Annotated in this window: 48 protein-coding genes and 4 tRNA genes (1 of these 52 running past the window's edge); 24 read left to right on the forward strand and 28 right to left on the reverse strand. The window is 63.7% G+C overall.

Annotated features, from left to right (window positions below; genetic code table 11):
* The 3 genes in view from O0879_RS08805 to cysS are tightly spaced (at most 54 nt apart) and all read right to left on the reverse strand, a layout consistent with a single transcriptional unit that may run on beyond the window.
* A protein-coding gene (locus O0879_RS08805) for an acetyl-CoA carboxylase carboxyltransferase subunit alpha (RefSeq protein ID WP_034756951.1) crosses the window boundary here: on the reverse strand, nt 1–727 show its 5' portion. The gene continues 248 nt to the left of window position 1, outside the view; the window shows 727 of its 975 coding nt (coding positions 1–727); it begins with the start codon at nt 725–727; its stop codon lies beyond the left edge, outside the window.
* Between the two features lie 54 nt (nt 728–781).
* Nucleotides 782–1,492, reverse strand: coding sequence for a DNA-3-methyladenine glycosylase (locus O0879_RS08810; protein WP_077409058.1), 711 nt, complete (start codon nt 1,490–1,492; stop codon nt 782–784).
* Entirely contained in the window at nt 1,492–2,889 is a 1,398-nt protein-coding gene (gene cysS / locus O0879_RS08815) for a cysteine--tRNA ligase (protein ID WP_077402243.1), read from the reverse strand. Before cysS ends, O0879_RS08810 begins: the two co-directional genes overlap by 1 nt.
* Before the next feature lie 279 nt (nt 2,890–3,168).
* Here cysS and O0879_RS08820 point away from each other — a divergent pair, with 279 nt between their 5' ends.
* The 4 genes from O0879_RS08820 to O0879_RS08835 all read left to right on the forward strand — a co-directional run bounded on the left by O0879_RS08820 (nt 3,169) and on the right by O0879_RS08835 (nt 6,024).
* A complete protein-coding gene (locus O0879_RS08820) occupies nt 3,169–3,798 on the forward strand; it encodes a peptidylprolyl isomerase (protein ID WP_099664682.1) in 630 nt (209 codons plus the stop codon).
* Nucleotides 3,799–3,871: 73 nt separating this feature from the next.
* Nucleotides 3,872–4,363, forward strand: coding sequence for a peptidylprolyl isomerase (locus tag O0879_RS08825; protein ID WP_289915993.1), 492 nt, complete (start codon nt 3,872–3,874; stop codon nt 4,361–4,363).
* An 86-nt stretch (nt 4,364–4,449) separates the two neighbouring features.
* Entirely contained in the window at nt 4,450–5,205 is a 756-nt protein-coding gene (locus O0879_RS08830; protein WP_077402238.1) for a UDP-2,3-diacylglucosamine diphosphatase, read from the forward strand.
* Between the two features lie 69 nt (nt 5,206–5,274).
* Nucleotides 5,275–6,024: a DUF72 domain-containing protein gene (locus O0879_RS08835; protein ID WP_289915995.1), complete on the forward strand. Its 750-nt coding sequence runs from the start codon at nt 5,275–5,277 to the stop codon at nt 6,022–6,024.
* On the opposite strand, the gene O0879_RS08840 is transcribed toward O0879_RS08835, so the two are convergent.
* Nucleotides 6,021–8,291 carry a hypothetical protein gene (locus O0879_RS08840; protein ID WP_289915997.1) on the reverse strand — a complete coding sequence of 757 codons (2,271 nt, stop codon included), beginning with the start codon at nt 8,289–8,291 and terminating at the stop codon, nt 6,021–6,023. The genes O0879_RS08835 and O0879_RS08840 overlap by 4 nt on opposite strands.
* Nucleotides 8,292–8,517: 226 nt before the next feature.
* On the opposite strand from O0879_RS08840, the gene O0879_RS08845 reads away from it, so the two are divergent.
* The 7 genes from O0879_RS08845 (at nt 8,518) to O0879_RS08875 (ending at nt 23,337) form a co-directional block, all read left to right on the forward strand.
* On the forward strand, nt 8,518–8,898 hold the full coding sequence (locus O0879_RS08845; protein ID WP_289915998.1) for a GntR family transcriptional regulator: 381 nt from the start codon (nt 8,518–8,520) through the stop codon (nt 8,896–8,898).
* The gene (locus O0879_RS08850; RefSeq protein WP_289906649.1) at nt 8,895–9,767 is read left to right on the forward strand and encodes an ABC transporter ATP-binding protein; all 873 of its coding nucleotides are present in this window, start codon (nt 8,895–8,897) and stop codon (nt 9,765–9,767) included. Before O0879_RS08845 ends, O0879_RS08850 begins: the two co-directional genes overlap by 4 nt.
* On the forward strand, nt 9,764–10,765 hold the full coding sequence (locus O0879_RS08855) for a hypothetical protein (RefSeq protein ID WP_289911778.1): 1,002 nt from the start codon (nt 9,764–9,766) through the stop codon (nt 10,763–10,765). The genes O0879_RS08850 and O0879_RS08855 overlap by 4 nt, the downstream gene beginning before the upstream one ends.
* Before the next feature lie 761 nt (nt 10,766–11,526).
* Entirely contained in the window at nt 11,527–18,555 is a 7,029-nt protein-coding gene (locus O0879_RS08860) for a hypothetical protein (RefSeq protein WP_289916000.1), read from the forward strand.
* Between the two features lie 216 nt (nt 18,556–18,771).
* The gene (locus O0879_RS08865; RefSeq protein ID WP_289906646.1) at nt 18,772–19,995 is read left to right on the forward strand and encodes a TolC family protein; all 1,224 of its coding nucleotides are present in this window, start codon (nt 18,772–18,774) and stop codon (nt 19,993–19,995) included.
* 28 nt (nt 19,996–20,023) lie between these two features.
* On the forward strand, nt 20,024–22,171 hold the full coding sequence (locus O0879_RS08870; RefSeq protein ID WP_289916002.1) for an ATP-binding cassette domain-containing protein: 2,148 nt from the start codon (nt 20,024–20,026) through the stop codon (nt 22,169–22,171).
* Entirely contained in the window at nt 22,168–23,337 is a 1,170-nt protein-coding gene (locus O0879_RS08875) for an HlyD family type I secretion periplasmic adaptor subunit (RefSeq protein ID WP_099664688.1), read from the forward strand. Before O0879_RS08870 ends, O0879_RS08875 begins: the two co-directional genes overlap by 4 nt.
* A gap of 27 nt (nt 23,338–23,364) precedes the next feature.
* Here O0879_RS08875 and udk read toward each other — a convergent pair whose 3' ends face one another.
* On the reverse strand, nt 23,365–24,009 hold the full coding sequence (gene udk / locus O0879_RS08880; protein WP_289906644.1) for a uridine kinase: 645 nt from the start codon (nt 24,007–24,009) through the stop codon (nt 23,365–23,367).
* 59 nt (nt 24,010–24,068) lie between these two features.
* On the reverse strand, nt 24,069–24,572 hold the full coding sequence (locus O0879_RS08885) for a DUF2199 domain-containing protein (RefSeq protein WP_289916003.1): 504 nt from the start codon (nt 24,570–24,572) through the stop codon (nt 24,069–24,071).
* Nucleotides 24,573–24,764: 192 nt separating this feature from the next.
* On the opposite strand from O0879_RS08885, the gene O0879_RS08890 reads away from it, so the two are divergent.
* The gene (locus O0879_RS08890; protein WP_289911785.1) at nt 24,765–25,214 is read left to right on the forward strand and encodes a DUF4240 domain-containing protein; all 450 of its coding nucleotides are present in this window, start codon (nt 24,765–24,767) and stop codon (nt 25,212–25,214) included.
* 7 nt (nt 25,215–25,221) lie between these two features.
* On the forward strand, nt 25,222–25,590 hold the full coding sequence (locus O0879_RS08895) for a tetratricopeptide repeat protein (RefSeq protein WP_289911786.1): 369 nt from the start codon (nt 25,222–25,224) through the stop codon (nt 25,588–25,590).
* A 14-nt stretch (nt 25,591–25,604) separates the two neighbouring features.
* Here the strand turns inward: O0879_RS08895 and O0879_RS08900 are convergent, their stop codons facing one another.
* From O0879_RS08900 to rnr, 4 genes are all read right to left on the reverse strand, one after another.
* Nucleotides 25,605–26,303 carry a DUF480 domain-containing protein gene (locus O0879_RS08900; protein WP_289911787.1) on the reverse strand — a complete coding sequence of 233 codons (699 nt, stop codon included), beginning with the start codon at nt 26,301–26,303 and terminating at the stop codon, nt 25,605–25,607.
* 10 nt (nt 26,304–26,313) lie between these two features.
* Nucleotides 26,314–27,063, reverse strand: a complete 750-nt coding sequence (gene cysE / locus O0879_RS08905; protein WP_099664693.1) for a serine O-acetyltransferase — start codon at nt 27,061–27,063, stop codon at nt 26,314–26,316.
* A gap of 132 nt (nt 27,064–27,195) precedes the next feature.
* Complete coding sequence (gene rlmB / locus O0879_RS08910) at nt 27,196–27,939, reverse strand: 23S rRNA (guanosine(2251)-2'-O)-methyltransferase RlmB (RefSeq protein WP_034756912.1); 744 nt, start codon at nt 27,937–27,939, stop codon at nt 27,196–27,198.
* 3 nt (nt 27,940–27,942) lie between these two features.
* A complete protein-coding gene (rnr, locus tag O0879_RS08915; protein WP_289916005.1) occupies nt 27,943–30,513 on the reverse strand; it encodes a ribonuclease R in 2,571 nt (856 codons plus the stop codon).
* Nucleotides 30,514–30,922: 409 nt separating this feature from the next.
* Between rnr and O0879_RS08920 the strand changes: the two genes are divergently transcribed.
* Nucleotides 30,923–31,007, forward strand: a tRNA-Leu gene (locus O0879_RS08920).
* A gap of 4 nt (nt 31,008–31,011) precedes the next feature.
* Here the strand turns inward: O0879_RS08920 and O0879_RS08925 are convergent.
* Nucleotides 31,012–31,227, reverse strand: coding sequence for a hypothetical protein (locus O0879_RS08925; protein WP_289916007.1), 216 nt, complete (start codon nt 31,225–31,227; stop codon nt 31,012–31,014).
* 107 nt (nt 31,228–31,334) lie between these two features.
* On the opposite strand from O0879_RS08925, the gene O0879_RS08930 reads away from it, so the two are divergent.
* The 3 genes from O0879_RS08930 to O0879_RS08940 all read left to right on the forward strand — a co-directional run bounded on the left by O0879_RS08930 (nt 31,335) and on the right by O0879_RS08940 (nt 31,723).
* A tRNA-Leu gene (locus tag O0879_RS08930) sits at nt 31,335–31,419 on the forward strand.
* Nucleotides 31,420–31,486: 67 nt separating this feature from the next.
* A tRNA-Leu gene (locus tag O0879_RS08935) sits at nt 31,487–31,571 on the forward strand.
* A gap of 67 nt (nt 31,572–31,638) precedes the next feature.
* A tRNA-Leu gene (locus O0879_RS08940) sits at nt 31,639–31,723 on the forward strand.
* Between the two features lie 98 nt (nt 31,724–31,821).
* On the opposite strand, the gene O0879_RS08945 is transcribed toward O0879_RS08940, so the two are convergent.
* Nucleotides 31,822–32,673: an SDR family oxidoreductase gene (locus O0879_RS08945; RefSeq protein WP_289916010.1), complete on the reverse strand. Its 852-nt coding sequence runs from the start codon at nt 32,671–32,673 to the stop codon at nt 31,822–31,824.
* A 116-nt stretch (nt 32,674–32,789) separates the two neighbouring features.
* Here O0879_RS08945 and O0879_RS08950 point away from each other — a divergent pair, with 116 nt between their 5' ends.
* From O0879_RS08950 to phaP, 4 genes are all read left to right on the forward strand, one after another.
* The gene (locus tag O0879_RS08950) at nt 32,790–33,218 is read left to right on the forward strand and encodes a helix-turn-helix domain-containing protein (RefSeq protein WP_289911789.1); all 429 of its coding nucleotides are present in this window, start codon (nt 32,790–32,792) and stop codon (nt 33,216–33,218) included.
* A gap of 102 nt (nt 33,219–33,320) precedes the next feature.
* Nucleotides 33,321–35,561, forward strand: a complete 2,241-nt coding sequence (locus tag O0879_RS08955) for an ATP-binding protein (protein ID WP_289916011.1) — start codon at nt 33,321–33,323, stop codon at nt 35,559–35,561.
* Between the two features lie 47 nt (nt 35,562–35,608).
* Nucleotides 35,609–35,803 (forward strand): hypothetical protein, encoded by a 195-nt coding sequence (locus O0879_RS08960; protein ID WP_099664698.1) that lies wholly within the window; start codon nt 35,609–35,611, stop codon nt 35,801–35,803.
* A 107-nt stretch (nt 35,804–35,910) separates the two neighbouring features.
* Complete coding sequence (phaP, locus tag O0879_RS08965; protein ID WP_077402186.1) at nt 35,911–36,522, forward strand: TIGR01841 family phasin; 612 nt, start codon at nt 35,911–35,913, stop codon at nt 36,520–36,522.
* A gap of 41 nt (nt 36,523–36,563) precedes the next feature.
* Here the strand turns inward: phaP and O0879_RS08970 are convergent, their stop codons facing one another.
* Both O0879_RS08970 and O0879_RS08975 read right to left on the reverse strand, forming a co-directional pair.
* Nucleotides 36,564–37,190: a metalloregulator ArsR/SmtB family transcription factor gene (locus O0879_RS08970; protein ID WP_289906636.1), complete on the reverse strand. Its 627-nt coding sequence runs from the start codon at nt 37,188–37,190 to the stop codon at nt 36,564–36,566.
* Nucleotides 37,187–38,404: an MFS transporter gene (locus O0879_RS08975; RefSeq protein WP_289916013.1), complete on the reverse strand. Its 1,218-nt coding sequence runs from the start codon at nt 38,402–38,404 to the stop codon at nt 37,187–37,189. Before O0879_RS08975 ends, O0879_RS08970 begins: the two co-directional genes overlap by 4 nt.
* Nucleotides 38,405–38,564: 160 nt before the next feature.
* Here O0879_RS08975 and O0879_RS08980 point away from each other — a divergent pair, with 160 nt between their 5' ends.
* From O0879_RS08980 to O0879_RS08990, 3 genes are all read left to right on the forward strand, one after another.
* Entirely contained in the window at nt 38,565–39,269 is a 705-nt protein-coding gene (locus O0879_RS08980; RefSeq protein WP_289916015.1) for an SMI1/KNR4 family protein, read from the forward strand.
* A gap of 85 nt (nt 39,270–39,354) precedes the next feature.
* A complete protein-coding gene (locus tag O0879_RS08985) occupies nt 39,355–41,007 on the forward strand; it encodes a VRR-NUC domain-containing protein (protein WP_289916017.1) in 1,653 nt (550 codons plus the stop codon).
* Nucleotides 41,004–43,268 (forward strand): ATP-dependent DNA helicase, encoded by a 2,265-nt coding sequence (locus tag O0879_RS08990; RefSeq protein ID WP_289916019.1) that lies wholly within the window; start codon nt 41,004–41,006, stop codon nt 43,266–43,268. The genes O0879_RS08985 and O0879_RS08990 overlap by 4 nt, the downstream gene beginning before the upstream one ends.
* Here the strand turns inward: O0879_RS08990 and O0879_RS08995 are convergent.
* The 14 genes from O0879_RS08995 to pstS all read right to left on the reverse strand — a co-directional run bounded on the left by O0879_RS08995 (nt 43,254) and on the right by pstS (nt 57,642).
* Nucleotides 43,254–43,982: a response regulator gene (locus O0879_RS08995; RefSeq protein ID WP_289916175.1), complete on the reverse strand. Its 729-nt coding sequence runs from the start codon at nt 43,980–43,982 to the stop codon at nt 43,254–43,256. The two genes, O0879_RS08990 and O0879_RS08995, sit on opposite strands and share 15 nt — an antisense overlap.
* 11 nt (nt 43,983–43,993) lie before the next feature.
* The gene (locus O0879_RS09000) at nt 43,994–45,070 is read right to left on the reverse strand and encodes a histidine kinase (RefSeq protein WP_289916021.1); all 1,077 of its coding nucleotides are present in this window, start codon (nt 45,068–45,070) and stop codon (nt 43,994–43,996) included.
* Nucleotides 45,071–45,076: 6 nt separating this feature from the next.
* Nucleotides 45,077–45,892: a DUF5668 domain-containing protein gene (locus O0879_RS09005; protein WP_289916025.1), complete on the reverse strand. Its 816-nt coding sequence runs from the start codon at nt 45,890–45,892 to the stop codon at nt 45,077–45,079.
* Nucleotides 45,882–46,265, reverse strand: coding sequence for a DUF5668 domain-containing protein (locus tag O0879_RS09010; protein ID WP_099668154.1), 384 nt, complete (start codon nt 46,263–46,265; stop codon nt 45,882–45,884). The genes O0879_RS09005 and O0879_RS09010 overlap by 11 nt, the downstream gene beginning before the upstream one ends.
* Nucleotides 46,266–46,647: 382 nt before the next feature.
* Complete coding sequence (locus tag O0879_RS09015; protein WP_289916029.1) at nt 46,648–47,562, reverse strand: NAD-dependent epimerase/dehydratase family protein; 915 nt, start codon at nt 47,560–47,562, stop codon at nt 46,648–46,650.
* A 94-nt stretch (nt 47,563–47,656) separates the two neighbouring features.
* Complete coding sequence (locus O0879_RS09020; RefSeq protein ID WP_289916031.1) at nt 47,657–49,603, reverse strand: ATP-dependent helicase; 1,947 nt, start codon at nt 49,601–49,603, stop codon at nt 47,657–47,659.
* Between the two features lie 40 nt (nt 49,604–49,643).
* Entirely contained in the window at nt 49,644–50,840 is a 1,197-nt protein-coding gene (gene senA / locus O0879_RS09025; RefSeq protein WP_289911801.1) for a selenoneine synthase SenA, read from the reverse strand.
* Nucleotides 50,841–50,911: 71 nt separating this feature from the next.
* Nucleotides 50,912–52,228 (reverse strand): phosphate regulon sensor histidine kinase PhoR, encoded by a 1,317-nt coding sequence (gene phoR, locus O0879_RS09030; RefSeq protein WP_034778134.1) that lies wholly within the window; start codon nt 52,226–52,228, stop codon nt 50,912–50,914.
* A gap of 11 nt (nt 52,229–52,239) precedes the next feature.
* Nucleotides 52,240–52,929, reverse strand: coding sequence for a response regulator (locus O0879_RS09035; RefSeq protein ID WP_034755074.1), 690 nt, complete (start codon nt 52,927–52,929; stop codon nt 52,240–52,242).
* Between the two features lie 5 nt (nt 52,930–52,934).
* The gene (gene phoU, locus O0879_RS09040) at nt 52,935–53,645 is read right to left on the reverse strand and encodes a phosphate signaling complex protein PhoU (protein ID WP_034778131.1); all 711 of its coding nucleotides are present in this window, start codon (nt 53,643–53,645) and stop codon (nt 52,935–52,937) included.
* Between the two features lie 48 nt (nt 53,646–53,693).
* Nucleotides 53,694–54,488 carry a phosphate ABC transporter ATP-binding protein PstB gene (gene pstB / locus O0879_RS09045; protein WP_029496304.1) on the reverse strand — a complete coding sequence of 265 codons (795 nt, stop codon included), beginning with the start codon at nt 54,486–54,488 and terminating at the stop codon, nt 53,694–53,696.
* Between the two features lie 26 nt (nt 54,489–54,514).
* Nucleotides 54,515–55,402: a phosphate ABC transporter permease PstA gene (gene pstA / locus O0879_RS09050; protein WP_077402151.1), complete on the reverse strand. Its 888-nt coding sequence runs from the start codon at nt 55,400–55,402 to the stop codon at nt 54,515–54,517.
* Complete coding sequence (gene pstC / locus O0879_RS09055) at nt 55,399–56,370, reverse strand: phosphate ABC transporter permease subunit PstC (RefSeq protein ID WP_152258497.1); 972 nt, start codon at nt 56,368–56,370, stop codon at nt 55,399–55,401. The genes pstA and pstC overlap by 4 nt, the downstream gene beginning before the upstream one ends.
* A 222-nt stretch (nt 56,371–56,592) precedes the next feature.
* Complete coding sequence (gene pstS / locus O0879_RS09060; protein ID WP_152258496.1) at nt 56,593–57,642, reverse strand: phosphate ABC transporter substrate-binding protein PstS; 1,050 nt, start codon at nt 57,640–57,642, stop codon at nt 56,593–56,595.
* Between the last annotated feature and the right edge of the window lie 29 nt (nt 57,643–57,671).

Genomic DNA, 57,671 nt, shown 5'->3' on the forward strand with positions numbered 1-57,671 from the left:
AGGCGCGCTCGGCACTCTTCCACAGGATTGAGGCGCAGCCTTCCGGCGAGATCACGGCATAGGTCGAGTATTGCAGCATCAGCACGGCATCGCCCACGGCAATCGCCAGCGCGCCGCCGGAACCGCCTTCCCCGATGATGGTGGCGATCAGCGGCACCTTGAGTTCCGCCATCACGTACAGGTTGTGGCCGATGGCTTCCGACTGGCCGCGCTCTTCCGCGTCGATGCCGGGGAAGGCGCCTGGCGTGTCGACGAAGGTAAAGATAGGCAAGTTGAACTTTTCAGCCACTTTCATCAGGCGCATGGCCTTGCGGTAGCCTTCCGGCTTCGGCATGCCGAAATTGCGCATGGCGCGCTCTTTCGTGTCGCGGCCCTTTTGATGGCCGATGACCATGCACGGCTGGCCGTTGAAGCGGGCCAGGCCGCCGACGACGGACAAATCGTCCGCGTAGCTGCGGTCGCCATGCAATTCGTGGAAATCGGTAAAGATTTCATTCACGTAATCCATGGTGTAGGGGCGCTGCGGGTGGCGCGCGATCTGCGCCACTTGCCAAGGGGTCAGCTTGGCATAGATATCCTTGGTCAGTTGCTGGCTCTTCTTGGCCAGGCGGTCGATCTCTTCCGAGATGTCGACGGCCGAATCGTCTTGCACGAAGCGCAACTCTTCGATCTTGGAATCGAGTTCCGCGATCGGCTGTTCAAAATTGAGGAAAGTCGTTTTAGTCATTGTACCTCCAGGTTTTACCGGCCACGGCGCCAGGGCGCGCGGCGTCATCTATGTTTATTTTACCGTACCGGCTGGTGCGCCGGGGGCTGTATCGGATGCGGCAGGGGCGGCTGCAGGGTCGAGACTGCGCCACAAATACCACGTCGCCACGGTGCGCCACGGTTCCCAATTGGCGGAAACTTCGCGCGCATCGCTGCGGGAAACTGGTTCGCCGGAGAAATAATTGACGCTGATGCCCTGGATCAAACCGGGGTCGTCGAGCGGCAAGACATTTGGCCGGAGCAGATTAAATATCAGAAACATCTCGGCTGTCCAGCGGCCGATGCCGCGGATTTGCACCAGTTCGGCGATGACGGCTTCGTCATCCATCTGGTCCCACTGGCTCGCGTGCACGCGCTTGGCCTTGAAATGGTCGGCCAGGTCGAGGATGTATTCGGTCTTGCGTTTGGACAAACCGCAGGCGGACAACTGCTCGGCGCCTGCCTTCAATACTTGCGAAGGCGTGCATTTCGGGCAAGCCAGCAGCAGCTTTTTCCAGGCAGCATCCGCCGCCTTGGGCGTGATCTGCTGCCCCACCAGCGAACGGGCCAGGGTGGTAAACGGGTCGCTATGGCCGACCAGGTGCAGGTCGCCAAATTGCGGGATGAGCTTTTTCATGATGCGGTCGCGCTTCATCAGCTCGATCTTCGCCTCTTCCCAGTAATGCGGCACCTGGATCACCTGCGCCGCCACCGGGGCTTCCCCGTTTTCCCTGGACGTTGGCATCATGCGCGGCGCCAGTTGGTCGAGCCGTCAGGCTTGTCTTCAAGAATGATGCCCGCAGCCAATAATTCGGCGCGGATCTTGTCGGACTGGGCAAAGTCGCGCGCCTTTTTCGCAGCACTGCGCGCCGCGATGGCCGCTTCGATGCCGGCCGCCTCATCCTGGCCGCCGTCAGCGGCGCCGACGGTTGCTTGCAGGAATTGTTGCGGCGTGCGCTCAAGCAAGCCGAACACGCCCGCCAGGCCCTTCAATTGACGGGCCAGGGCCGGCGACTTGCTCTTGTTGACTTCCGTTGCCAGGTCGAACAGGGCGGCCACGGCCAGCGGCGTGTTGAAATCGTCGTCCATGGCTTCGCGCACGCGCACGGCATGGGCTTCGCTCCAGTCGATGGCGCCCTCTTCCACCGCCACGTCGGCCAGCGCCGTGTACAACCGGGTCAGGGACAGGCGCGCGTCGTCGAGGTGCACGTCCGAGTAATTCAGGGGGCTGCGGTAGTGCGCGCGCAGGATGAAGAAGCGGATCACTTCGGCATCGAATTTTTGCAGCACTTCGCGGATGGTGAAGAAGTTGCCCAGCGACTTGGACATTTTTTCATTGTCCAGGCGCACGAAACCGTTATGTATCCAGTAATTGACGCTGGTATGGCCGAACGCGCCTTCGGATTGGGCGATCTCGTTTTCGTGGTGCGGGAATTGCAAGTCCGCGCCGCCGCCGTGGATGTCGAATTGTTCACCTAGCAAGGCGCACGACATGGCCGAGCACTCGATATGCCAGCCCGGGCGGCCCTTGCCCCACTTCGAATCCCATTTGACTTCTTCCGGCTCCGACTCTTTCGACGACTTCCACAGCACGAAGTCGAGCGGATCGCGCTTGCCCGTGTTGACGTCGACACGCTCGCCCGCGCGCAGGTCGTCGAGCGACTTGCCCGACAGCTTGCCGTAATGGGGGAAATTGCGCACGGCATAGTTCACATCGCCATCCGCGCCCTGGTAAGCCAAATCCTTGGCTTCCAGCTGTTCGATCAGGCGCAGCATCTGCGGCACGTATTCGGTGGCGCGCGGCGTGTGGTCGGGCGTCAGGATGCCCAGCGCGGCCGTGTCTTCATCCATGTAGCGGGTGAAACGCGTCGTCAGCTGGGAAATCGTCTCGCCGTTTTCCACGGCGCGGCGGATGATCTTGTCGTCGATGTCCGTAATGTTGCGCACATAGGTGACATCGAAGCCGGACGCCTTCAGCCAGCGGTAAATGACGTCGAACGCCATCATCATGCGCGCATGGCCGATATGGCAATAATCGTAGATGGTCATGCCGCACACGTACATGCGAACCTTGCCCGCTTCCATCGGGACGAATACCTGCTTCTCGCGAGCCAGGGTGTTGTAAATCTTTAGATTGCTCATCGTGCTTTGCAAGTGGAGCGGTCGCCAGCCTGGCAAAACGACAGACAGGCGCGGACACCGGGGGTGCCGCGCCACAGAACTGCCGTGTGCGCCGAAGACTGTACGACCCGCTATATTGTTGTTCTTGTTTGTTAGAATTAGGGCGTTAGCGGTCAAGTATAACATTGATAAAAACCATACTGGCCCGATATGAATCAGGTTTTTACGATGTTCAACCGAATTTTCACTTCTTTACAATTAAAGCAAGTTTAAAGAAAAATAACGATCAAGGACGCCTTCATGCAAGAAATCAAATCGAAACGCCTGTCTTTCCTGGCCCGCTTTTGCACCCTGTTTGCCGGCCTGACCCTGGGCAGTGCCGTCGTGGCAGCCGCTCCGGCGACCGCCGTCGACCCAACGCCGCACGTGGCCCTGAAAACCAGCATGGGCGAGATCGTGCTGGAACTGGACCAGGAAAAAGCACCGAAAAGCGTGGCCAATTTCCTGCAGTACGTCAACAGCGGTTACTATAAGGGCACCGTATTTCACCGCGTCATCGACGGCTTCATGATACAGGGCGGCGGCTTCGACAAGAACATGAAGCAGAAACCGACGAAAGCGCCGATCAAGAACGAAGCGCAAAACGGCTTGCAGAACGTGACCTACAGCATCGCCATGGCGCGCACGGGCGACCCGCATTCGGCCACCGCGCAATTCTTTATCAACGTCAACGACAACGGCCCGCTCGACTACCCTGGCCGCGACGGTTTCGGCTACACGGTGTTCGGCAAAGTCGTCAGCGGCATGGACGTGGTCGACAAGATCAAGGCCGTGCCCGTGGCGGACAAGGGCCCGCACCAGAACGTGCCCGTCACCCCCGTGGTGATCGAATCGGCGACTTTACTCAAGACAGCGCCCGCAAAACTGTAAAATAGCGTTTTTGCGGCGCCCGCCTGCCTGGCGCCGCTGAATCAATTATTCATCCAATTTATTAAGGATCATCATGACCTCCGTCATCATCACCACCAATCTGGGCAAGATCACCGCTGAACTGGACGCCGAGAAAGCACCGAAAACGGTTGCCAACTTCCTGGCCTACATGCAAGCCGGCCACTACGACAACACGATTTTCCACCGCGTCATCGACGGCTTCATGATCCAGGGCGGCGGTTTCGAGCCAGGCATGAAACAAAAGCCAGCCGACACCACCGTGGAAAACGAAGCCAAGAACGGCCTGAAAAACGATACCTACACCCTGGCCATGGCCCGCACGTCGGACCCGCACTCGGCATCGGCCCAGTTCTTCATCAACATCAAGAACAACAGCTTCCTCGACTACCCAGGCCAGGACGGCTGGGGCTACGCCGTGTTCGGTAAAGTCACCGAAGGCAAGGAAGTCGTCGACGCCATCCGCGCCGTGAAAACCTCGCGCGCCGGCATGTTCGCCGATGTACCAGTCACCGATGTCATCATCGAAAAAGTCGAAGCAGTTTAATTCGGCCACTGCACCATGACTAACAGGCATTGCAGCGTTTGCGCCTCTCCATGTACATCACTTTTTGGGAGCGTTGAACGATGACAATGCCTGCCGCACTCTTTATTTCCGACCTGCATCTGCAGAGCTCGCACCCGCGCACCAGCGCGGCGTTTCTTTCTTTCCTGGAACACCATGCGCAATATGCGCAAGCGCTGTATCTATTAGGCGACCTGTTCGAATACTGGGCCGGCGACGATGACCTGGAAGACCCGTTCAATGCGCGCATGACGGCCGCCATCCGCGCCGTCAGCGATGCGGGCGTGCACGTCTACTGGATCGCCGGCAACCGCGACTTTCTTGTCGGCTCCGGCTTTGCCGCCGCCGCCGGCGCCACCCTGCTCAGCGAACCGCACGTGGCCACGCTTGCCGGCCGGCGCATCGTCTTGCTGCATGGCGACGCAGAATGCACGAAAGACGTCCAATACATGGAGTTTCGCGCCATGGTGCGCCAGCCTGCCTGGCAAAAACAGTTTTTATCCATGCCGCTGGCGCAGCGCAAGGCGATCATCGACGGCTTGCGCAAAAGCAGTCGCGAGCACAATGGCGAAAAATCCATGGACATCATGGATGTCACGCCCGATGCCGTAGCACAAGTATTTGCCGAACATGCGAGCACCGTCATGATCCACGGCCATACGCACCGCCCCGCCCTGCATAAAGTTGACGAAACCTTGCGCTATGTCTTGCCCGACTGGGAATGCGACGTGACGCCGCCACAACAGCCACGCGGCGGCTGGATCGCCATCGATGCGCGCGGCAACATCACGCGCCATGACTTGAACGGCGACATCATCGACTAGGCTGGCGCCGACCACGTCACGGGCGTTTGTCCGATAGCCGAACCCGACCGACCTTGCTGTAATGGCAGCATGCATACTCATTACGTCGGCACGGCCGGCTGGAGCCTGTCCAGCGCCGCCGCCAGCCACTTCCCCCTCGATGGCAGCCACCTGCAGCGCTATGCCCAGGTCTTGCCCTGCGCGGAAATCAACAGCTCTTTCTACCGCTCGCACCAGAGCGCCACTTACGCGCGTTGGGCCGCCAGCACACCCGAGCACTTCCGCTTCAGCGTGAAATTGCCGCGCAGCATCACGCACGAACGGCGCTTGCGCAACTGTGCGGCCGAACTGGATCGCTTTGCGGGAGAAGTCATGCAACTGGGAAATAAATTGGGCTGCGTGCTGGTGCAGCTGCCGCCCAGCCTGCGTTTCGAGGCGGACGTGGCCGCGCAGTTTTTTCAGGCGCTGCGCCAGCGCTTCGGCGGCATGCTCGCTTGCGAGGCGCGCCACCCAGGCTGGTTCGCGGCCGAGGCCACCGAACTGTTGACCGCGCAGCGCATCACGCGCGTGCGCGCCGATCCGCCCTCCGGCCAGCCGGGGCCGCACGTGCCGACGACGGAAGTGACCTACCTGCGCCTGCACGGCAGCCCGAAAATATACTATTCCGACTACCCGGCCGATTGCCTGGCGGCGCTGGCCGCTGAATTGCACGCACAAACGCAGGCGGACAGCTGGTGCATCTTCGACAACACGGCGGCCGGAGCCGCCCTGTTCAATGCGCTGGAATTGCAGGCGCGGCTGAGGGAGTCGCCAGCCGCGCCTGCGCATCGCTCCACCTAAGGCAAGGGCGTCTGGACGATGGCGCGGGCGGTATAGCCATACAGGGTACCGTTGCCGAAAGCCACGATGTCCACGATGGGATTGCCCCATGCCAGTTGCGGTGTGGAAATGACCCCGGCCGTATCGATCTTGCGCACGCCATCCTGGCCGCTCAGGTACAGGTTGTCGGCCTTGTCGATGGCCAGGCTGGGTATGCCGGCAAAGGACAGGCTGCCCACGCCAGGCGCACCGTCGATATTTTTAGTCGAGTACAGGGTGCCGGCAAACACGCTCACGGCGCCGGAACGATTCACCTTGAATACCACCTGATGATAATAGTCATCAAAATACATCTCCCCCTTGCTGTCAAACACCATGCTGTAGGGCAGAATATCTTGCAAGCCGAAATCGCTGTCACTGAAGGAGCGCGCGAGCGTCTCAAAAGATACAAACAAGGAAAATACGCCACCGGGCGGGCGCCGGTAAATGCCCTCGCCGAAGGACTCCGTCCATGTGATATAGCCATCCTTGTCAATCGCCAGGATATACTGCTGAATGCCTGTCATTCCAGCCGGCAATTGCTCGATGGTGGACATGACGCCGTCAGCATTGATCTTGCGCAAATTAAACGAAGCAGAATTCGGCGCCCTGTCCGCCACATACACGGCGCCATCCGCACCGCAAGCGATCGCCACGGGGCTGAGCATGGTCGAGCTGAGCCGTGGTCCGTCATCGCTGCCCGCGCGGCCGGCAATCCCCGCATGGACTTCCAGCTTGCCATTCGGCGCGAGCCGGCGCAATACCTTGTTGGCCGCATCGAGCAGATAGACATTCCCGGCAGGGTCGCTGCACATGCCCGATGCCCTGACCGCACCCACGCGGGCTGCCGCGCCCACGCCGTCCGCCGGCCCGGCTTCGCTCAGAATGACCGGCACGGTCGTAATCCTGTTGCCGGCATCCACCCGGTTCAGCCGTTGCAAGGCAAAATCGAAGACCAGCATGGCGCCTGAATTCTCGCGCAATATCAGCGCGAGGTTTTTCCAGTCGACAGGTTTCCCCGCAGCATCAGGCACCATGCGCCCCACGACCGTCGTCACTTCGCCATCGGGCGCCATGCGGCGGATGGCGTCGCGGTCGACCAGCAACAAATTGCCGTTGCGCTCGAACACCATACTGCGTACGCCCCTGAAGCTGGCATTGACGCCCTTGCCATCGTAGCCAGTCGTTCTCGCATTGCCAGCCATCAGGGAAGCCTGGCCATTATCAAGGCGATATATCTTGCTGCCGCCATAGTTGCTCAAATAAATGAGACCGCTGGCATCGACCGCAATCTGACCAACCTGCCCTGCCCGCAGCTGGCTGTTCGGTTCGAAAAACATGACATGCACGGAGCTGACCACGCCATCTGGCGTCACCCGGCGAAGCTGGAACTGCCCATCATCGACGAGCAGCAGATCGCCATTACGCTCCACGGCCATGCTGGAGATCCATCCGAACCCCGCTTGCGCTCCCGGCCCATCGGCATACACCGGCGTGCCATTCGGCTCGGGCGGTATCGCGCTGCAATTGGCGCGGCGCTTGCCGGCCAAAGTAGTGACCACCCTTTCTGGCGTAATTTTGCGCACCAGTCCATTGCAGCTGTCGCCCACGTACAAATTCGACTTGTCGTCGATCGCCAGCGGTGCACGCCCGCCGCCCATGTAGAAAGTCGCGCTGATCCCAGGCCCGTCAACGGCACCAGCCTTGCCCGGCACGCCGGCGTAAATACTGAGGCTGCCGTCAGGGGCGAGCTTGTGGATCACCTGCGTGGACGAATCGGCGAAGTAATAATTGCCCGCGCCATCCTGCACCATGCCATCGACACGCTGGATCTGTTCCTGCACGCCCGCCAGCACGATGGGCAGGCAACGCACGGCCAGGGTGCTGACGTCGGCGCTGCCCATCGTTGCCGCGCCTTGCGCGATGCTGCAGCCCAGGCCGGCAGAAGCGCTGTCGACCTTGCCTTGATACGCCGTGCCCGCCGCCAGCTTGCCGGCAAAACTGAAGGGACCGTTGGCCGTGACGGTCACTTTATCCGTGCCGTTCGCCAGCACGACGCTGGCGCCAGGCAGCAAGCCGCTGACCGTGCCACCGAGCAGGTAACGCGTCGTTTCAACGGCAGGCGTGGTGGACGGCGTGGCCGTGCCGCCGCCGGAACCGCCGCCGCAGGCGCTCAGCACCGCCAACAGGGCGGCGCCGCAACCGGCACGCCTGAACAGGTTTTGTACTTCTCCAAAGCAATTTATCATTTCTGCTTTCATGGTTGTGGCGACGATGCACGCCAAAAGTTATCAAGTAAGATTCTCAAACACGCAACATTATAGTTTCTCCATGGATAGAGAAACATGAAAATGTTGACATTTATATTTCCACTGTTATAGTTCACTACAACACCAACCCAATACATCACGGAGCTTCGATGCCTACAGCACTTTTTACGCGCCGCGCCGCCCCGCCCTTGTCGGAGCGCATCCCATGAGCACGGAATGGAACGACAATAGCCCCATCTACCGCCAGCTCAAGGCCAGGGTGGTGGGCATGATGCTCGATGGCGTGCTGCAGTCCGGCGACGCCTTGCCTTCGGTGCGCCAGGTGGCGGCCGATTATCAATTGAATCCCATCACGGTCTCGCGCGCCTACCAGGAACTGGTCGACGATGCCCTGGTGGAAAAACGCAGAGGACTCGGTATGTATGTCTTGGAAGGCGCCCGCGACAAATTGCTGGCCAGCGAACGCGAACGCTTCCTGCGCGAAGAATGGCCAGCCTTGCTGGAACACATCACCCGCCTGGGCCTTGATCTCGATCAACTGCTGCAAGCGAGCCGCGACGGCGGCGCACACGGAGAGAACGCATGAATGCATTGAACAAGGACAGCGTCATCAGCGCGCGCGGCCTGCGCAAGCAGTATGGCAAGCAGGTGGCCATCGACAACATCAGCTTCGATATCGCGCCGGGGCGCATCGTCGGCTTGATCGGGCCTAACGGTTCCGGCAAGACCACCACCCTGAAAGCCATCCTGGGCCTGACGGGCTTCGATGGCGACTTGTCGGTGCTGGGGCGCGATCCCCGCGTGCAGCGCGACGCGCTGATGGACGACGTGTGCTTCATTGCCGACGTGGCCATCCTGCCGGGCTGGCTGCGCGTGGCCGACGCCATCGATTTCGTTGCCGGCGTGCATCCACGTTTCGACCGCAGCAAGGCCGAACGCTATCTGGCCCACACCAAGCTGTCGCCGAAGATGAAGGTCAAGGCCATGTCGAAGGGCATGGTGGTGCAGCTGCACCTGGCGCTGGTGATGGCCATCGACGCCAAACTGCTGGTGCTCGACGAGCCGACCCTGGGCCTGGATATCCTGTACCGCAAGCAGTTCTACCAGAACTTGCTGGAAGACTATTTCGATGAAAACAAGACCATCGTCATCACCACGCACCAGATCGAGGAAGTGGAACACATCCTCAGCGACCTGATGTTCATTCGCGACGGCAAGATCGTGCTGGCGTCCAGCATGGAAGAGGTGGGCGAGCGCTATATCGAGGTAATGGTGGGCCCGCAGCACGTCAATCCGGCGCGCGCCCTGCAGCCGATCAGCGAACGCAGCGTGTTCGGCAAGTCCGTGATGCTGTTCGATGGCGTCGCCCGCACCCAGCTGGCGGCCCTCGGCGAAGTACGCACGCCCAGCCTGGCTGACCTGTTTGTCGCGACCATGAAAGGATCGTACCAATGAGTATTTCCCCTGTAAACAAGATGCAATGGCTGCTCCGGCGCGAGTTGTGGGAACACAAGGGCATGCTGGTGTGGACGCCTGCCGTGATCGGCGTCGTCATGACGGTGCTAGGCGCCCTGATGGCGGCCGCGACCGTCGCAAAGACCAAAATGCACACGGCGCTCATCGTCAATGGCGAGGAAATTTCCTGGAGCACCGTCTTCAATACGCGCACCTTTGGCCCGCGCCGCACGGAAATCATCGACGCCGTCGCCAACAACTATACGTACACGGCCGCGCCGCTGTTCCTGGCGCTGGGCTTCCTCGTATTTTTCTATTGCCTCAGCGCCCTGCATGACGATCGCCGCGACCGCAGCGTGCTGTTCTGGAAATCGCTGCCCATCTCGGATGCGCAGACGGTGCTGTCGAAAGCGGCCATCGCCCTGCTGGTCGCGCCGCTGATCGTGGCCGCTGCCGCCAGCCTGACGTCGCTGGCCCTGATCCTGATCCTCAGCGGCGTGCTGGCCGCCAACGGCATCCACGTGTTTGCCGAACTGCTGGGCTCTTCCGGCCTGTACCTGGGACCGCTGCGCGTGTTTGGCTTGCTGCCCGTGTATTGCCTGTGGGCCTTGCCGACTGTCGGCTGGCTGCTGATGGTATCGAGCTGGGCCAAGTCGAAAGTCTTCCTGTGGGCCGTCGGCGTACCGTTGCTGCTGCTCATCCTGACAGTCTGGGCCGGCAAGCTGACGCAGACGGAAAGCGACGTCAGCTGGATACAGATGAATGTCATCGGACGCGCCCTGCTGGGCACCCTCCCCGGCAGCTGGTATCTGTTCGAACCGGAACTGCTGCCGCGCATGCACGCCCTGGCAGAGGGGGGATCACACATGACACGCATCGATGTGTTCAGCAATTCCTGGTCCAGCCTCGCCTTGCCGGCCGTCTGGCTCGGCGCGGCGGCAGGCGCGGCACTGATTTACGCCGCCATCCGCCTGCGCAGCTGGCGCGAGGAAGGCTGACAGCGCACTAGCTCTTCCCCCTCAAAAACGCCCCGCCCGTCGGGGCGTTTTCTATTTCTGCGCTGGCAAAACATCTGAAAATAATAACTACCTTTCTGATAGTGATTATTAAAAAATTCCCTCCCCGAATAAAGACTATTCATTCGATAGCATCAATCCGATATAAAAATTACAAATAATTATTTCTATCGTATTTTATTACCAATCAAATTTGATAATCACCATGCAAAAAAGCAACAACTAGCAATTCGATAGCGATAGGGTTTTTTCGATGAAAATCGCAGAAACACTGCAACCGGGTAGCGGATTCATCCTAAAAGTCCCATTCCGTGACAATCCGTGATTATTCACTTACGCAAAGCTTGACAGAATAGAGTCATGAAAAATGATAAAAATTGAATTGAAAGTTTCAAAATTGAAACTACCATCAGAGTGAGAGCTGGTGCGGCCTGCATGCAAATACCGCTATCTTTCTAGGTGTATCGGCTGGCAAGCCAGTTATCGGAAAAACAGGATGCAAGAAAATAACGCCATGCAAAACAAATGCAAAAATGGCATTTTAAATATTTCAGGGCCGACGTTCCATTACGCCAGCGTTTTTTTGCCAGTTATGTTTTACTTTCACCATCTGCATCGGCAATACCCAATTTCAACCACGGCCCAAGCCACGCCGGAGTAAGCAAGGAAACGAAACACATTATTGATTTTTTAATATCTTAAAAAATTGAACGAACATATAACCTTCTTCCGGAGATTTTCAAATGGCCACCACCCAAAATCCAGCACAAGTTCCCGTCAATGCCGAAGGCGCTGGCGCCAAGATCGCGACGCCCGCTAAAAAAGCGCTCAATCCGAAAAACGGCGACCGCAAGCAGTATGACGAAGACGAACTGATAAAAGGGGCCGATGCCAGCGCGACCATGCCGCCTGAAAATGTCGTGGAAGTCACGGGAAGCGCCGATAGCGGCAATGCCGCGGCCCTGGGCACGGCCGCGGCGGTGGCGGCAGCCGCCTTGGCAGCTGGTGGCGGCGGTGCGGCCGCAGGCCAGGCCGGCAACGGCAGTGCCGATCCCGGCACGTCGCAAAGCGACAACAACGGCGGCGCGGCGGGCGCGGCAGGCACCGGCGCGGGCGCGGCCGGCATCCCCAGCGGCAGCGTCGTGGATGTCGCAGGAGCATCAGCTGGAGCGGGTGCAGGCGCCGGCGCCGGTGCTGCAGGCGGCCTGGGCGGACTTGGCGTGCTGGGCGCGCTCGGCGGCCTTGGCCTGGTAGCCGCCGCAGCAGGCGGTGGCGGCGGAGGCGGTGCCGCGGCCGGCGGTGCCGGCACTGGTGGCACGGGCACTGGCGGCACGGGCACGGGAGGAACCGGTGGCACGGGCGGAACGGGAGGAACTGGCGGCACGGGCGGCTCGACCGGCGGTAGCACGGGAAATCAATCCACGACCACGACGATTACCGACGCGGCCGTGCTGGCTGCAGCAGCAGCGGTCGCGGCGGCCAACAGTGCCCTGGCCGATGATGCCGCCGCAGCAGCAGCCGCAGCCACGGCAGCAGCTGCGCTGGCAGCGGCGAATGCGGCCACGCTCGCCGACCAGCAGGCTGCCGCCGCGGCAGCTGCAGCGGCGGCAGCCTTGCTCGCAGCCAATAACGCCACCAGCGACGATGTCCTGGCCGCCAGCACGGCAGCCGCCGTGCCCGGTGCGCAAGCCGCTGCCACGGCTGCCACGACCGACGACAACGCGGCCGCTGCCGCTGCCGCAACCGCCGCCATTTCGCTGGCCGCCACCACGTCGGCACAAAATGCCGATGCGGCTGCCGTCACGGCCGCCGCCAACGCCGCCGCCGCGCACGCCGCTGCCGATGCGGCGCAAACGCAAGCGGACCAGACCAACGCCCCCGCATTGCAAGTCATCGCCGATGCGGCCGATGTCGTCTCCGCCGCCGCCAATACCCAGGCCGCGCTGACCGATGCCGCGGCGCTGGGCGTCATCTCGGCCAATGATGCCGCCGCCGCTGCCGCTGCCACGGCGCTGGCCAATGCCACGGACGCCGCTGCGCTGGACCTGGCGGCAACGGCCGCCGCCAACGCCGCCGTCACGGCCGGCATACAGGCCAGCCTGACGGACGCCGCCGCCCTGACAGTCATCTCCGATGCCGATGCGGCCACCGCCGCCGCGGCCGCCAGCGTAGCCGCCGCTACCGATGCCGTCGCCCTGACCGCCGCCTCGAATGCGGCCGCTACCGCGGCAGCGAATGCGGCAATCAACGCCAATGCCAGCGACGCCGCAGCACTGGGCATCGCCGCCACGGCGGCAGTGAGTGCCGCCGCCGCGGCCAGCACGCAAGCAGGACTCACCGACGCCGTGACGCTGACCATGGCAGCGGACGCCGCCGCCGGCGCAGCCGCCTGGGATGCATCGATCGCCAACGCCACCGATGCCGTGGCCCTGCAGGCCGCCGCCGATGCGGCCGCCACGAACGCCGCAAATGCGCAGACACAAGCGAACATGACGGACGCGCCCACCCTGGGGCTGATCGCCGATGCGGCCACCCTGGCGTCGGATGCGGCGCAGGCGCAGGCCGACCTGACCGACGCGGCAGCGCTGGCCCTGATTTCCAGCGCCGACGCCGTCGCAGCGGCGACAGCAGCCACCCTGGCCGGCAACACGGATGCCGCCGCGCTCGACATCGCTGCCGCCGCTGCCGCCACTGCCGCCGCCAACGCCGTGGTGACAGCCAACCTGAGCGACGCAGCCGCCTTGCAGATCACGGCCGATGCCGCCGCCAACACCTCGACCGCCGCCGCCGCGCAAGCGGCGCTGACCGATGCGGCCGCGCTGCAAATCGTCTCCGACAATGACGCCGCCGCCGCGCTGGCAGCGCAAACCACCGCCGACCAGACGGACGCTGCCGCCCTGGCCGCTGCCGACGCGGCGGCGGCCAGCGATGCCGCGAATGCCCAGGCCGTGGCCGGTCAGACCGATGTAGTTGCTCTGCAGCAAGCTGCCGACCAGGCCGATGCGGATGCGGCGGCCGCCCATTCGCAAGCGAGCCTGCTGGACGTCAACGTTGCCCTGAATGCCTTCAACCTGGCCAACCTCGCCGCCCTGGCCGCCAACGTCACGGCCGGGCAGACCAGCGTCGTCGACCTGACGGCCACCGTCAACGCCTTGCAGCTCGATTCCGACAATGCCGACATCACTGCCAACCTGACGGATGCCCTCTTCCTCGCCGGCATCTCCGCCGCCGATGCGCTGGCGGCCGCGACTGCGCTGACCACTGCCAACCTGACCGACGCCGTGGCGCTCGCCAACACCGCCGCCGCGGCCGTTACGGCGGCGGAAACGGCTGCCCTGCTGGGCGGGATCGACATCTCGGCCGTCAGCGCCGCGGCGGCGGCCCAAGCTGCCGCCACGGCAGCAGCGGCCACCGCCGCGCTGACCGATGCCGGCGCACTGGGCCTTGTCTCCACCGCCGATGCCGCCGCCGAACTTGCCGCCCAGGCCGCCGTCAGCACACTGACGGCCGCCAATACGCTGGCGCAAAACGCCCTGACCGCGGCACAGCTCGTGGCCGGCCAGACCGATGCCGCGGCCCTGGCCGTGGCGTCGTCGACCGCCGATGCGGCCGCCGCCGCAGCCGTCACGACGGCGGGCCAGACGGACGCCATCGCGCTGAGCCTCATTTCCAACGCCGATGGCCTGGCTGCCGCCTCGGCCGCCAGCCTGGCGGCGCTGACGGATGCCACGGCGCTGGGCGTGATCTCGACCGCCGATGCCACCTTGGCCGCCACCCTGCTGACAACGGCCAACTTGACGGATGCTGCCGCCCTGGGCCTGGCCGCCGCCGCGGCGGCCGCCGCCGCCAATACGGCGACGAATGTTGCCAACCTGACCGATGCGGTGGCACTGGGCACGCTCTCGGCCGCCGCCACCACGGCCGCCAATACGGCCGCCGCCACCGCCTCGTTGACGGACGCCACGGCCCTGGGCCTCGTCGCCACGGCCGATGCGGCGCTCGCCGCCACGGCGCAGACGACGGCCAACCTCACCGATGCCGTGGCGCTGGGCCTCGTCTCGACGGCCGCCAACACGGCCGCCAGCCTGGCCGCCACGACAGCCAACCTGACGGACGCCGTTGCCCTGGGCACCGTCTCGGCGGCCGCCACGGCTGCCGCCAACACGGCTGCCGCCACCGCCGCGCTGACCGATGCCGTGGCCCTGGGACTGACGGCCACCGTCGATGCGGCCGCCGCCACCGCCGCGCAAACAACGGCCAACCTGACGGACGCCGTCGCCCTGGGCCTGGTGGCGACCGTGAATGCCACGGCCGCCGCCACCGCCGCCACCGTCGCCGGCCTGACCGACGCCGTCGTGCTGGGCACCCAGCATACGCTCGACGTCACGGCCGCCACCGTGGCCGCCACCAAGGCGGCGCTGACGGACGCGGCCGCGCTGACCACCATCGCCAACAACGATGCCGCGAGCGCCGCTGCGGCTGCCGCCTATTCGGCCGCCCATCCACTCGACCTGGTGGCCGCGCTGGCCGCCACCGTGGCCGCCACCACGGCCGGCCTGTCGCACACGGCGGCGCTGGCGGCGCAAGCCGACGATGCGGCTGCCGCCTCGACGGCCGCCACGGCTGCCGCCTCGCTGGTCGCGCTGAACAATGCGATTGCCGCCGACAATGCCGCCACCGCCGCCGCCACGCTGGCCCTGACCTCGCAGGCTGCCGCCACGGCGGCGCAGCTGGACGACACTCTCGCGGCGACCGCCGCTGGCGTGGCCGCCACCTCGCTGGCAGCGGCACAGGCAGCGCAAGCGGCCGATGCCGCCGCCGCCGCGACCGCAGCGACGGCAGCCAATGCCCTGGCCGCCTTGAATGCGGCCCTGGCCGCCGACGCGAATGCGGCAGCTACCGCAGCGGCTGCCGTCACGGCCAATGCAGCCACGGCCGCCGCCGTCGCCGACGATCTGGCCGCCGCCACGGCCGCTACCGTCGCCAATGCCTCGCAAGCGGCCGCGCAAGCGGCCCAGCTGGCCGACAATGCGGCCGCCAGCGCCGCCACCATCGCCGCCAATGCATTGGCCGCGCTGAACCAGGCGCTGGCCGACGATGCGGCCGCCGCAGCCGCCGTCCTCAACTCCACCAACGCCACGGCAGCCGCTGCGGCCGCTACCGCCGCCGATACGGCTGCCGCCGCTGCCGCCGCCGTCGCCGCCATCTCGGCCGCCGCCACGCAGCATGCGCAGGCGGACGATGCCGCAGCAGCGGCAGCCGCCCTCACGGCGGCCATCTCGCTGGCCGCCACGCAAGCCGCGCAGGCGGCCGACCTGGCCGTCGGCACGACGGCGGCGGCGGCAGCAGCCGCGCTGGCCGCCCTGAACCAGGCCCTGAACGACGACAACGTCGCCGCAGCAGCGGCCACGGCGGCCAACAATGCGCAAGCGGCCCTGAATGCGGCCACGACGGCGCTCAATGCGGCAATCCTGGCTGCCAGCAACTCGCTCGCAGCCACCAATGCCGCCGTGGGTGCCGACGCCACGGCGGCAAGCACGGCAGCCGCCGCCGCGGCTGCGCAGATCATTGCCGACGCCGCGCTGCAGGCCGACGCCGGCCTGGCAGCCCTCGCCACGGCGGCCAACAATGCACTGGCCGCGGCCAGCGCCGCGCTGGCCGCCGACGATGCGGCCGCCAGTGCCGCGCACACGGCAGCCCTGTCGGCAGCCGCCACGCTGGCGGCGCAACTGGCCGACACGGCCGCCCTCAATGCCCATGCGGCGCTCAACGCGGCCATCGCCAACCTGAACGCGGCGGTAACGGCCGATACCAATGCTCTGGACGCCGACAATGACAAGACGCTCAAGCTGAACCTGCTCATTTCCGCGCAAAATGCGTCCGATTCGGCAGCCCAGGCCGACGCGAATGCGGCAGCCGCCCATGCGGCGCTGGCGTCAGCCCAGGCCGACGATGCGGCGGCCGTCACGGCTGCCAACAATGCGGCAGCCGCGCATGCGGCGGCCGTCGCAGCGCAGAACGCCGATGCAGCCGCAGCAACGGCGGCGGCACAGGCAGCCATCTCGCTGGCCGCCACGCTCAATGCCCAGGCGGACGACGCCACGGCGGCAGCGGCCGCCACGGCCGCCGCGAATGCGCAGCTGGCGCTGAACGCGGCCCTCGCCGCCGACGCCAACGTCGCCGCCACCGCCGCCGCGGCAGCCGCTGCCCAGCTGGCGGCGCAAAACGCGCACGACGCCGATGCCGCCGCCGCGGCAGCGGCCGTCGCGGCCGCCATTACCCTGGCAGCCACGCAGGCAGCCCAGGCCGACGATGCGGCAGCCGCCCTGGCCGCGGCCAACGCCGCCAACGCCCAGGCAGCGCACAACGCCGCCGTCGCCGACGACCAGGCCGCAGCGGACGCCGCAGCCGCCGCCTCCCTCGCACAAGCGGCAGCGACGGCAGCAGCAGCCGCCGATGTCGCCGCCGCCGCCAGCGCCGCGGCGGCAGCAGCGGCACTGCTCGCCGCCCAGGCAGCACAAGCCGACGACACGGCCGCCAACCAGGCGGCGGCAAATGCCGCCGCCGCCACCGCCGCGCACACGGCAGCCATCGCCGCCGATGCCCTCGCCGTCAGCACGGCGGCAACGGCAGCCACCGCTCTGGCCGCCGCCACCGCGGCGCAGAACGACGATGACGCCGCGGCGGCGGCCGCCGCCCAGGCCGCCATTTCGCTGGCCATCACGCAACAGGCACAGGCCGACGATGCGGCAGCGGCAGCGGCCACCGTCAACGCGAACAATGCGGCCGCAGCCGCGCTGGCCGCCCATGCCGCCGATGCGGCCGCGCCGCTGGCCCAGGCCCAGGCAGCCGCCTCGCTGCTGGCCTTCCAGGCGGCGCAAGCGGACGATGCCGCCGCCGCCAACGCAGCGGCAGCAGCGGCCCAGGCACATGCCAATGCCAACGCGGCCTACGCGGACGATGCGGCGGCGGCCCAGGCCAACGCCAACGCGCAGGCAGCCGATGCGGCCCTGGTGCAAGCGAACGCCCTGGCCGCGCAAACGGACGCCAACGCCCTGGGAGTGATATCGGCGGCGGATGCCGCCCACGCTGCCGCCGTGCAAGCGCTGGCCGACCAGACCGATGCCGTGGCGCTCACCCAAGCCGCCGATGCGGCTGCGGCAGCCGCCCTGGCCGCGGCGCAGACGGCCAACCTGACGGATGCCGCCGCCCTGCACCTGGCAGCGGATGCGGCAGCGGCAGCGGCCCTGCAGGCGCAGGCGCAGGCGGACCTGACGGACGCAAACTCGCTGACGGTGTCGGCAAATGCCGCAGCCGCAGCGGCAGCGGCAGCCCAGGCCCACGCCGACCTGACGGATGCGAGCCAGCTGTTCGTGCTGAGCCAGAACGCCCTGCACAACCCGCTGACGGTGAGCGACTTCAGCACCGGCCTGCCAGCCGCCGGCGGCGACGTGATCGACATGTCGGCCATCGCCCACCTGACGGCAGCGGTGGCGGTGGGCGTCAACCTGAGCACGGACTTTGGCAACGACAACCTGTTCATCTTCGACAGCACGGCCGTGTCGATCCACGATGCCGCCGGCGCCATTGCGGCCGACAACAGCGTCCTGTCGGGCCAGGGCTACATCGTCATCGCCGATGCGCAAAACAGCGGCGCCGTCACGGTCTATCACTCGAGTGACCTGAGCAACGCCAACGCCATCGACACGGCGCTGGTGCTGCTGAGCGGCGTGAACATCACGCAGCTGACGGCGGCGAACTTCCATGTCTGAGGCCATGCTCATGGAAACGTAGCCACAACGGCCGCAGGGGCGCGTACGCAGTCGCGCCGCGCTCCTGCGGTCCTGGTGATCCTCGTTGCAACCCTGCAGGCCGCAAGGCCGGAAAAACACGGGATGAGATTACGCAGTTTGCCAGCACTACCCTGCCGCCGGCGCCCCTGGCCCGGCATCCTGCCCTGCATCGCGGCTGTACTGGCAGCCGTCGCCATGGCCAGCGTCACCCCTTTCGCCGGCGCCCAGGGCGCCACCGCCTGGAACTTCGACCAGGTCTTGCAGCAGGCGCTGCAAAGCCATCCCGCCGTGCAGGGCAGGCGCTCGGCGCAGGCAGCCGCGCGGGCCGACCTCGATGGCGCGCAATGGCAGCGCTTTCCCAGCCTGTCGGCGGAAGTCCCCACCGGTTCGCAGGAAACGGGCGGCGTGGTGCGCATCGAGCAGCCGCTGTGGAGCGGCGGGCGCATCGACGCCGGCATCGATGCCGCCAGCAGCCGGGTCGACGCGGCCGGCGCCGCCATCGAGGAAGAACGCCTGACCCTGTCCCTGCGCGTGATCGCCGCCTATACCGAGGCGTTGCGTCAGACGGCGCGCGTGCGTTCAGCCGAGGCGGGGCTGGCCGAGCACCAGCGCCTGCTGGACATGATCAAGCGCCGCGTGGTGCAGTCGGTCAGCTCGCAGACGGACCAGCGCCTGGCCGAGTCGCGCGCCTACCAGGCGGCCAACGACGTGTCGAATGCGCGCCAGGCGCTGGAAAACGCGCTGGCGCAGCTGTCGCAGCTGGCGGGCAAGCCCGTGCGCCTCGTCAGCACCACCGGCATCGGCGTGGGCGAACCGCTGCCCGACGCCAGCCTGGAGCGGGTCATGCGCCAGGCCATCGACTACTCCCCCACCCTGCACCGCCTCGATTTCGAGGCGCAGGCAGCCGATTCCGAAATCACCATGCAGCGCTCGGCCTACATGCCGAAAGTCGTGCTGCGCATGGAAAAGCCGACGGGCGGCATCAATGCCGACAACCGCACGCGCGCCATGCTGGTGCTGCAGGCGCAGCCGGGCGCCGGCCTGTCGGCCAAGGCGGGCGTGGATGCGGCCGTGGCCAAGCGCGAAGGCGCGCGCGCCGCGCACGACGTGGCCGAACGCGAGGTGCGCGAGCGTTTTACCCTGGACTGGAACGAGGCCGAGGCGAGCCGCCAGCGCCTGGGCAACGCGGGCGAGGCCAGCACCACCTCGACGCAGGTATTCGAATCGTATGCGCGCCAGTACGTGATTGGCCGCAAGAGCTGGAACGACGTGCTCAACGCCGTGCGCGAAGCGACCCAGGCGCAATTTTCGCTGGAAGACACGCGCGCGCAGGCGATCGCCGCCAGCCTGCGCCTGGCAGCGCAAACGGGCACCCTGGCCGGGCGCACGGCGCCGGCCGCGTCGGTGCGCGCCAATTGACCGCCACAGAACACGAACAGGAGACAGCGTGGATACCTCCATCAAACATGGCTTGCTGACACTCATCGAGCGGGCCGCCCGCCTGACGGGACAGCACGTGCCCGCCGCCCGCCTGGCCGACCTGCAGCGCCAGCTCGATGACGTCGACGACAACGGCGCCCCCGGCGCGGTGTTGACCGCCATCTGGCAGGCGGCCGGGCTGGAAGGCGCGGCGCGTCCGCTGCACGAGCCGACGCCGGGCGAGCTGCCGTTCGCCGTCTACAGCGCCAGCACGGGCTGGGGCTTGCTGCAGTCGCGCGGCGCCGACGGCGCCTGGCGCGGCGAAGGCATCGACGGGCGCGCCTTGCAACTGGCCTCGCTGGCCGGCCTGGCTTGCGTGGGGCTGCCGCGCCGCAGCGAAAAAAGCGGCGCCCGCCCCGGCGCCCTGGCCCTGGTGCGCAACGCCCTGTGGCTGAAGAAAAGCGTGTTTGTCGACGCCGTGCTGGCCACGGCGCTGGTGACCCTGCTCACCATGGCCACCTCGCTGTTTTCCATGCAGGTGTACGACCGCGTGATCCCGAACCAGAGCTTCAGCACCCTGTGGGTACTGGTGGTGGGCGTGGCCCTGTCGATCGGCCTGGAATTCATCCTCAAGCAGGTGCGCAGCCGCATCGTCGACCACTCGTGCAATGACGTCGACCATGAACTGTCCGAGTGGTTTTTCCAGCGCATGCTGGGCATCCGCATGGAGGCGCGCCCCGCGTCCGTCGGTACCCTGGCGGCGCAGGTGAAAGGCTTTGAGATGGTGCGCGGCGTGCTCACGTCGACATCGCTGTTCGTGCTGACGGACGTGCCCTTCGCCGTGATTTTTCTCGCCATGATCACCATCATCGGCGGCTGGCTGGTGGTGGTGCCGCTGGTGGCCCTGCCGCTGGCCCTCGCGTGCGGGCTGATGTTCCAGCGCGCCATCGAAAGCCATACGCGCAAGAACCTCAACGCCAGCAACCGCAAGGCCGGCTTGCTGGTGGAAGCCGTCGACGGCGTCGAAACGCTCAAGGGCAGCAGCGCCGAATGGATGATGCAGGCGCGCTGGGCCGAACTGGTGGCCGAGAGCAGCCACGCGGAGCAGAATATCCGCGACTATGCGGCCCTGTCGCAAAACATCACGGCCGCCTTCCAGCAACTGACCAATGTAGCGCTGATCTCCATGGGCGCCTGGTTCGTGGCCGAAAACCAGATGACCATGGGCGCCCTGATGGCCTGCACCATCATCAGCAACCGCGCCCTGATGCCCATCGTGCAGCTGCCCGCCGTGATGGTGCAATGGGCGCATGCGCGCGCTTCGATCGACGGCCTGGAACAGGTCATCAGCCTGCCCAACGAAGCGGACAACGCGCAGTTCGCGCTGACGCCGCGCAGCCTCGACACGGGCTTGCGCTTCGAACGCATCCGCTTTACATATGGCGGCGCGCAAAAGGTGGCGCTGGAAGTGGAAAACCTCGCCATCCGCCCCGGCGAGCGCGTCGGCCTGGTGGGCGCCATCGGCTCGGGCAAGAGCACCCTGCTGAAACTGGCCTCGGGTCTGTACCTGCCGGCCGAGGGGAAAGCCTACCTGGGCGACGTCGACATGGCCCTGCTGGCGCCGGCCGTGGTACGCGAAATGGTCGGCTACCTGCCGCAGGAAACGCGGCTGTTCAGCGGCACCCTGCGCGACAACCTGTTATTGGGACTGGCCGACCCGGGCGAGGAAGCCATCCTGGCCGCCGCCAAACGCACGGGCTTGATCGAGCTGATACTGGGCCAGCCACGGGGACTGGCGCTGGGCATCACCGAAGGCGGACGGGGCGTGTCGGGCGGCCAGCGCCAGTTGATCGCCGTCACGCGCCTGCTGCTGGCCAAGCCGCGCATCTGGCTGCTCGACGAGCCGACGGGCGCCATGGATGCAAAGACGGAAGCGCGCATCGTCGGGCTATTGGGCGAACTGGCGGCCGAAGGCGTGACCATGGTCGCCACCACGCACAAGAACGCCCTCCTGCCCCTGCTCGACCGCCTGGTGGTGCTGCAGGCGGGACGGGTGCTGCTGGACGGCCCGCGCGATGCCGTACTGGCCAAGCTGTCGGGCAAACCGCAAGCCGTTCCCGCTTCCGCTCCCGCGCCGGTGGTCCAGGCTGCGGCAGCGCAAGGAGCCGTCGCATGAAACTGGCCAAGGTCGAAACGAGGGAAGAAGCGAAACGGGGCCGGGTGCTGATCTGGAGCTGCACGGCGGCGCTGGCGGGTGTCATCGCCTGGGCTTCGTGGGCGGAGCTGGACCAGGTCACGCGCGCCAACGGCCAGGTGATCGCCAGCTCGCGCAACCAGATCATCCAGGTGGCCGATGGCGGCGTGCTGGCCGAGTTGCGCGTGCATGAAGGCAGCATCGTGAAAAAGGGCGAATTGCTGGCTCGTTTCGACCGCACGCGGGCCGAGACGAGCTACCTGGAAAGCACGGCCAAGGCAGCGGGGCTGAAGGCGGCCGTGGCGCGCCTGCAGGCGGAAGTGTTTGGCGGCGCGCCGAAGTTCCCGCCCGAACTGCAGGCGTTTCCGGAATTTCGCGCCAACCAGCTGGCCCTGTTCAGCAAGCGCCAGGGCGCCGTGCAGGCGGAAGTGAGCTCCCTGGAAAGCGCCATGAAACTGATCAAGGAAGAGCTGGAAATGAATCTGCCGCTGCTGGAAACGGGAGACGTCAGCCGCGCCGAAGTGCTGAAACTGCGGCGGCAGGTGGTCGACATCCAGGCGCAGATCACCAACCGGCGCAACAAGTACCTGCAAGACAGCCAGACGGACCTGGTGAAAGCTCAGGAAGACCTGGCCGGCGTGCTGCAGACGGTGACCCAGCGCAAGGAGCAACTGGGTTCGACGGACATTTACGCACCCACCGACGGCATCGTGCGCAACGTGCGCCTCACTACCCTGGGCGGCGTAGCCAAGCCGGGCGAGGAAATCCTGCAAATCGTGCCCACGGACGATGACCTGATCATCGAAGCGAAGGTCAAACCGGCCGACATCGCCTTCATCAAGCCCGGCCTGCCCACGGCCGTGAAACTGGACGCCTATGACTACGGCATCTACGGCCGCCTGCGCGGCACCGTCAGCTACATCAGCGCGGACACTTTAAGCGAAGACAACAAGGGCAACGAGCAGCCGTACTACCGCGTGCAGATCAAGACCAGCGGGCGCAACTTGATGGGCAAGAATGGCGAGCCTATCCTGATCCAGCCCGGCATGACGGCCACCGTGGAAATCAACACGGGCCGCAAGACGGTGTTGCGCTACCTGACGAAACCGATCACCAAGACGTTCTCGGAGTCGATGGGGGAACGGTGACGCAGCGGGCTGCGTCACCGGCCGGCTTCAAACGGCCGGTTTCAATTGACCGATGACGCTGGCCACCTTGGCCGTAATCATGTCGACCGCGGGGCCATTGGCGCCATGCGGCAAAATGACGTCGGCATTGCGCTTGGTCGGTTCGATGAATTGCTTGTGCATCGGGCGCACGGTTTCCAGGTATTGCTCGATGACGCTTTCCACCGAACGGCCACGTTCCGTGATATCGCGTTGCATGCGGCGGATGAAGCGCACGTCGGAGGCCGTGTCGACAAAGATCTTCAGCGACATCATGTCGCGCAAGTCTTCGTCATACAGGGCAAACAGGCCTTCGATGACGATCACCGGCGCCGGCTTGACCAAGATGGTCCTGTCGGAGCGGTTGTGCAGCGTGAAGTCGTACTCGGGCATCTCGATCGATTCGCCATTGCGCAAGGCCTGGATGTGCTGCACCAGCAATGGCCACTCGAACGCCTGCGGATGGTCGTAATTCTGCTGCCGGCGCACTTCAGGGGAGAGGTGGGTTTGGTCGCAGTAGTAATCGTCCTGCATTACGACCGAGACCATGTCGGCGCCGAACGACGCCAGCACTTGTTGGGATACGGTGGACTTGCCACTGCCGCTTCCGCCAGCGACACCAATAACAAACGGTTGGAAGGAAATAGTATTCATGCCGAATGATACCGGAAACATGAGCGGTCCGACAGGGAGCGGCTGCAACGCCGGGCCTGTCACGCGCCATGCATCAGTCGTGCATACAGTTCGGCCACCCGCTCTGCCGTGATGCCGTCGCGCTGCTCCACCGCCAGCGGGTGATCCGTCGGTTCCAGCTCGATGGCCGGACGTATGCCATCGTCGCGCAGGTGCACGCGGGTTTTCAGGTTCAGGGTGTCCGGATACACGGGAAGCTGCGTGCTGAGCCAGCCGAAGAAGGGGCCGATATGCGCCCGTTTGGCATCGTTGAAGCAGGCGTCCCAGGCGTCGAAGCTGTCGCCGCTCAGCGACACCCACACGCCCCAGCTGAACGGCTCGTCCGCGCCGTGCACGGGGATGTCGATGGTGGCGCGCACGAAGCAGTGCGCTTCGTCGACGATGCAGGCGTCGCTGTCGAGCTGGCAGCGTGCTTCGCGTTCGGCGGGCGCCATCTGCTCGTACAGCCACGGCGCATCGGCGCCGAAGCTGGGCATGCCCGTGTGGGTCTCGCCGCAGGAGCGGCACTGGAAGGAGAAAGTCATATGGGAAGGCTGCTTATTCGAATTGTTTGCGGTATTGCATGCAAAAAGTTACTTGGGGAAACTGTGCGCTTGGCATTCTGGCAAGATGATATTCTAAACAATCCCAAGATGCACAGACGGGACGCATCGCGCCACGGGCATTGCATGCCTGGCCTCTTTCAGTATCGATGGACTATTTACCTGGAATGAACAATGAACGAAGAAAAATTTTGGCAGCTGATAGAGCAAATCGACCGTGAAGCCCTGCAAGACGGCGACGCCGATGCCGCGGTGGAACCATTGACGGAAGCCCTCGCCGAGTTGCCGGTCAAGGACATCAAGGGCTTCGAAGAGTGCCTGGCGCAGGCACTGTACCAGCTCGATGGCAAGGTGTTTGCGGAGCAGGCCGGTGATTCAGGGAAGTCGGATGACAGTTTCCTGTATGCGCGCTGTTTCGTCGTCGGCTCGGGCAAGGCCACGTACGACAGCGTTCTGGCCAACCCCACACTGATGCCCGATCAAACGGACGAGTGGCTGGAGGAACTGTTGAGCGTCGCTCCCGAGGCCTGGTCCGAGAAGACAGGGCGTGACACCGATGACTGGGATTTTACCGCCAGCGTCGACTATGAAACCGGAAGCAATTCCGCCGCCTGGCCTGGTTAGGGCGGCAATGGACGCCATCGCCGCAAGCAGGGCGCATATCCAGCTGGCCGAAGGCGATGCCGGGCAATGGGAGGCGCACATGGCGGCAGCTGAGGCCGTGCTGCGCGGCGCCTTGCAAGCGGCCCCGCAAGACACGGCCCTGATCACGTGCCTGGGCGCCGTGCTGTGCGACCAGGGCAAGTACAGGGACGCCGTCAACGTACTGGAAACAGCGCTCAAGCTGGGCTCGACGGACAGCCATACCCATTACAACCTGGGGGTGGCCTTGGCGGGACTGGCAAAACCGCGCAAGGCCATGGCGCAATTTGGCAAGGCGCAGGGTCTTGCCGCTTCCAGCCTGACCTGGACCGCCTATTTCGACCCGCAGGCCCAATAGGCGTGCCCTGAAAACTATTCGAACTGCTTGCGGAACGCCTCGAACTGCGCCGCCAGGCCATCGAAGTCGCTGCGCAATTGCAGCACTTCCTGTTCCAGCTGGGCGACCCTGCTGCCCTGCTGCGGCGCGCTGACGGCGCCAGCAAAACCGGCCGCCGTCTCGATCTGCGCCAGCGCCTCTTCGCCGCCCAGCAGATGGCCGTAGCGCGGTTCCTTGGCGCCGGGCGCGACAGCCAGCTTGGCCGCCAGCGGCGGGTATTTGTCGATCAAGAATTGCAGGCCGGCTTCCACTTCCGCCACGGACTTGAATTCATGCACCCTGCCGCTGCGGCTGCGGATCTCGCCTGCCGTCTGCAAGCCGCGCAGCATCAATATCGTCAGGATGGCCAATTTATCCTGTTCCAGCGACCACTTGATGCGCATGCGGTGTTCGTACTTGGCGACACGCGCACCCGCCTGCGTAATGCCGTTGACGAATTTGCGCTGCATCAAACGCTGCAACACGTCGTAGACGGTTTCTTCGGACAGGGCCATGACGGGGTCGCGGCTGGACAGCTGGTTGCAGCCGTTCGTCAGCGCGTTCAGCGACAGCGGGTAGCTGTCCGGCGTCAGCGCTTCCTTTTCGGCCAGCACGGCCAGCACGCGGATCTCGAAGGGGTCGAGCAGATTCGGATTGTCGCTGCTTTTCTCTGCTGCGTTTGCGTCTGTAGTCATGCCTGTATCCTTAATCAACCAGCTTGTTCATTTGCTCGGAATCAAATTTATCACACTCGGGCACGCCCTGGCAGCAGATGCCCGCCGCCTTCAGGGTGGCGAGGATGGTCTCGATGCGCTGTTCCTGCGCCACGGCGTGCGTGATCAAGCCTTGCAGGGCTTTCGACAGGGGATCGTCGCCGTTGGGCGTGACGCCATACGCGGCGAACAAATGGGCCGTGCTGCCCTCGCGCAGGGCGCTGACATCCTTTTGCACGATGTGCGCGGGGTTGCCGACGGCCGTGGCGCCGGACGGCACGGGTTTCAGCAGCACGGCGTTCGAACCCACCTTGGCGTACTCGCCCACCGTGAAGCTGCCCAGCACCTGCGCGCCGGCGCCGACGATGACGCCCCGTTCCAGGGTCGGATGGCGTTTGCTGCCGCTGTGCAGCGAGGTGCCGCCCAGGGTCACGCCCTGGTAGATGGTGCAGTCGTCGCCGACGACGGCCGTCTCGCCGATCACCACGCCGAAACCATGGTCGATGAAGACGCGCCGGCCGATGACGGCGCCCGGATGGATCTCGATGCCCGTGATGATGCGGCCGATATACGAAATGAAGCGCCCTACCCACTTCATGTGCCGCGTCCAGCACCAGTGCGCCCAGCCGTGCATGACGATGGCGTGCAAGCCCGGATAACAGGTCAGCACCTCCCAGCCATTGCGGGCGGCGGGGTCACGTTCAATGATGCTGTTGATATCTTCGCGCAGGTGGTGGAACATAATGACAATGAATAAGGTGGAACGCAAATGGTAGCGTATTCGGCGGGGGAATGCTGGAGGGGAAAGCAAATCGGCCGCCAGCACCAGGGCGGCGGCCGATCATGGAAGCGCTACAAAACGTTCAGGACGTTCTTAAGCTTCCAAAGCGATCCGCTGGCGGCGGGCTTCGTACAGACAGACGCCGGAAGCGACCGACACGTTCAAGCTCTCGACGGAGCCGAACATCGGGATGCTGACGAGGATATCGCAGGTGTCGCGCGTCAAACGGCGCATGCCTTCTCCTTCGGAACCCATGACGAGGGCCGTCGGGCCCGTGAAATCGGCTTCGTACAAGCCTTTTTCGCCGTCGTCCGACGTGCCGATCAGCCAGATGCCACGTTCCTTGAGTTCACGCATGGTGCGCGCCAGATTCGTCACGGTGATGTACGGGACGGTTTCGGCGGCGCCGCTGGCGACCTTGGCGGCCGTGGCGTTCAGGCCCACGGCGCGGTCCTTCGGCACGATGACGGCATGTGCGCCGACGCCGTCGGCCACGCGCAGGCAGGCGCCCAGGTTGTGCGGGTCGGTGATGCCGTCGAGAATCAACAGCAGCGGCGGGCCGTCGATGGCGTCCAGCAACTCATCGAGATTGCGCGCCAGCGACAGTTGCGAGGCAAACGCGATCACGCCCTGGTGGCGGCGCGTGCCGACGATCTTGTCCAGACGCGACGAGTCGACAGGCATGACGCGCACGTTGGCAGCCTTGGCTGCGGCGATCATGTCCTTCATGCGGCCGTCGACGCGGCTGGCATCGACAAAAATTTCTTCCACGGACGACGCTTCATGACGCAGACGCGAGGTGACGGCGTGGAAGCCGAAAATCATTTTATTCTTCATTATTTATCGTTTCTTCTTGCTTGTTTTTGATACAGATACAGTTTTTGCTGCTCGTGGTGCCGCCGCAGCGGGTGCCGCGGCTGGTTTCTTGCTGCGTTTCGGCGCGGCGGCCTTGGGCGCTGCCGCCTTCGGGGTTTCCTTCAGCGCGGCCTTGGCTGCAGGCTTGGCTTGCGCCTTGGCGCCGTTGGCACGGCCGCCGGAACCATTGCCGGGTTTGCCACCGTTGTTGACGCTGGTTTTGATCTCATGGCGCTGCTCGGTCGCTGGACCGGGCTTGACCATCGATTTCTTTTCGCCCTTGCGCTTGCCGCTGCCGTTCGGCTTGGCTGGCGCTTCTTCGCCCGCCAGTTCCGCATCGGTGACCAGGCGCAGGTCGATCTTGCGCGTTTCCAGGTCGACACGCGCCACTTGCACCGTCAAACGGTCGGTCAATTGATAACGCTTGCCCGTGCGCTCGCCACGCAATTCATGGCGCGCGTCGTCGTACTGGAAGTAATCGGTGCCCAGCTCGGTGACGTGCACCAGGCCTTCGACAAACAGGGTATCCAATTGCACGAAGACGCCGAACGTCGTCACGCCCGTGATGGTGCCGGTGAACTCTTCGCCCAGCTTGTCCTGCATGAAGTAGCACTTCAGCCAGGCTTCCACGTCGCGCGACGCTTCGTCGGCGCGGCGCTCGTTGGCCGAGCAATGCACGCCCAGCGCGTCCCAGATCGTCAAATCCGTCTTCTTCGGCTTGCCGTCGGCCTTGTCCTTCGCCTGCTGCTTGCGCGTGGCGTTCGACACGTTCGTGTTCAGCACGGTCTTTTCGGATAGCTTCGGCTCGTATTTCTTGCCTTGCAGAATGGCCTTGATGGCGCGGTGCGTCAGCAGATCGGGATAGCGGCGGATCGGGCTGGTGAAGTGGGCATACGCCTCGTAGGCCAGGCCGAAGTGGCCGATATTGTCCGGGCTGTAGACGGCTTGCTGCATCGAGCGCAGCAACATCGTTTGCAGCAGGGCCGCGTCGGGACGCGCCTTGATCTGCTGCATCAGGGTCTGGTAATCGGATGCCGATGGCGTGTCGCCGCCCGTCAGGTTCAGGCCCACCTGCTTGAGGAAGGTGCGCACTTGCGTGAGCTTTTCCTTGGTCGGACTGGCATGGATGCGGTAGGTGCCTGGATGCTTATTGCGCAGCAACAAATCAGCCGCGCAGACGTTGGCCGCCAGCATGCACTCTTCAATGATCTTGTGCGCTTCGTTGCGCGTGCGGGGGATGATCTTTTCGATCTTGCCCGCGCTATTGCAGACGATATACGTTTCCGTCGTCTCGAAATCGATGGCGCCCCGCTCCGTGCGTGCTTTCAGCAAGGCGCGGTAGACGGCTTCCAGGTTCTGCAGGTGCGGCAGGATGTCCGCGCGGCGTGCCGCTTCAGGTCCCTTGGTATTGCCCAGCACGGCAGCGACTTCGTCGTAGGTCAGGCGCGCGGCCGAATGGATGACGGCCGGATAGAACTGGTAAGCCTTCAACTCGCCCTTGTCGCTGACGACGGCGTCGCACACGAGGGTCAAACGGTCGACGGCCGGGTTCAGCGAGCACAGGCCATTCGACAGCTTTTCCGGCAGCATCGGGATGACGCGGCGCGGGAAGTAGACGGACGTGCTGCGTTCCAACGCGTCGATATCGAGCGCGTCGTTCGGTTTCACGTAATGGCTGACGTCGGCAATCGCCACGATCAGGCGGAAGCAGTTGGCGCGGCCGATCTTGACGGGTTCGCAATACACGGCATCGTCGAAATCGCGCGCGTCTTCGCCATCGATGGTTACCAAAGGCACGTCGCGCAGGTCGACACGGTCTTTCAGGTCGGCGGCGCGCACTTCGAAGGGCAGCTTTTCAGCTTGCTTCAAGGCGGCGGCGGAAAAGACGTGCGGCACGTTGAATTTACGTACGGCAATTTCAATTTCCATGCCGGGGTCATCGAGCGCACCGAGCACTTCGACGATCTTGCCAACCGGCTGCTTGAAGCGCATCGGTTGCTCCGTCAGCTCGACGCTGACGATCTGGCCCGCTTTCGCCTTGCCCACCGAACCGGTGACCAAAATGTCCTGGCCGATGCGCTGGTCTTCCGGCGCCACGACCCAGGTACCGTTTTCCTGGATCAGGCGGCCGATGACGTGGGTATTGGCGCGGTAGGTGACTTCGACGATCGTGCCTTCCGGACGGCCGCGGCGGTCCGTGCCGACGATGCGGGCCATGACCTTGTCGCCATGCAGTACTTTCTGCATTTCCTTCTCAGGCAGGAACAGGTCGGCGCTGGCGTCGTCGGGAATGACAAAGCCGAAACCGTCGCGGTGGCTGGTGACGCGACCGGCGACAAGCGCGCTCTGGTCGGCCAGGCTGAAAACACCGCTGGCGTCAGACTTGAGCTGGCCGTCGCGCTCCATCGCCTTCAGGCGACGGACCAGGACATCCATGGAATCGGCATGCACTTGCAGCGTTTTCCCGAGAGACTGCGGGTCGAGAGGCGCGCTGACGCTGCGGAATATGCCGAGAATGTCCTCCCGGCTGGGGATGGTGTGGGTATTTTGGCTCAAAAGTATTTCTATAGTTGTTATTGACAGTGATCAAACGGAAGACAAAGACCGATGACATCACCGTCAATATTGACACGGTGATGTCCGGTAGTGTACCGGAGGACGCCTTGGTTTGCCTAACGGACAGCGTAGCGGAAACCGAACAAGTGCCCCGCCGATGAAAAAAAGGAGAAAAGCTGCGCAATGCATTTGACTTCGGCAAATATTGCTCTATAATCTCGGTCTCTTGCAGCGACAAACCTTCACGGGGATGCAGTTGCAGGAAAGCGGTACAGGGTTGATGTGCAGTATGGAGCGAAAGCTCATCTGGCGCAAAACTCTTCAAGTCGCTATAATAGCAGAATTGTTGTGAAGTTATTTTTCAACAAGTACTCGAGCAGTAAAAGTAATAAGTCACAGCAGCATCAGTGCCCACGTGGCGGAATTGGTAGACGCGCATGGTTCAGGTCCATGTGCCTTCGGGTGTAGGGGTTCGAGTCCCTTCGTGGGCACCATTACCTAATTCGCAAAAAAGCCGCAAACTTTCACGAGTTTGCGGCTTTTTTCATTTCCGAAACGCCCCCCCCCCCCCACGCCGCAGTCGCCACGCACCTGCCAGGCGATGACATTCACTCCCCGCACTCCAGCGAACGCCATCCGCCACCAAAACGCTGAAAAAATAGGCAGATTCAGCCTTTTTTCATAGGGAAAAGCCCTTTTCAGGCGAAAAAACATGTTTCTTGCAGAAAAGTGCAAAATGTTGATTGACCGAATGCGCGCCAGCCATTATGATTTTGTCCTCGCTGCAGAACATGCAGCGACAAGCAGCAAGCAGTAACAATGCCCACGTGGCGGAATTGGTAGACGCGCATGGTTCAGGTCCATGTGCCTTCGGGTGTAGGGGTTCGAGTCCCTTCGTGGGCACCACCAGCAATGAGATGTTTTCATTGTGATCCGCAGTAAAGCAGTACGCAGTTGAAATGAGCAGCACAATGCCCACGTGGCGGAATTGGTAGACGCGCATGGTTCAGGTCCATGTGCCTTCGGGTGTAGGGGTTCGAGTCCCTTCGTGGGCACCACCAGCAACGAGTCGTTTTCGTTGTAATCCGCAGTACAGTAGTGAGATATAGCAGTAGCAGCATCAGTGCCCACGTGGCGGAATTGGTAGACGCGCATGGTTCAGGTCCATGTGCCTTCGGGTGTAGGGGTTCGAGTCCCTTCGTGGGCACCATTACCTAATTCGCAAAAAAGCCGCAAACTTTCACGAGTTTGCGGCTTTTTTCATTCCAGAATGATTCCAGAATGCCGCATCCCTGCGGCACCCTCCCCTTATTTGGCCAGCGCCGCCTTCACGGCGTCATGCAGACTCGTCGTCGGACGGCCAATCAGCGCGCTCAATTGCTTGCCATGGTCTTCCAGGCCGCCCTTGGCCGCGCCCGCATCGGAATCGGCCAGCAGATCGGCAAAGCCTTCCGGCACGCCCACGCCCACCAGCGCCGCCTTGAAGTCCGCCTGCGGCATATCCTTGTACGCAATCGCCTTGCCCGACTGGCGCGCCACTTCGGCCGCATATTCCGCCAGGGTAAAGCCCTGGTCGCCTGCCAGTTCATAGATGGCTTGCGGCTGGGTCGCCGTCAGCACGGCAGCGGCGGCCGCCGCGTAGTCGAGACGCGCGGCCGACGAGAAACGCCCGTTTTGCGCCGCGCCCAGCACGACGCCATGCTCGAGCACGGGCGCCAGGTGTTCCGTATGGTTTTCCAGGTACCAGCCGTTGCGCAGGAACGTGTATGGCAGGCCGGATGCGCGGATGGCCGCTTCCGTGACGACGTGCTCGGCGGCCAGGCCCAGCGGCGACGTGTCGGCGCGCAAGACGCTGGTATAGGCCAACAGGGCTACGCCGGCGCGCCTGGCCGCATCGATGACGTTCTGGTGCTGCTGCGCGCGCTGGCCCACTTCGCTCGACGAGATCAGCAGGATTTTCGTTGCACCCTTGAACGCCGCATCGAGGCTGGCGCCATCGTTGTAATCGGCCTGGCGCACTTGCACGCCCAGTGCGGCCAGGCTGGCGGCCTTGGCCGGGTTGCGCACGGCGGCGATGATGTTGGCTGCAGGGACGGATTTGAGCAGGCTGGCAATGACGTGCTGGCCCAGGTTGCCTGTGGCGCCGGTGATGACGATCATGATTTCTCCTTGGTACGTGGGTGGTAAAACCCTATAATAGGACTATTACTTACCAATTGTAAGTACGTACCTTTTGGTAAGTACTCTTGGATACCAAACTTCGAAGGCCAACTATCATGTCCACAGACACTCCCGGCGCCAGCCTGCGCGCCGCCCTCGCCCGCCAAAACCAGGGCGCGCACCTGCTGGCGGCCGCCTGCCCGTCGCGCGCCGTGCTCAGCCACCTGACCAGCCGCTGGGCCGTGCTGGTGCTGGTACTGCTGCTGAGCGGCACGCGGCGCTTCAGCGAACTGCGCCGCGAAGTGGGCGGCGTCAGCGAAAAAATGCTGGCGCAAACCCTGGAAGCGCTGGCGGGCGACGGCTTCGTGCTGCGCCAGGCGTACCTGGTGATCCCGCCCAAGGTGGAATACAGCCTCACGCCGCTGGGACGCGAGGCGGCCGAACGCCTGGCCGTGCTGGTCGACTGGATCGAGGATAATTACCCGCGCATCGAACAGGCGCGCGCCGACCTGGCCACGGCGCCTGCCGTGCAAAACGCCGCGTGAACGAGGGCCATCCGCATTGCTTTTAGTCATCAAGAATTATCGTTTACTCCTACTTGCCTTGATGTAATACTAGGCCCATGAAACGCGTAAGGGCGCGACACCATGAACCAGTTGATTTCTTCCATCACTGACCGGGCCAATGTGCTGCTGGTCAGCAATTCGCCGAACGATGTGCGCGAACTGCTGTATGTGCTGGACCGGCATAACCTGGGCACGGGGCTGGCGGGCGATATCGACGAAGGCGTGGAACTGGCGGCCGGCGGCACGGACCTGATCCTGCTCGACGCGGCCCTGGCGGGCACGAATATCGGCGCCACCTGCATGCGCCTGCGCAATGCGGGCGGGCGCCACGGCGTGCCCCTGCTGCTGATGTCGGCCACCCCCAGCGCCGAAGAGCAAGGCCGCAGCGTGGGCGCCGGCGCTTCCGACTACATCAAGATGCCCTTCAATGCGCGCGACGTGGCGGAAAAAATCCTCATGGAACTGGCGCTGCACAAGGCCGAGGCGCCCGCGCCGCGCGCCGCCACGCCGCCGCGCCCCCTGCATCCGCAAACGCTGGAAGTCAATTACCACTCCATCCTGGCCGGTTCGCCCGACGCCGTGCTGCTGTTCGATATCGACAACCGCCTGCTGATCGACGCCAACCACCTGGCCGAAGAATTGTTCGGCATGCCGCTGGCCGAGCTGTTGCAAGGCGGCATAGAGCCGCTGTTCCCCAGGCACCAGGGCGATGGCCGCGCCTCGCCGCAACTACTGGAAGAAAAGATCCGCGATACCTTGCAAGGCAAGATCGTCGTCTTCCGCGCCAGCTGCTGCCACCGCGACAGCCACCCGATCGCCTGCGAAATCCGCCTGATGCGCCTGTCCGTGCCCGGCCGCCAGCTGGTGCATGCGCGCATCATCGACTTGACCGAACGCAACCTCGCCGAAGCGATGCGCTCGGGCCAGAGCGCCCTGCTGGAAATGGTCGCCAAGGGCGCGCCGCTGATCCCCACCCTGAACCACTTGCTGCTGCTGATCGAAGGCCAGTCGCGCGGCGTGCTCTGCTCCATCATGCTGCTCGACGACGACGGCATCCACATGCATAGCGCGGCCGGCCCCAGCCTGCCGGCCGAGTACATGGCCCTGCTCGAAGGCGTGGCCATCGGCCCCGGCGTGGGTTCCTGCGGCACGGCCATGTTCCTGCGCGAACCGGTGGTCGTCACCGACATCATGCGCGATCCGCTGTGGGCGCCCTACCGCGAGCTGGCGGCGCCATTCGGCTTGCGCGCCTGCTGGTCGCGCCCCATCTTCGGCCAGGATGGCACCGTGCTCGGTTCCTTCGCCATGTACTACCGCGAAGTGCGCCAGCCCGACGCGCGCGACCTGGAACTGATCGACACGGCCACCGACCTGGCCGGCATCGCGATTGGCCGCATGCGCCATGAACGCGAACTGCAGCGCCACCGCGCCCACCTGGAAGAGCTGGTGGCCGAACGCACGGCGGCGCTGACCCAGGCCAAGGAACACTCGGAGCAGATGAACCTCGAATTGGCCGCCGCGCTGGAAAACCTGTCCATCACGCAAGAAGAACTGGTGCGCCGCGACAAGCTGGCCGCGCTGGGCGCGCTGGTGGCCGGCATCGCGCACGAACTCAATACGCCGATCGGCAACGGCCTGGTGGTGGCCACCACGATGGCCGAGCGCACGCGCGAAATCCAGGCCAGCTTCCTCGACGGCTTGCGCCGCTCCGAACTGGGCGCCTACCTGACCCAGGCCAGCGAGGCGGACGCCATCATGCTGCGCAACCTGCAGCGCGCCGCCGACCTCGTGTCGAGCTTCAAGCAGATCGCCGTCGACCGCGCCAGCTCGCAGCGCCGCCACTTCCTGCTGCGCCAGTTCATCGCCGAACTGATGCTGCCCATGTCGACGCCGCTCAAGGCCGCCGGCCTGAGCCTGACGCAGGACGTGCCCGAGGGCCTGGCCATGGACAGCTATCCGGGTCCGCTGGGCCAGGTCCTGAGCAACCTGCTGGAAAACTGCCTGCGCCATGCCTTCGAGGGCCGCAGCGGCGGCACCATCGCCATCACCGCGCGCGGCAGCGACGACGGGCAGACGATCACCCTGTCCATCGCCGACACGGGCGTGGGCATCGCCGCCGATGACCTAGTGCATGTCTACGACCCCTTCTTCACGACCAAGCTCGGTTCCGGCGGGTCGGGCCTGGGCCTGCACGTGGCGCACAACATCGTCACGGGCGTGCTGGGCGGCCATATCCATGTTGCCAGCAGCACCGGCGACGGCAGCGGCACCACCTTCACCCTGCAGCTGCCCGCCGCCGCGCCGCAAGCGCCCGCCCCCTGACGGGCAAGCGCGCTACAATGCCAGCAAGCATTTCTTTCGGAGCACCCATGAAATACCTTATCGCCACTGCCCTGCTGGCAGTTTGCGCTGGCGCAATGGCCGGACCTGCCCCCTGGTACAAATGGCGCAGCAAGATCGACGGCACCCTGTCGTGCGCCCAATCGACCCTGGGATTTGGCTGGGAACTGGCCTCGGGACCGTACAAAGATAGCCGTTGCGAAAAACCGGCGCTTGTTAAATAATGGGGCCATGACCACACGGGGCACCGGCTTGAGAGCAAGCGATGGCAATGCGGCGTCGAAAGAGTATGGAACGATAAGAACGTATCTATTCAAACCGAGGAGACCACATGTTTACGAATCCCGAACAATTCGCAACGGCCACCAAGGCCCTGTTTGAATTCCAGCTGATGACCTTCAACACCCTCACCTCCAAGGCCGTGCAAGGCGTGGAACAGGTCTTGGCGCTGAACATGGCCACCGCCAAGTCCGGCATCGAGGATGGCCTGGCCGCCAGCAAGGAAATCAGTCAGGCCAAGGATCCGAAGGCCGCCATGGCCGCCGCCGCCGCCCAGCTGCAACCGGGCGTGGCCGGCGCGAAAGCGTATAAACAGCAACTCGACGACATCATCAAGGAAATCCACACGGAATTCACGACGGCCGCCGAAGCCCATGTGGCCGAAGCGAAAAGCAATCTGAGCGCCCTGATCTACGACGTGACGAAAAACGTGCCGCCAGGCTCGGAAAACGCCGTCGCCATCGTCAAGGCCGCCATCGACAACGCCTTCCTCGGCTACGAACAAGTGACCAAGGCCACGAAACAGGCCGTGAAAACGGTGGAAGAGCAGATCGCCAAGGCCAGCGCGCAAGTGGCGCAAGCCACGGAAAAAGCGACGGGCGGCGCCACCGCCGCGGCTGAAAAAGCGGCACCTGCCGCCAAGCCGAAGGCTGCCAAGAAGTAATTTGACAAGAAGTCAGTTTGCAGCTATCGGGGCCTGATTCTTCAGGTCCCGATAGGTATGATTCTGTACACGCAGCGCCTCCCCCCCTCCAGCAGATATTCGCTGCGTTCCACCGTGCAATCGTCCCCCAATACCCGCTGAAAGATGGCCAGCTCGGCGCGGCAGAAATTCTGGCACGCCTTGGCGGCCGCACAGATCGGGCAATGGTTTTCCACCAGCAAGACACTGCCATCGTCCTGCGGTTCCGCATGGGCCATATAACCTTCGCCATCGCGCGCCCGCGCCAGGCTATCCACCCGTTGCGCCAGATCAAGCCCAGGGTCGACCAGCTTGCCGTAGGCGGCTTCGCTGCTGCGCTCGCGCGCGCCGATCAGTCTATCCAGCCCCTCGTCGCCGAACAGGGTTTTCACTTGCGCGATCAATTCCAGGGTCAGGTCGGCATGGCGGTCGGGAAAGCGCGCGTGGCCCGCTGGCGTCAGCTGCCAGCGCCGCGACGGGCGCCCCACCTTGTCGGCCACGTCCCCGCAAGCCACCAGGCCCTTGTCCTGCGCCGCTTCCAGCTGGCGCCGCGCACCCATGGAGGTGATATCGAGCAAGGCCGCCAGTTGCTGCGCCGTCTGCGGCCCGCGCATCTTCAGCAAGAACAGCGTCTGCTCGGACGTATTCATGCCACCGCCTCGGCATCGACGGCGCCGGCCAGCTGGCGGCGCCAGGCGGCCATGCGCCACGCGGCCCAGGCGGCAGAACAGGCGCCCGCGACGAGGATCAGCCGCGTATCGATCAGGGTCAGCACGGAGCCGCTGAGGGCGACGACGATGTTGGCGATGCAAAAGGTGGTAGCCAACAAGCCCATCACGGCGCCCTGCCCGTGCGCGCTGAAGCGCTCGGCGCACCAGCCCTGGATCACTGTGTTGTACAGCGCATTCGGAATGCCGAACAGCACGATGGCGGCGATGCCCACCCAGATATTGCCCAGCGCCAAGATCCCCACGGCCAGCGCCACGCCGCACGCATACCAGCTGGCGCGCAGCAAGGGCGCATGGCGGCTGGGACCGCCCGCCAGCAGCGAGGTGATGGTCATCGTGCCGCACAGGCCCACATTCACCCAGGCAATCTCTTGCGCATGGTAATTGGCCGTCTCGACCAGCCACAGCGGATAGAACTCGTAAAAGCTGGCCACGCCGCAAGTCAGCGCCAGTTGCACGATAAACAGCGTGCGCAACTCGTCATGGCGCAGCAAATTGAGCGAATGACGGTCGCGCGCCACTTGCCACCACGACGTCGTCAATAACGAGGGCGTTTCGCGCGGCAAGCCCACGGCCACCAGCACGGCAACGAGCATCAGGGCGGCGGCGGCGATCCAGAACGGCACCGTCACGCCCCAATGCAGGGTGGCGCCCGCCAGGATGGGCCCCACCAGCCAGCCCAGGTAAAACGCGCCATTCAGCCAGGACATGGCGCGCAGGCGCAGCGGTCCCGTCAGCTGGTCGGCCAGCATGGCGCGGGCCACGGCGCCGTTACCCTCCAGCAAACCGGTGATGAAACGGGCGACGATGAACAGGGGGTAGGACTGGATCACCAGCGCCCAGGCCGTGAAGGCGTGGCCGATGGCGGCGCCCACGGCCGTGCGCATCAGCAAGGGACGGCGGCCATAGCGATCCGACAGCGGCCCCAGCAAGGCCGAGCCGATCAGCAAGCCCAGCGGGTTGATGGTCAGCGCCAGACCGAACAGCAGTTTCGATGGCAAGCCGAGGAAATTGTTGAAGGCATTCGGCGCCTCGGCCGCGAACAGGGGCGGCAGGATCGGGTACGGCAGGGAGGCGCCGATGGTCGACAGCAGCGCCAGCAAACAGGCGGCGGAAATCAGGATGATGTTTTTCATGCGGGCTCGATGGAGATGGTCTGGCCAGACTACGTGAGCACGCCACATAAGTAAACTAAAATGTTTATTAATTATGCGCATCATTGTCGCCGTGGGGCCAGCCGTGCGCGCCAGCGCCTCGGCTATCATTGCCGCATGACTCACGTTGAACAGGGCAAACATGACACTGGCAGAAATTGAACAGCAACACGGCTTCACTTATCCTGCGCTGTACCGGCAACTGGACCGCGACGGCATGCTGGCCGTGGGCGAATACGGCCCCGACTGGTACAAGCTGGTCTACCCCACTTTGACCGAGCGGCCCACCCTGCTGCTGCATGCGGACGATTTCGAGTTGCTCAGCGTCAAAGCCGCAGCGGCAGCCATGGAAGAACTGGCCGATCCCGACGATTACCGGCAGATCGATCCCGCCTTCCGCTTCATCCCGTTCGCGCAGACGGGCGCGGGCGACCACTACTGCTTTTTCGCATCTGGCCAGCAAGACGGCGACATGCCCGTCGTGCTGCTGTGGCACGACCAGGATGAAGCCCAGTACCTGGCGAAAAACCTGCAGGACTTCATCTTTCACATGCTGTTGAACAGCATGGCCGACCAGGATACGTACAACGACGTCAGCGATGGGGAATTCAAGGAACAACTGGCAAACACCCTGGGCACGCATGCGCGCTACCTGACGGCGCGCCAGGCCGAGGTGCTGCAAGCCTTGCTGGCCAGGGACATCATCGATTACGACGTGCTGTTGCCGAAGGGACGCAAGGAAGCGCACCGGGGCTTGCTGAGCGATATCGAACTGGCTGGCCTGCGTGCGGAACTGATTCCCTACGAAAAGTTCGACAGCTGTTTTGCCTACAGCACGGCTGGCTGAACATAAAATCGCTGTGCAAGCGGCGGCTGAAGGTTTAAACTGTATATAAACACAGTAAAACCAATCACCTTGCCCTATTGCACCCATGTTGAGAGTCCTGGAAAATCCCCTGTACTATCTGGATAATTTCCAGGATGTGCTGAACTGGATCAGCGCGCGTTACGCCGATCTGCTGAGTGTTGAGGAAACGCAGTTCATCGCTGCATTCGGCGCACTGCCGCAGCCGTCGCGCGCCCTGTTCGTGCGCCTCGTCATGCGCAAGGGTTGCTTGTTTCGCGCAAGCAAGCTCAATTACCCGGAAATCGGCGACACGCGCTCAGCCGCCCTGCCCCTGCTGGCCACCGGCTGGGTGGTGGCCGATCCGGTCATTTCTCTAGACGAGCTGTTCGAACTGCTGCTGAAAGCGGAAATCGCCCAGGCCTTCGACCTCGCCGCGCCCCTGAAGGCGGCGCGCAAGGCGGAACAATTGGACGCCTTGCGCGAACAGCATGTGAATGAGAAGGCGTTCTCCGCCTGGCATCCCGCCTGCGGCGACGTGCTGTACCGCCTCGGCCTGCAAGCCCTGTGCGACCGTTTGCGCCTGATTTACTTTGGCAACTATCACCAGGACTGGTCGGAATTCGTGCTGTCCGACCTGGGCGTGTACCAGTATGAAAAAGTGGAATTCTCGCCCGCTTCGCGCGGTTTTCGCACGCGCCAGGATATCGAGCACTATGAAGTGCTGCACCAGTGCCGCGAACGCTACAACGACAGCGCGCCGGCCGACGAAGTGCTGCAGGAACTGGCGGCGCTGCCCTTGTCGCAGGACAATACCTGGCTGGCCAGCCGGCGCGACAAGCTGCGTTACCAGATCGCCCAGCACCTGGAAAAATGCCAGGACTGGCCGGCCGCCTACCGCGCCTACGCCGATTGCCGCTATCCGGGCGCGCGTGGCCGCGCCATCCGCGTGCTGGAAAAGGATGAGCAGCCGCAAGCGGCCTACGAGCGCCTGACGATCGCCCTGGCCGCGCCGGAAAGCGAAGCGGAACAACAATTACTTTTGCGCATGGCCCCCCGTTTGCGGCGCAAGCTGGGCCATGCGAAGCAGGCGGCCAGCGCGGCCGCAGCCGTGGAGCGCATCGACCTGCTGCTGCCCTGCCCTGAACAAGCGTGCTACGTGGAAGGGGTGGTGCAGCAACACCTGATGCGGGATGACGCGCCCGTTTACTACGTGGAAAACACCCTGATCAACTCGCTGTTCGGCCTGCTGTGCTGGCCCGCCATCTTCAAGGCCATGCCGGGCGCCTTCTTCCACCCGTTCCACCGTGGTCCGGCCGACTTGCACAGCGCCGACTTTTACCAGCGCCGCAGCCTGGACTTTGCCGCTTGCCTGGCGCAACTGGACGACGGCAGCTACCACGCCGCCATCCGCGCCACGCTTGCCGCCAAGCACGGCATCGTCTCGCCCTTCGTCAGCTGGGACGTGCTGGACGATGGCTTGCTGGATCTGGCGCTGGCCTGCATCCCGGCCATCCACCTGAAGAAGGCGTTCGAGCGCATCTTGCTCGACATCAAAAGCAACCGCAGCGGCTTTCCCGATTTAATCCAGTTCTGGCCGGCCGAACGGCGCTACCGCATGATCGAAGTCAAGGGTCCGGGCGACCGCCTGCAAGACAACCAGCTGCGCTGGATCGCGTATTGCGCCGAACACGCCATGCCCGTCAGCGTGTGCTACCTGCAGTGGGAGGCGGCCGCATGAGCGTCAGGAAGTACACGATCGCCGTGCGCGCCCTGTGCGAATTCACGGCCAAGGCAGGCGACCTGGACTTGCGCTTCACCCCCTCGCCCACGGCACAGGAAGGCATGGCCGGGCACGCCACCGTCACTGGCCGGCGCGACGACGATTACCAGCGCGAAATCAGCCTGTCCGGCAACTTCGGCCCCCTGCACGTGCGGGGCCGCGCCGATGGCTACGACCCGGCGCGGCGCCAGCTGGAAGAGATCAAGACTTACCGGGGCGAACTGGACACCATGCCCGCCAACCACCGCCAGTTGCACTGGGCGCAGGCGCGCATCTACGGCCATTTGCTGTGCCAGCAGCTGAACCTGCCCATGCTGCGCGTGGCGCTCGTGTATTTCGATATCGCCAGCCAGAAGGAAACGGTCATGCACGAAGAGTGCACGGCCGAGGCGTTGCGCCTTTTCTTCGAACAGCATTGCGCGCTGTTCCTCGACTGGGCCGAGCAGGAACTGGCGCACCGCGCCAGCCGCGATGCACAGCTGACCAGCATGGCGTTTCCCCATGCCGACTTCCGCCCGGGGCAGCGCCAGCTGGCCGAAGCCATGTACAAGGCCAGCAGCCGTGGCTGCGGCTTGCTGGCGCAGGCGCCGACGGGCATCGGCAAGACGGTGGGCAGCCTGTTTCCCATGTTGAAGGCGACGGCCGCGCATGGCCTGGATAAACTGTTTTTCCTCGCCGCCAAGGTGCCGGGACGCCAGATGGCGCTCGACGCCTGCGCCATCCTCAAGGATAGCGCGCCCCTGCTGCCGCTGCGCGTGCTGGAACTGAGCGCCAAGAGCAGCGCCTGCGAACATCCTGACAAGGCCTGTCATGGCCAATCGTGTCCGCTGGCCAAGGGCTTTTACGACCGCTTGCCGCTGGCGCGCGAGGTGGCGCTGGCCAGCGGTTTGATCCTGGACAAGGAAGCCGTGCGCGCCATCGCCTTGCAGCAAGGCATTTGCCCGTATTACCTGGGCATGGAGCTGGCCCGCTGGAGCGACGTCGTCATTGGCGACTACAATTATTACTTCGACCTCAGCGCGATGCTGTACAGCATGACCCTGGCCCACGACTGGAAAGTCAATGTGCTGGTCGACGAAGCGCACAATATGGTGTCGCGCGCGCGCAGCATGTATTCGGCCGAACTGGCGCAGATCGACCTGAAAATGCTGCGTAAGTTCGCGCCGGAGGGCTTGAAAAAGCCGCTGGACCGCCTCTCGCGCCAGTGGACGGCCTTGTTGAAAGAGCAAGATGGCGATTACCACGTGCATGCGGCGTTGCCGGACAAATTCTTTGGCGCCCTGCAAGGAGTGGCCACGGCCATCGGCGACTACCTGGCCGAACATGCCGCCGCGCTGGACGAGGACTTGCAGCGCTTTTACTTTGACGTGCTGCTGATCAACCGCCTGGCGGAAAGCTTTGGCGAGCATTCGCTGTTCGACGTCAGCAAAACGGACACCGGTTCCACCGTGTGCCTCCGCAACATCGTCCCGGCACCGTTTCTCAAGGAACGCTTCGCGGCCAGCCACAGCACGGCCCTGTTTTCCGCCACCCTGAGTCCGTGGAATTACTACAGCGACACCCTGGGCATGCCGGCCGACACGGCCTGGGTCGACGTGGAATCGCCTTTCCAGGCGGAGCAATTGTCCGTGCGCGTGGCCGACAGCATTTCCACGCGCTACCAGCACCGCGCCGCCTCGCTGCTGCCCATCGCCCAGTTGATGGCAAAGCAATACGCGGAAACGCCGGGCAATTACCTGGCCTTCTTCAGCAGCTTCGACTACATGGAAAAGACGGCCCACTTGTTCGCCCAGCATTACCCGGACGTGCCACTCTGGCAACAGCCGCGCCGCATGGACGACGCTGCTCGCGCACAATTCCTGGGCCGTTTCGGCCTGGACACGCGCGGCATCGGCTTTGCCGTGCTCGGCGGCGCGTTCGGCGAAGGCATCGACTTGCCCGGCGCGCGCCTGATCGGCGCCTTCATCGCCACCCTGGGTTTGCCGCAGATCAACCCCGTCAACGAACAGATCCGACAACGCATGGGCGACATCTTCGGCGCCGGCTACGACTACACGTATCTGTATCCGGGCATGCAAAAGGTGGTACAGGCGGCAGGCAGGGTCATCCGCACGCAATCGGACAAGGGCGTCGTCTATCTGATCGACGACCGTTTTTCCCGCCCGGAAATCCGCCAGCTGCTGCCCACGTGGTGGGATGTGCAGCTAGCCAACCAGTAACCTCAGCTTCTGATACCCCGCCTTGCTCACGGGTATCCTCGTGTCATCGCGCAGGATGGCCACGTGGCTGTCCTTGGTGGCCGCCTCGATGCGGCGGATGCCGTCGATATTGAGCAGGTATGACCGGTGCACGCGCAGGAATTTGGCGGGGTCCAGCTGGGTTTCCAGCTCCGCCAAGGTCTGGCTTTTCAGGTAGGACTTGCCCTCGGAACGGATGCTGATGTAGTCATCCTGCGCCTCGATGTAATCGATGCGCGCGCTGGCGATGACGTGGACCTTGGCGCCGTCGCGTATCAGCACGCGGTCCAGTGGCGCGGCGCGCGTGGCCGCTTCGCGCGCCACCGTCAGCACCGTCTCGGGCGTGCTGCGGCTGGCGCGCACATGGGCCAGCGCCTGGTCGAAGCGCTGTTCGCTGAACGGTTTCAACAGGTAATCCAGCGCATGGCATTCGAAGGCCTTCAAGGCGTACTGGTCGTAGGCCGTGACAAAGATCAAGCGCGTCTTTGCGCCGATCAGTTCCGCCACTTCAAAGCCGTCCAGGCGCGGCATCTGGATGTCGAGAAACACCAGTTCCGGTTCCAGCTCCGCGATGGCCTTGACGGCCTCGAAGCCGTTGGCGCACTCGGCCACGATGTCGATATCGTCGTGGCGCGCCAGGTATTCGCGCAACACGCTGCGCGCCAGCAGCTCATCGTCAACGATGGCGACCCGCATTCTTGCCTGCATCATGCTTCCTCCGTGTCGCCGGTCTGCGCCGGCATGGAAATCATCACTTCGAACTGGCCGTCGCGCCGCCCCCAGTGCACGCTGGCTTCGTGGCCATACGCGCCGGCCAGGCGCTGGCGCACATTTTCCAGGCCCACGCCATTGCCGCGGGCAGGCCCTTGATCTGCATCAACCGGATTGCGCACGGCGATCTGCAGCAGGCTGCCTGCGCGCCGGGCCTCGATGGCGATCAGGCCGCCCTCCGTCAAGCCGCAGATACCATGTTTGACGGCATTTTCCACCAGCGGCTGTATCAGCATGGGCGGCAGCAAACACGCCAGCGCGGCAGCGTCGATGCTTTCCGCCACTTGCAGGCGTTCGCCAAAACGCACGTGCTCGATGGCAAGAAAATGGCGGATCAGCACCAGTTCCTGCTCCACGGTGATGTGCTTGTGCGCTTCCAGGCTCAGGCTCTGGCGAAAGAAACTGGCCAGTTGCACCGTCATCTGGCGCGCACCCGCCACATCGATAGACGTCAAGGCGCTGATGGAGTTCAAGCTGTTGAACAGGAAATGCGGATCGATTTGCGTGCGCAGCATGCGCAATTGCGCTTCCTGCGCCGTCAGCTGCGCTTCCAGCCCCCGCTGCTCGGCCATCCTGGCGCGCACGAATTCCAGCAACAGATAATGCACTGCGGCAGCGAGGCAATACAGCAGCACGCCCAGGCCGAAGAACAGGGCCAGCAGCGATTGCGTCAGGTTCACGCCCAGCCAGCGCAGCTCCAGCAACAGGCTGACGCTATTCAGAAATTGCAGCAGGGTGGCCCACAGCAAGCCCGCGAACAGGGCCGCCACGCCCACCACGCCGGCGATGGCGAGCGGATGGCGGGCATGCAAGGGGTAGGCGCGGCACAGGTAAAACGCGGAAAACCCCGAGCCGATCGCATACACGAGCGTGGCGGGCACCACCAGCACGACGGCATTGAGCCAGGGCGCGTGCGCCACCCTGGCCAGTATAAAGGCCAGGGCCAGGCCCAGCGCGATGCAGACCAGAAACACCACCACGGCGCCGCGCCGCTTCGACAAGGGCCCCGACATGCGCGCCTAGTTGCGGATTTCCAGGCCACCCATGATGGCGTAGCCCGTCACGTACAGGCGCTTGTTCTGGTTCGGCGGCACGATGGTCTTTTCTTCGAAGCCGCCGAGGATGGGCGTGCCCTGCAGCACGACGCTCCAGTCGGGCGGAATCTTGATGGTGACGCCGCCGCACAGGGCAAATACGTTGAGCACGGCTTCGCCTTCGATCGACGCCTGGCGCAAGTCGATTTCGCAGCCGGCCATGATGACATTGATATCGCCGCCCTTGAAGCGCTGCGACGACACGCGCCGCACATAGCCGCCAAGGATGGCCGTCACTTCGATGATGCTGTCATCGTCCGCCTGCCCGCCGGCGCCGGGCGCCGCAGTGGCATCGGCGGCATCCTTGTCCAGCGACACGGCGCCATTCCTGGCCTGGCCGAACGAGTCGGGCGCAGCGCTTCCATCCTGCTGCGCGCCAAAGCGCCGGCGGCGCTGGCGCTGCTGCGCGCCGGGCAGGGACTTCGACACCACGGCCACGCCCAGGCCGATGATCAGCAGGGGCCACAGCAAGTCCCAGTTCATGTAGAAGATGCCCATGTGCTTGAGGGTCCAGGCCACGCCCAGCAGCACCAGCATGCCACCCAATAAATAACCGTTCGCGCTGCGGCTTTGCGACAGTTTCAGCAGGCCAAACACGATCAGCGCCGTGGGCCAGAAACGGAAGGTGTAGCGCACATCGATGAAACCGAGGTTATCGAGCAGGAACAGCAGTCCCAGGCCGATGACGATGACGCCCAGCACGATCTGCGATGGCGAGTGCAGCGGCGGTTTATTTTTCATGCTCGGACTCCCGGTAGGCAATAAAATGTTTGTTCAACAGCGGCTCCAGCACGAGGCCCACGCCCCAGGCGATCAGCAAGGCGGGCCAGCTGTTATAAAAACTCAAGTTCCACAGTTCTTCATACGATACATACCACCAGGCGGCGAAGAAGATCAGCCACAGGCCACTCAATACCTGCTTGGCGGACACTGGCGTGAGCAGCTTGTTCAAGCCGAAAACGACCAGTATCACCGGCCAATAATGCCATAGTGAATAGTAATCGTGGAGATAGATCATATCGAGCCGGTCCAGCAGGATGATGGCGCCGGTGGCGATCAGCAGCACGCCCCACAGCAGCTGGGTACGGCGGCAATAAGCTGGTTCAGGTTTCACGGTCACCCCTTGAAGTTGGTTGATCGTAAAGATACGCGGATTTCGGACGGGGGAAAACACCGCTTCGGCGAATGGCGGAAAGACAGCGGTGAATGGCGCAGCGATGGAAACAACGGGCAAAAAAAAGACCGGCTAGAGCCGGCCTTGAAGGGGTTCGCAGTCCACACCGCGACCTGGAGTTGCAGTGCACAGCCGCACGACGCAAGCGCGCCGGCAGCAAGAATCTGGTGCCGATCCTTGAGGCGACCGGCTGACCTGCTGGAAGATCGAACATGCCGCCAACTTCACGGCAGTGCGTCTCAACCAAGCAAAGCCATCATACTCCCGATCGCCACAAAGCACCGTTCGCTAGCGCACACTGATGAGGTTTTGCTGAGCTGCATCAAACGCCGATGGCGTGCGGCGGGTGCAGCATGTCGTTCTTGATCCATGCCAGCACGGACGGTCCCTGCGGCTGCCAGCCCAGCAACTTGCGCGCCCGCTCGCCGCGCACGCGGCTGTTGGAACCGAGGCCGTAGGAAGCCATCTCGTAACCCCATTCGGCTATCGCCTCGGGCAGCGGCCAGTCCTGCGCGGGCCCCAGGTCCAGTGCCGTGGCAATGGCGGCCGTCATGTCGCGGAAGGCCGCTTCGCCCGATTCGACAAAGTAAAACGTGCCGGCAGGCGACTTTTCCAGGGCCAGCAAATACAGGCTGACGACATCGTCGATATGCACGTTGGACCAGATGTTGCGGCCCGGTCCCACGTGGCGCACGATGCCGCTCTTGCGCGCCTGCTTGAGCAGGCGGGGCAGCTGCACGCTGTCGCGCGGCAAGGTGCCATGGCCGTAGATCAGGGTGTTGCACAGCACGCTGGCGCGCACGCCCTTGCCTGCGCTGGCCAGCACCAGGTCGTCGATGGCGACGCGGGCCGCCTTGTCGGCCGTGGGCGCCGGCAACTTGTCTTCATAATAGATCTGCTCCGTGCCCTCGCCGCCCGAAGCGTCGCCCACGATGGACGAACCGCTGGTGTGGAGGAAAGGCTTGTTGCTGCCGGCCAGCGCATCGAGAATCGCTTCGACGGCGCCCCGGTGGTCGCTGCTGGCCGCGTTGATGACGGCGTCGGCCGCCCTTGCCTGCTCGATGAGCAATGCGCGGTCGTTCAACTCGCCCTGCACGCCCAACACGCCGATCTTGGCCAGTTCGGCCACCTGTTCCGGTTTGCGCACGAGGCCCGTGACCTGATGGCCGGCGCGCACGAGGCCCGCCGCGATGGAACTGCCGATGAAACCTGCTGCGCCTGTCAAAAATACTTTCATATCTTGCTCCCTGTCTGGTTAGATTGCTGTGAATCACACCAGTCCAGTATGCCCGCTTTCGTCTTTCGCAAAAAGAAGCCGAACGGCAAAAGATCTATGACTTCGGCGCAACAATCTTCTGTTTGAGCTGCAAGGCGGCGATGTAGCGGCTCTGGTAAGCAGGGTCTTGCGGCGTCAGCAAGGTGAGCCTGTCGCGCGCGCGGGTGGCGGCCACATAGAAACGGTTTTCCTCTTCCAGCGGGTCGGTCTTGCTGCGCGGGAACTCGTCGACGGCCAGGTAAGGCAAAATCACGTGGTTGTATTCGAGGCCCTTGATCTGGTCGATGCAGGCGATGACGAGTTTAGCCTTGCCGGTCGAGACCGTCACGGCGTCTTCCATCTCGCCCAGCCAGCCGGCAAAGCCGCCCAGCGCCACGCCCGCTTCACGGCACACGGCAATGAAACCGTGCAGGGAACGGGCCACCACTCTGGCCTGCGCCGGGTCGACATAGATGCGGCGCGCCGTCTGTTCCAGCTGCATCAAGTCAAAGATGTGCTGCAAGGCATCGCCCGCCAGAGCGTCGGGAGGCAGCGCGCGCAGGTAGTCGACGGCGGCCAGGGTCAGCGCCGCCTTGTCCTGGTTCTGCGACTTGGCCAGCTGGTTCGTCAGGAAACCTTCCAGCAAGTCGGGATAGTTGGCCACGTCGGCCTTGGCTTGCTGCAATTCCGTGCGCGTAAACGGGATTTCCGCGAAGGCCACGAGGGCTTCGAGGATTTCGCCGCGGCGCGGGCCGCTCTTGATCGCGTGCAAGTCCTTGCGGGCGATGGCGACCATGCCGCGCAGCATCAGCACTTCCAGGCTCAGCAGATAGCTGTTCATGTCCACCAGGCCATACGCGATGCCGCTCTGGAATAGCGCCGTTTCCACGCGGATCGCCTGGTCGCGGTCGCGCAGCAAGATGGCCGTCGTGCCCGCATGCGCGTGCTCGAGCGCGGCGATCAGCTGGGCGCTGCACGCTTGCGGCTGCGCATGCTCGTATTGCAACACTTCGATGTGGGTGGCGCGCGACAGGGCCGAGACGCTGGCCTTGTTTTTCAGCACGCCCACGGCGTGCGCCAGCTGCGGGCCGTAGCGGTAGGAGGCCGTCAGCGGCAAGCGCTGCAAGGCGGGGAACTCCTGTTCGAAGCGCTGGCGCAGGAAGCGGTGGTCGGCGCCCGACCATGTGTAGATGACCTGGTCCTTGTCGCCGGCGCCGCAGAAAAACGCGTTGCCGCGGCGTATCAGCATGGTCAGCAGCCGGAACGACGCTTCGTTCAAATCGTGCAATTCATCGGCCACGATGATCTGGAAGGCGGGCAATTGCTGGCGCAGCGGCTCGTCGCCGTCGAGCATGCGCACGAGGTCGTAGGTGGCGTCAAATGGCGCGCGGAACTGGATATCGCCCGTGTCGGCGCCGCGCAAGCCTTCGTATTCGCGCAGCCACAGATAATGCGTGCGCGACATGCCCAGCAGCTCCAGATTGTCATCCAGGGAATTGCTCTCGAAGTCGGGATTCTGGAAATCCAGGCGCGCCTTGGTGCGCAATTGCAGTTTCAAAAACTCGGCAATCGCCCCGTTGGTCGTATTGATTTCCAGCGGGTAACGATGAGCATACTTTTCCGACACGACTTCCAGTGCTTCCCAGGCAACCGGGCGCAACTCTTCATCGCTGCGCATGGCTGCCACCTGCATGTTTTCCAGCTGCAACAGCACCTTGGCGGCAAAGGCGTCGAAAGTGTCGATGGTCAGGCGCTTGACGACGCCCAGCGGCACGCCCACTTCCAGCAGGCGCTGGCGCAGGGCCACGCGTGCCGCCTCGGTGAATACGAGGGCCAGCATGCGTTCGGGCGCGCGGCCCCGGTGCAGCGCCTCGGCCAGGCGCAGGGCCAGGGTCGTCGTCTTGGCCGCGCCGGCATTGGCGTCGATCAGCACCACTTTCTTTTGCGCCGTCTGGATGGCGACCTGTTCCAGCGTGGGCGTGATGCGTTTGGGAATGAACTGCGGGGCGTTATCTGTACTCAAAAGAATTCCTGAAAAGGGTAGCGGCTGGCTGTCCCAGGACTTACCAGGCGCAGGTGCGCAAGCCGGCAAAGACGTCGCCCCGCTCGGGCGCGTGGAAGGCGCGCATGCGGGCCGAATGCAGGCGCGGCGGCGTGGCGAAGGCGGCGCCGCGCAGCACCTGGTGCTGCATGAAATACGGCGCGGAATATTCGCGCCAGGCGTCCACCGCAAAGCCCGGATACGGCTCGAACGGCGTCGCCGTCCACTCCCACACCTGGCCCCAGTGAAAGCGCGGATGGCCGGACAGCGCAGCATACTCCCATTCCGCCTCGGTCGCCAGGCGGCGCCCCGCCCAGGCGCAGTACGCCTGCGCTTCAAACAGGTTGATGTGGCGCACGGCTTCGTTCGGCGGCAAGGTCGTGCGCTGGCCGAAACGCATGGTGCGCCACTGTGTCGCTTCGCGCAGCCAGTACAGGGGCGACGAGCGCTCCTGCTGCATCAGCCAGGCGCTGCCGGCAGCGCTCCAGAACTGGCGGTTCTGGTAGCCGCCATCCGCGACAAAATCGGCATACTGGGCGTTGGATACGGCGCAGGCATCGATGGAAAACGGCGCCACGTAGCAACTGTAGGGCGGCGATTCATTGTCGAAGGCAAAACCGGCCCCGCGCGGCGAGCCCAGTTCGATGGTGCCCCCAGGAAACGCGATCTCGCCCGCGCCCGGCGGCAAGGCCGGGCTGGCCGACAGGGATTCCGGTGCTTCCAGCCCCAGCCATTGCAAACCGGCCAGCATTTCTTCGCCGCACAAGTCTTCATGCGCCAGGGCCAGCCGGTACGGCGCCAGGGCGCTGTCGACATTGGCTTCGCGCGAGAGTTTGTCCAGCACCCGGTCGAGTACTTCGCGGCAATACGTCTTCACGGCGCCCGGACTGGGCAATTCCAGCTTCCAGCGCGCGCGGTGCTCCACCATGTTGGCGTCGAACAAGTCGTCGCCACGCGTCAGCAGGGAGTTATAAATGGCGTCGGCCGGATGGCTGGTAGCGGCTTCGCGCAAGATGAACCATTCGGCAAACCAGGCGATCTGCGCAAGTTGCCAGAGGGGCGGCGTGAGCCGCGAATGGCGCGGCATGCCGGCCACCACGTCCAGGCCGGCAGTAACATAACAGTCGAACAGGGAAAGCGTATCCTGGCGCGCGGCCTGCAGCGACTGGGCCAGTTGCTGCGCGCCGGCGTGGCGAAAAGAGGCGTTGATTAAAGTCATGGCCTGATTGTAACGACTTATGCCAACCTTGCACTAGTCGCGCAGGAAACATGGGGGGCCATGCCCCCGCCCTACTTGACCAGCAGCTCGCCCTGCAGCGGCGTGACGACCGATTTTGGCATGCTGACAATAAAACTGCTGCCCTTGTCGGCCACGGACTGGATGGCCAACGTCCCGCCATGGCGCAGCAACACGTGCTTGACGATGGCCAGGCCCAGGCCCGTGCCCTGGGTTTCGCGCGAACGGCTCTTGTCGACGCGGTAGAAACGTTCCGTCAGGCGCGAAATATGTTCCTGGCTGATGCCGATGCCCGTATCTTGCGCGATGAATTGCGGTCCGGCCGGGCCATCCTGCCAGCGCAGGGTGATGGTGCCGCCGGCCGGCGTGTAGCGCACGGCGTTCGAAGCCAGGTTGCCAAACGCGCTATACAGCTCGTCGTAGCTGCCCAGCACGTCGGGACCGTTGCATTCCATGGTCACTTCATGCTTGCCGGCCGACAAACCTTTGGCGTCGCGCAAGACTTGCTGCATGAGTTTCTTGATATCCACCGGTTCGGGACGCAGCGGATAGTCGACCGATTCCAGGCGCGACAGGGTCAGCATGTCCTCGATCAGATGCTGCATGCGGTGGCCCTGCTCCGTCATCAGCTTGAGGTGGGCGGCGCGCGTGGCGGCGTCCAGGTCCAGTTCGGCGGAGGCGATTTCCAGGAAGCCGACGATGACGGTCAGCGGCGTGCGCAATTCGTGCGAGGCGTTGGCGATGAAGTCGCGGCGCATCATTTCGATGCGTTCCGTCTCCGTCACATCGTGCGTGACGAGAATCTGGCGGCGGTTTTCAAATGGAATGATCTGCACGATCAGCTTGCGGTTGCGGAAGGTGATCGTCAGCGGCTGGTCGTAGCGGCCCAGGATGATGTAATCCATGAACTCGGGGCTGCGGATCAGGTTCGTCACGCGCATGCCCTTGTCGCGCTCGTGCGTGAGACCCAGATGTTTCTCGGCGGCAGGATTGCACCATTCGAGGAACAGCACGTCATCCATGATGACGACGCCGTCGGGCAGCAGGTGCATGGCCTGGCGGAAACGTGCCAGCCATTCCGTCAGCTCTGCCTGGTTTTTCTCGTCGTCGCGGCGCATGCGGTACAGGCGCGCGAAAATGCTGGTCCAGGCGCCCCAGCCATCGGGCAGCTTGGCGCTTTGCGGATTGTCCAGCCAGTTACTCAGCTGGAACAGATACGACAGCTGCACGAACACCATCATGGCCATCAGCACGAAGGCGATGCCCAGCGCATACGTGGCGCCAAACAGATACCAGACGACGGCCACGCCCAGCAGCGCCAGCACCATGCGCAGGGCGGCCGGTACCCAGAACAGCAATTTCGGATTCATAGAGTCAAACTTTACTTTTCAGACAACATGTAGCCGACGCTGCGCACCGTCTTGATCAGGCTTTCCGCCTCTTTCAAGGCTTTGCGCAAGCGCAATACGTGGACATCGACCGTGCGTTCCTCGATCACCACATGGTCGCCCCACACCTTGTCGAGCAGCTGGCTGCGCGAAAACACGCGTTCCGGATGGGCCAGCAGGAATTTCAGCAGCTTGTATTCGGCATGGCCGATATCGATCTTCTGTTCATCCATCATCACGGTGCAGCTGACGGGGTCCAGGGCCACGTTGCCGGCGCGCATGGGCGCCTGCGCGTGTTCCGGACTCTTGCGTCGCAGCAAGGCCTTGGCGCGGGCCAGCAGCTCGCGCGGCGAGAACGGCTTGGTGACGTAATCGTCGGCCCCGCTGTTCAAGCCGGCCAGCTTGTCTTCTTCCATGCTCTTGGCGGTGAGCATGATGACGGGGATGGCGGCGAAATTGCGGTCGGCGCGGATGCGCGACAGCAGGCGCAAGCCCGTCTGGTCCGGCAGCATCCAGTCCAGCAGGATCAGGTGCGGCGTGCGGTGCTGGATGAATTCCCAGGCATCGGCGACGTTTTGTACAGAACAGCAATTCCAGCCGGATTCGCGCAGCGAATAGGTCACCAGTTCAACGATGGCCGGCTCATCTTCAACAATCAATACCGTGGTTTTATCAGATGCCATAAAGCTTACTCAGGGAGCTCCTCGGAAATGGCGGGAGCAGCCACCTTGGTGTGGCGGATGTCCTTGCCTTCAACCACGTAAATCACGTATTCGGCGATGTTTTTCGCATGGTCGCCGATCCGTTCGATGGCCTTGGCCACCCACAGGGTATCGAGCGCCGCCGAAATCGTGCGCGGGTCTTCCATCATAAAGGTTATCAAGTTGCGCATGATAGACCGAAACTCGTGGTCGATGATGGCATCTTGTGCAATTAATTGTAAGGCTTGCTTGCCATCGTTGCGCGCGAATGCGTCGAGCGCATCGTGCAGCATGTCGGTGGCCGTGTTGGCAATGCCGCGCACCATTTCGTAATGGTTGACGACGCCGTTGCCCCGCTTGTGCAGATTCTTCGCCACGCGGGCGATTTTTGTCGCCTCGTCGCCTACGCGCTCGAGGTCGGTGATCACCTTGATGGTGGCCATGATGGTGCGCAAGTCGTTGGCGGCCGGCTGGCGGCGCACGATCAGATGGCTGCAGGCATCGTCCAGCGACACTTCCAGCTGGTTGACGACGTCGTCTTCGCGCATCACGCGGTCGGCGCGTTCCGGATTGCCGATGCGGAAGCACGTCATCGCGTCGAGGAACTGGGTTTCAACGATGCCGCCCATCAGGAGCACTTTCGAGCGGATCGCTTCGAGTTCGTTGTCGTACTGCTTGGATGAATGTTCGCCTATCATGCTGTCTCTCCGTATTCAGTTGTCTTGTATATAGCGGTGCGCGGTGGATCAGCCGAAGCGGCCCGTGATGTAATCCTGCGTTTCCTTGCGGGCCGGATTCATGAAGATCTGGTCCGTTTCGCCGAATTCCACCAGCTCGCCCAGGTACATATAGGCCGTGTAGTCGGAGCAGCGCGCCGCCTGCTGCATATTGTGCGTCACGATGGCGATCGTGTAATCCTGTTTCAATTCGCTGATCAGCTCTTCCACTTTCGAGGTCGAGATCGGGTCCAGCGCCGAGGTCGGCTCGTCGAGCAGCAAGACGTCCGGCTTCACGGCCACACCGCGCGCGATGCACAAACGCTGCTGCTGGCCGCCCGACAGCGACAGGCCGCTCTTGCTCAGCTTATCCTTGACTTCGCCCCACAGCGCGGCCTTTTTCAGGGCCCACTCGACGCGCTCGTCCATCTCGCCCTTCGACAGGTCTTCATACAGGCGCACGCCGAAGGCGATATTGTCGTACACGGACATGGGGAACGGCGTCGGCTTCTGGAACACCATGCCGACCTTGGCGCGCAGCATGTTGACGTCCTGGTCGGCGTCGAGCACGTTGCGGCCGCGGTACAGGATCGAGCCTTCCGCGCGCTGGCCCGGATACAGGTCATACATGCGGTTCAAGGTGCGCAGCAGGGTCGACTTGCCGCAACCGGACGGGCCGATGAAGGCCGTGACCTTTTTCTCGTGGATGTCCAGGTTGACGTTATGCAAGCTTTGCGTTTTGCCGTAAAAAAAGTTCAGGCCCGAAATCTCGATGGTTTTTTTCTTTGGTGCCAGGTCTTGTGCTGGATTCATTTGCGTATTCATTTGGGTTCGCTTCGCTCGATATCTGTTTAATTAGGGACTTTTTGGCTGAACACGGTGCGCGACAGGATATTTAAGGCCAGCACGCTGAAGGTGATCAGCAGTGCGCCGCCCCAGGCCAGCGAGCGCCAGTTGTCGTACGGGCTCATCGCAAACGATGCGATGACGGACGGCAAGTTGGCCATCGGCGCATTCATGTTGAAGCTTTGGAACTGGTTATTCAGAGCCGTGAACAGCAGCGGTGCCGTTTCGCCGGCGATGCGGGCCAATGCCAGCAGTACGCCGGTGATGACGCCAGCCTTGACGGCGCGCAAGCGTACCAGGGTAGCGACCTTCCAGCGCGGCGCGCCCAGGGCAAACGCGGCTTCCAGCAGGCTGTTCGGCACCAGGCGCAGCATATTGTCCGTCGTGCGCACCACCACCGGCACGGCGATCAGCGACAGGGCGATGGCGCCCGCATAACCGGAGAAATGCTTGACGTGGGCCACGTACAGCGCATACACGAACAGGCCGATGACGATCGATGGGGCCGACAGCATGATGTCCGTCACGAAGCGCGTCACTTGCGCCAGCTTGTTTTCTTCGCCGTATTCGGCCAGGTAGATGCCGGCCAGGATGCCGATCGGGGTGCTGACGACCGTTGCCAGGCCCACCATCAGGGCGCTGCCGACGATGGCATTGATCAGGCCGCCGCCTTCGCTGCCGGGAGCCGGCGTCGTTTGCGTGAACAGGTCGACGGACAGGGCGCCAAAGCCCTTGATCACCAGGGTGAACAGGATCCACACGAGCACGGCCAGGCCCAGGGCCATGGCGGCCACCGACAGGGCGATGCCGACGCGGTGCATCAGCAGGCGCTTGCGGTAGACGGGGTTCATGGCCGGCTTGGCCGGAACGTCGAGAGTGCTTACTTGGCTCATTTCGTGCCTTCCTTGCGGGACATGCCAGCCAGCATCAGCTTGGCGGCGGATAAGACGATAAAGGTGATGACAAACAGGATCAGTGCCAGCGAGAACAGCGAGGATACGTGCAGCGCCGATTGCGCTTCGCCGAATTCGTTTGCCAGCAAGGAGGTGATGCTGTTACCGGCAGCAAACAGCGACCACGACAGCTTGTTCGCGTTACCGATCACAAAGGTGACGGCCATGGTCTCGCCCAGCGCGCGGCCCAGGCCCAGCATGACGCCGCCGACGACGCCGGTTTTGGTGTAAGGCAAGACAATCTTGCGCACCACTTCCCAGCGCGTGCAGCCCAGGCCGTATGCGGATTCCTTCAGCACGGCAGGAACGATCTCGAACACGTCGCGCATCACGGAAGCGATGAAGGGGATGATCATGATGGCCAGCACCAGGCCGGCCGTCAGCAGGCCGATGCCCATCATGGGGCCGCTGAACAGCTGGCCGATGACGGGGACGTTGCCCAGGGTGGCTTTCAGCAGCGGCTGGACGTGGTCGGCAAACAGGGGCGCGAAGACAAACAGGCCCCAGATGCCGTAGATGATCGATGGCACGCCGGCCAGCAGCTCGACAGCCGTGCCCAGCGGGCGACGCAGCCAGGCCGGGCAGATTTCCGTGAGGAACAGGGCGATGCCGAAGCTGACGGGAAAGGCGATCAGCAAGGCGATGATCGACGTCACCAGGGTGCCGATGATGGGGATCAGGGCGCCGTACTGGTCATTGACGGGATCCCACTCGGCCGAAACGATGAAGTGCAGGCCGAAGGTCTGGAAGGCCGGTATCGATTCCATGATCAGCGAAATGATGATGCCGACCAGGACGACCAGCACCGACAGGGCGAACAGCATCGTCACCTTGTGGAACAGGAAATCCTGGATGCGCTGCTTGCGCATGGTCGATAGCATTTGCGCGTGACTGATGGAATCGGTCATGGTGCCGCCTGGCATGGGGATCGTGGAGGAGGTAGATTGTGCGCTCATATTGTGCCAGATGTGGGTGGTACTGCCGGTGTCGCTATTTTGAACTCTTGTTTTATTGTTGCTTCTTTAGCCAGGACCGTCTGCAAGGGCTTGCGGGCGGTCCTGGCTAACTCCCTGCCCCGCCGTGCTGCTGGCGGGGACAAGGATCGGTACTTATCTGGTCAAGCTATCGAATTAGTAGATGGCTTTGCCCGATGCGTCTTTCAGGTTGGCTTTCCACGATTCCTGCACCAGTTTCACGACCGATGCCGGCATTGGCACGTAGTCCAGTTCGACGGCAGCAGGGCCGCCGTTTTTGTAGGCCCAGTCGAAGAATTTCAGGACTTCTTTAGCTTTGCCTGCATCAGCCTGGACTTTGTGCATCAGGATGAACGACACGCCCGTGATAGGCCAGCTGTTCTTGCCAGCCTGGTCGGTCAGAACCACGCCGAAGCCTGGGGTTTGCGTCCAAGGTGCCGAAGCAGCTGCTGCCTTGAAGTTTTCGTCGTCAGGCTGCAGGAAGTTGCCGTCCTTGTTTTGCAGCTGGGTGTGCGACATATTGTTTTTCTTGGCGTAAGCCCACTCGACGTAGCCGATCGAACCCTTGATACGCTGCACGTTGGCGGCGACGCCTTCGTTACCCTTGCCGCCCACGCCCACGGCCCATTTCACAGCCGAGCCAGCACCGATTTTCGATTTGAATTCCGGGTTGGTTTTCGACAGGAAGTCGGTGAACAGGAACGAGGTGCCAGAACCGTCGGCGCGGTGCACCACGGTGATTTCCGTGTCCGGCAGCTTGACGCCCGTGTTCAGGGCGGCGATTTCCGGCGCGCTCCATTTGGTGATCTTGCCCAGGTAGATATCGGCAACGACCTTGCCCGTCATCTTCAGCTGGCCTGGCTTGACGCCGTCCAGGTTGACGATGGTGACCACGCCGCCCATGATGGCCGGGAACTGCATCAGGCCCGCTTCTTCCAGCTCTTCTGCCTTCAAAGGCATGTCCGAGGCGCCGAATTCAACAGTCTTGGCCTTGATTTGCTTGATGCCAGCGCCGGAACCGACGGACTGGTAGTTCAGGCCGTTGCCGGTGTTGGCTTTGTACGTCTCAGCCCATTTGGCGTAGATAGGGTACGGGAAGGTTGCGCCAGCACCTGTCATATCTGCCGCCATGACGGAAGCGGAAGAAAATGCCATCGCTGCCGAAGCACCCACGACGATAAATTTGAACATTTGCTTCATTTGCATATCAAGTCCTCAGGGTTGTTAGGGCTCAA

The organism is Janthinobacterium sp. SUN120 (genome assembly GCF_030397735.1).
GTDB lineage: Bacteria > Pseudomonadota > Gammaproteobacteria > Burkholderiales > Burkholderiaceae_D > Janthinobacterium > Janthinobacterium kumbetense.

What these genes read in the sequence shown, in the direction of transcription:
- O0879_RS08810 (WP_077409058.1), bottom strand. Translation starts at nt 1,492, where the DNA reads ATGCCAACGTCCAGGGAAAACGGGGAAGCCCCGGTGGCGGCGCAGGTG.
- cysS (WP_077402243.1), bottom strand. Translation starts at nt 2,889, where the DNA reads ATGAGCAATCTAAAGATTTACAACACCCTGGCTCGCGAGAAGCAGGTA.
- O0879_RS08820 (WP_099664682.1), top strand. Translation starts at nt 3,169, where the DNA reads ATGCAAGAAATCAAATCGAAACGCCTGTCTTTCCTGGCCCGCTTTTGC.
- O0879_RS08825 (WP_289915993.1), top strand. Translation starts at nt 3,872, where the DNA reads ATGACCTCCGTCATCATCACCACCAATCTGGGCAAGATCACCGCTGAA.
- O0879_RS08830 (WP_077402238.1), top strand. Translation starts at nt 4,450, where the DNA reads ATGCCTGCCGCACTCTTTATTTCCGACCTGCATCTGCAGAGCTCGCAC.
- O0879_RS08835 (WP_289915995.1), top strand. Translation starts at nt 5,275, where the DNA reads ATGCATACTCATTACGTCGGCACGGCCGGCTGGAGCCTGTCCAGCGCC.
- O0879_RS08840 (WP_289915997.1), bottom strand. Translation starts at nt 8,291, where the DNA reads ATGATAAATTGCTTTGGAGAAGTACAAAACCTGTTCAGGCGTGCCGGT.
- O0879_RS08845 (WP_289915998.1), top strand. Translation starts at nt 8,518, where the DNA reads ATGAGCACGGAATGGAACGACAATAGCCCCATCTACCGCCAGCTCAAG.
- O0879_RS08850 (WP_289906649.1), top strand. Translation starts at nt 8,895, where the DNA reads ATGAATGCATTGAACAAGGACAGCGTCATCAGCGCGCGCGGCCTGCGC.
- O0879_RS08855 (WP_289911778.1), top strand. Translation starts at nt 9,764, where the DNA reads ATGAGTATTTCCCCTGTAAACAAGATGCAATGGCTGCTCCGGCGCGAG.
- O0879_RS08860 (WP_289916000.1), top strand. Translation starts at nt 11,527, where the DNA reads ATGGCCACCACCCAAAATCCAGCACAAGTTCCCGTCAATGCCGAAGGC.
- O0879_RS08865 (WP_289906646.1), top strand. Translation starts at nt 18,772, where the DNA reads ATGGCCAGCGTCACCCCTTTCGCCGGCGCCCAGGGCGCCACCGCCTGG.
- O0879_RS08875 (WP_099664688.1), top strand. Translation starts at nt 22,168, where the DNA reads ATGAAACTGGCCAAGGTCGAAACGAGGGAAGAAGCGAAACGGGGCCGG.
- udk (WP_289906644.1), bottom strand. Translation starts at nt 24,009, where the DNA reads ATGAATACTATTTCCTTCCAACCGTTTGTTATTGGTGTCGCTGGCGGA.
- O0879_RS08885 (WP_289916003.1), bottom strand. Translation starts at nt 24,572, where the DNA reads ATGACTTTCTCCTTCCAGTGCCGCTCCTGCGGCGAGACCCACACGGGC.
- O0879_RS08890 (WP_289911785.1), top strand. Translation starts at nt 24,765, where the DNA reads ATGAACGAAGAAAAATTTTGGCAGCTGATAGAGCAAATCGACCGTGAA.
- O0879_RS08895 (WP_289911786.1), top strand. Translation starts at nt 25,222, where the DNA reads ATGGACGCCATCGCCGCAAGCAGGGCGCATATCCAGCTGGCCGAAGGC.
- O0879_RS08900 (WP_289911787.1), bottom strand. Translation starts at nt 26,303, where the DNA reads ATGACTACAGACGCAAACGCAGCAGAGAAAAGCAGCGACAATCCGAAT.
- cysE (WP_099664693.1), bottom strand. Translation starts at nt 27,063, where the DNA reads ATGTTCCACCACCTGCGCGAAGATATCAACAGCATCATTGAACGTGAC.
- rlmB (WP_034756912.1), bottom strand. Translation starts at nt 27,939, where the DNA reads ATGAAGAATAAAATGATTTTCGGCTTCCACGCCGTCACCTCGCGTCTG.
- O0879_RS08925 (WP_289916007.1), bottom strand. Translation starts at nt 31,227, where the DNA reads ATGTTTTTTCGCCTGAAAAGGGCTTTTCCCTATGAAAAAAGGCTGAAT.
- O0879_RS08945 (WP_289916010.1), bottom strand. Translation starts at nt 32,673, where the DNA reads ATGATCGTCATCACCGGCGCCACAGGCAACCTGGGCCAGCACGTCATT.
- O0879_RS08950 (WP_289911789.1), top strand. Translation starts at nt 32,790, where the DNA reads ATGTCCACAGACACTCCCGGCGCCAGCCTGCGCGCCGCCCTCGCCCGC.
- O0879_RS08955 (WP_289916011.1), top strand. Translation starts at nt 33,321, where the DNA reads ATGAACCAGTTGATTTCTTCCATCACTGACCGGGCCAATGTGCTGCTG.
- O0879_RS08960 (WP_099664698.1), top strand. Translation starts at nt 35,609, where the DNA reads ATGAAATACCTTATCGCCACTGCCCTGCTGGCAGTTTGCGCTGGCGCA.
- phaP (WP_077402186.1), top strand. Translation starts at nt 35,911, where the DNA reads ATGTTTACGAATCCCGAACAATTCGCAACGGCCACCAAGGCCCTGTTT.
- O0879_RS08970 (WP_289906636.1), bottom strand. Translation starts at nt 37,190, where the DNA reads ATGAATACGTCCGAGCAGACGCTGTTCTTGCTGAAGATGCGCGGGCCG.
- O0879_RS08975 (WP_289916013.1), bottom strand. Translation starts at nt 38,404, where the DNA reads ATGAAAAACATCATCCTGATTTCCGCCGCCTGTTTGCTGGCGCTGCTG.
- O0879_RS08980 (WP_289916015.1), top strand. Translation starts at nt 38,565, where the DNA reads ATGACACTGGCAGAAATTGAACAGCAACACGGCTTCACTTATCCTGCG.
- O0879_RS08985 (WP_289916017.1), top strand. Translation starts at nt 39,355, where the DNA reads ATGTTGAGAGTCCTGGAAAATCCCCTGTACTATCTGGATAATTTCCAG.
- O0879_RS08990 (WP_289916019.1), top strand. Translation starts at nt 41,004, where the DNA reads ATGAGCGTCAGGAAGTACACGATCGCCGTGCGCGCCCTGTGCGAATTC.
- O0879_RS08995 (WP_289916175.1), bottom strand. Translation starts at nt 43,982, where the DNA reads ATGCGGGTCGCCATCGTTGACGATGAGCTGCTGGCGCGCAGCGTGTTG.
- O0879_RS09000 (WP_289916021.1), bottom strand. Translation starts at nt 45,070, where the DNA reads ATGTCGGGGCCCTTGTCGAAGCGGCGCGGCGCCGTGGTGGTGTTTCTG.
- O0879_RS09005 (WP_289916025.1), bottom strand. Translation starts at nt 45,892, where the DNA reads ATGAAAAATAAACCGCCGCTGCACTCGCCATCGCAGATCGTGCTGGGC.
- O0879_RS09015 (WP_289916029.1), bottom strand. Translation starts at nt 47,562, where the DNA reads ATGAAAGTATTTTTGACAGGCGCAGCAGGTTTCATCGGCAGTTCCATC.
- senA (WP_289911801.1), bottom strand. Translation starts at nt 50,840, where the DNA reads ATGACTTTAATCAACGCCTCTTTTCGCCACGCCGGCGCGCAGCAACTG.
- phoR (WP_034778134.1), bottom strand. Translation starts at nt 52,228, where the DNA reads ATGAATCCGAAATTGCTGTTCTGGGTACCGGCCGCCCTGCGCATGGTG.
- O0879_RS09035 (WP_034755074.1), bottom strand. Translation starts at nt 52,929, where the DNA reads ATGGCATCTGATAAAACCACGGTATTGATTGTTGAAGATGAGCCGGCC.
- phoU (WP_034778131.1), bottom strand. Translation starts at nt 53,645, where the DNA reads ATGATAGGCGAACATTCATCCAAGCAGTACGACAACGAACTCGAAGCG.
- pstB (WP_029496304.1), bottom strand. Translation starts at nt 54,488, where the DNA reads ATGAATACGCAAATGAATCCAGCACAAGACCTGGCACCAAAGAAAAAA.
- pstA (WP_077402151.1), bottom strand. Translation starts at nt 55,402, where the DNA reads ATGAGCCAAGTAAGCACTCTCGACGTTCCGGCCAAGCCGGCCATGAAC.
- pstC (WP_152258497.1), bottom strand. Translation starts at nt 56,370, where the DNA reads ATGACCGATTCCATCAGTCACGCGCAAATGCTATCGACCATGCGCAAG.
- pstS (WP_152258496.1), bottom strand. Translation starts at nt 57,642, where the DNA reads ATGCAAATGAAGCAAATGTTCAAATTTATCGTCGTGGGTGCTTCGGCA.